Genomic DNA, 57,671 nt, shown 5'->3' on the forward strand with positions numbered 1-57,671 from the left:
GAAAATCCTACATCAAACAGATTAAAATCTGGTAATTTAAGTGATCCTCTTGCCTGGTTTTCAGGTTTGGAGAATGATCCTGGATCAATAGATGAGTAAATTTCACCCACGTATCTCCAAGTACCATAGATACTTAAATCTTTTACAGGTCTTATGGTAGCTCCCAATGAAGCAGTCATCTGAGGAATACTGTTACTGCTACTTCCCCCTACTTTTACACCATCTAGGTAAAGAGTAGTATTGTTAGAAGCGTTTCCAGAAGTTACTACTGGATTGTTGTTATCATCAAATGTAGCCCCACTAGCATTACCTTTATATTTGTAGTCTCCAATAGATAACATTCCTTGGAATTCTAGCATGGGGATTGGCTTATAGGTTGCATCTATTTCAATTCCCATATGTACCTGTGTAATTCCACTGATTTCTGCGTAACCGGTTAATGTTGACGTTCCTGTTGGAGAAGAAGGATCTACTACTTCAAATGTCATTCCTCCTCTTCTGAACCATCTGTCTTTCCACTCAGTTCTGTAAAGGTTAACATTTGCGTTTAATTTAGATGATCTGAATCCATAACCAACTTCAGCTGAGAAGATTTTCTCATTAGTCAAAGTAGGGTTAAGAACCTGAAAGTTACTTGGATATACAGAGTTCATGAAAGGCTGCTTGCTGTAATATCCGATATTAGCAAAAACATTATGGTTATCATTAATATTATAATTTGCCCCCCCTTTAATGTTGTATCCGAAAAGATTCTTGAAACCAGTTTTTGTATTTACTATCTGTCCAGTAACTGCATTAGGTTGTCTGGTTACACCATCTTTTACAAAGTTATCAATTCTTTGATATGCCTGATTTGAAACGGAACCTTGTAAGAATGCTGATAAATTATCCTTAGAATATTCTACTTGAGCGAATCCACTGTACCAAAGTACTTCACCATCATTACTGTAGCCTATTTGATCTCCTATTGGAGCAGTTTTCCCTCCAAACGGATTCCATGAAAGGCTCTTGTAATCATACACTTTATTAACAATGTATGGCGCCACATTTTTGTTTCCGGCTTCTTTATACCCTGCAGCTCCGTAAAGATCTGAAACTACTTGATAATGATAACCATAGTAATATCTGTCGTCTGTACCTACTGAGAAATTCCAGTTATCATTGATTTTATGTTGGAAATTTGCTAAAATCCCATACCAGTTGTGGGAGTTAATACTTGCTCTACGGATTAATGTACTTCCTGCTGGAGTAGCCGGATTATTTAGGTCAACAGCCTGGTTAGCTGCAAAAATAGCATCATAATTGAAATGCCCCATATTGTCATAGTAACCAGTAGCTCCTTTTCCGCCAACTCTACCCAAATCACCAGTTCCACCACCTCTACCATTAGACATATATAGAACAGTACTTAATTTGGATTTTTCATTCATATTCCAATCCCAGTTCAACATCATTACGGGCTTAGCGTAATAATTAGATCTGTTTGCTAAAGCCACTTTATTTCCATTTGCATCGGTATAGTAACCATAATCAGAATTGTATTGTCTGTATGGAGTACCATCTTGGTCCGGATTATATTTTATATAGTTTGCAATAGTAGGAGAGAAGGTTCTCTGATCATGCCACTGTGGAGATGAAGTTATAGTGAATTGGAAGTTATGCTTTTTGTTCGGCTCCCAACCTAATGCGAAATAGTAAGCATAAGCTTCAAAGTCTGTGTTTTCGATATAAGTTCCTCCTGCAGTTCTACTCATTAGAAAAGATGAAGACCATCCTTTATCAAGTTTTCCAGTATTATATGCAAATGATGTTTTTAAGTAGTCATTATTACCAACTCCTAATCTTATCACACCTCCTTTTTTCATGTCCGCAGAACGAGTAATGTAGTTAATAGTTCCCCCTACAGAAGCTATCCCTAATTTAGAAGAACCTAAACCTCTCTGTGCTTGAACAAAACTAGTAACGTCAGCTAAACCTGTCCAGTTAGAGTAGTATACAGTACCTCCTTCCATATCATTTACAGGCATACCGTTTACCATTACTGCGATGTTTCGGGACTCGAAACCTCTCATGGTAATACCTCCGTCACCGTAACCACCTCCGGATTTAGTAGCGTACACTGAAGGTGTAGTGTTTAAAATCTCGGTAAGTTCTTGGTTTCCTAATCTTTCGATAATTTGTGCTGCTTTAATAGTAGATGCAGCAACCGGTGTCTTTCTATCTTTAGCGATATCTGTTACACCTTGTAAAATTACCTCCTCAATGTCTTTAGACCTCTTAATCGTGTCCTGTGTTTCTTGAGCGTAATAAACACTAGCTGTAGACAATGTAATTACTACAGTCAGTATCGATTTGTTGATTAATTTCATAATCGTTAGTAATAGTTAGATTTAAATTTTATGCAAAAGTCGGTATTTAAATTTTAACCAATATTAACCCAATGTTAATTTTTAACGAATATTAAGAATTATTAATTTGTTGATTTATAGTATTTTAGCTTTTTTACTTGTTTTTATGTTAAAAAAATGCATTGCATAATACATAAAAAAGTAATATTATTTTTATTAAAAATACAATGCTATTTCACGGCTTTGAGGCTTAGATCTATGTTTTTAGCCGAGTGTGTAAGGGCTCCTGCAGAAATGTAAGTAACCCCTGTAGAGGCAATATCTTTTAGCTCATCACGGGTAATTCCGCCTGAAGCTTCGGATTCACATTTACCGTTAATCATTTCAACTGCCTGTCTCATTGTTTTGACATCCATATTATCGAGCATGATTCTGTCTACCTTTGCTTTAATAGCTTCTTCAACTTCTTCAAGATTCCTTGTTTCAACCTCTATTTTCAGTTTTTTCTTGTTCTTTTTAATATAATCTTTTGCCATTTTTACCGCATTGGTAATACTGCCATTATAATCAATATGATTATCTTTCAGCATGATCATGTCATAAAGCCCGTATCTGTGGTTGGTTCCGCCTCCTATAGCAACCGCCCATTTTTCACATATCCTGAAATTAGGAGTGGTTTTTCTTGTATCTAATAATTTGGTTTTTGTCCCCACTAATCTTGAATCCCATTCATGTGTAAGAGTTGCTATACCGCTCATCCTTTGCATGCAGTTCAGGATCAGCCTTTCTGTTGAAAGAATTGATTGAGCAGGTCCTGTAACTATGAAGGCAATATCTCCTACTTTGGCTGCCTCACCGTCTTTAATAAAGGTTTCAACTTTTAGGTTTTTATCGAAAGTTGTACAGATAATTTCAGCTAATTCAACTCCTGCAAGGATACAATTTTGCTTAACCAGAAGTTGAGCACTTTGTTTAAGATCTTTTGGAATTGTTGATAAGGTAGAATGATCACCATCCTGGATATCTTCTTCCAGAGCAGATTTTATAAATGTTTTAAGTGCTTTATCTGTTACGTAGTTTGGCTTTTTCATGTTCTTTATACTTGGTTAAGCTAAATCTTTATTATAAAATGCCCCCTTATTTTCAGTCATTTCCATAGATTGGGTAATGATGAGATGAGCAACGGTTGTTAAGTTTCTTAGTTCGGATAATTGAGGGGAAAGAATAGAGTAGCGATAGATTTCATCTACAGCCGCGGCAATTTCATGATGCTTTTGAAGAGCCATTTTTAAACGTCTGTTGCTTCGTACGATACCTACCAGGTCACTCATCATTTCCTGAAGTTGTTTTCTGAGGTAGCTTACGATAACCATTTCATCAATAATTTTCATTCCTTCCTCGTTCCACTCCGGAACAGCTTTTAGATCATCAAAATTAAAGTTGTTATCCTTTAATAGCTCTACGGTCTTCATCGCTGCATTATGCCCAAACACAAGTCCTTCTAGTAAAGAGTTGGAAGCAAGTCTGTTAGCTCCGTGTAAGCCGGAGTTGGTGCATTCGCCCACGGCAAATAAATTTTTGATAGAAGATTGCCCGTCTCTGTCCACTTCAATTCCTCCCATCAGATAATGGCAGGCGGGAACTACAGGAATTAATTGAGTGAAAGGATCAATGGCTTCTTCTTTGCATTTTTTATAAATATTAGGGAAATGGTCTAAAAATTTTTCCTGATTCATTTCCCGGCAATCCAGACCTACATATTCATCTCCGGAAATTTTCATTTCGTTGTCTATAGCTCTTGCTACTATATCTCTGGAGGCAAGTTCCTCACGTTCATCATATTTATGCATGAACTTTTCTCCTCTTTTTGTTCTGAGTTTTGCACCATCACCACGTACTGCCTCTGAAATCAGAAATAACATTCCGTCAATTTTGCTATACAGGGCTGTAGGGTGGAACTGGTAATATTGCATGTTGGAAACATTTCCTTTTGCGCGGGCTACAAATGCAATTCCGTCACCTGTCGCGATAGTGGGATTGGTTGTGTTTTTATAAACATGGCCAGCACCTCCGGTTGCAACGAGTGTTATTTTTGAAGTTATTTTTTTTATGGTTTTGGATTTTTCATCCAAAATATATGCACCATAACAGTGGATGTCTCCTTCATTTAATTCTTTTCCGGGAACATGGTGCTGAGTGATAATGTCAATAACGTAATGGTGATCGAGAATTTCGATGTTTGGACTGTTTTTGACTGTCTGTAAAAGAGCCCTTTCAATCTCAAATCCCGTTATATCCTTATGATGAACAATTCTGTTTTCTGTATGTCCTCCTTCTCTGCCTAATGCAAATTCTCCATTTTTCATGTCGAATTGAGCACCCCATTCTACAATTTCATTAAACCTTGCGGGAGCTTCTTTTACCACCATTTCTACCACATCGCGTTTACTTTCTCCATCTCCGGCACGCATGGTGTCTTCAATGTGTTTTTCGAAATTGTCTTTCTTGAAATCCGTAACGACAGCTAAGCCGCCCTGAGCATATTTTGTATTGCTTTCATCTTCATCAGATTTTGTTACTATTATTATATTGGCATCAGGAAGTTGTTCAGAAACTTTAATTGCATAAGAAAGTCCCGAGATTCCGGAACCAATTATTAATACATCCGCTTTTATCATATGCTTGCTTTAAGACAATGGTCTAATCATTAAATAAATTTAAACAATTTTTCGTTTGGTTTCCGTACTTTTTTCATGTGCTGAAAATGATCCTCTTCAGATCTGTAGCCCATTGCCAGTGTAACCGTTACTTTTTCTGTTTTCGGATCCAGATTTAGGATGTTTTCGATAAGATCTTCGCGAAACCCCTCCATGGGGCAAGTATCTACATTTTCAATAGCGGCAGCATACATTAGGTTGGCTAAGACGATATAGGATTGTTTTTCAGCCCAATTGAAAATTTCGTCGTCCTTTTTTTGAACAATATGCTGGTTAATGCTCTTTTTGAAAGGATCAAGTGTTTCCAGTGGAATATTTCTCACTTCAGAAATGTGGTTAAAATAACCTCTTATATAACTTTCATCAATTGTTTTTTTAGAAACAATTACAATAAGGTGAGAACATGTAGAAATTTGAGATGGATTATAGAAAGCCGGAATAAGCTTTTGTTTCATTTCTTCGCTTTCAACAACTAAGATCTTGTACGGCTGAAGTCCCAAAGAGCTGGCAGACAATTTCCCCGACTCAAGAATGTTATGAAGGGTTTCCTGAGGAATAATCTCTTTGTTGAATTTTTTTACAGAATATCTTCTGCTTAAAGCTTCCAAATAATTCATAAGACAAATTTAAGAATTGAATATGAATAAAATGGAGTTATCAGGAAATATCTGTTTATAAATAATATGAAAAAGGATTGCTTCAAAAAATGAAACAATCCTTTTTTTATGTGAATACGGATATTATTCTCTATTCTTTACCAATATCCATCCGGAATATTTGATAGCGGTATTTTTCTTGTCGTTTTCATTCCATGTTACGGAAAACCAGTAGCTGCCTGTAGAAACTTTTCTGCCAGCTATCGTTCCATCCCATTTGTATTTATTGGATTTATCACCCTGATGGAGTTTCGCCCCGTACCGGTCGAAAATACTGAAAACTAAATTTTGTTTACCGGACAGTGCGGAGTAATCGATAACATCGTTCACTCCGTCGCCGTTTGGAGTGATCACATTGACCAGATTTGGAACGGTAACGGTAATATCTATTGGCTCACAGTCATAGGCGTCTTTTACAAATATATTGGCTTCACCTCGTGGTAAATTAGAAAAGACATTGGAATTTTGCCAGTTGATATTGTCCAACGAGTATTGATAAGGAGGTGTTCCTCCTATTGCATTTACGGTTATGGTATTGCTGGAAATATCAACATTGTTGATGACCGGTTGTTCAGAAGGGTATACGGTTACATTCTGAGTAGCAGTACACTCGCCGGTTTTTAATTTTACCCAGTAAACACCTACTCCCACATCAGTAATGCTCTGGGTTGTTGCTCCGGTACTCCAAAGGTAGGATGCGAAACCCGGACCTGCGTCCAGAGTAGTTTTGTCTTCAATACAGATTATTTTGTCTTTTAAAATCGTCGAAAGAACAGGAGCGATCACCACCAGGGTGACTTTTGCTATCGCATAGCATCCGTTTGAGTTCGTAACTCTGATATATACAACACCATTAGGGGCAATATAATTTGCCGGTGTGGTGATTTCATTGGTTCCGTTCATTGCATCCGTTAGCGATGGATAATATTTTTTAGTTACCCCTAATTGTGTAGTAACCGAAGCGGCCGTCAGGTTGAAAGATGATGTTGCAGGGCTCGATTCAATAAAACAGGACCTTAGGGTAGCATCATTTACAGTGACAATGGGGGCTACTTTTAAGGCTATTGTTGCATCATTGTTATCGCATAATACCGACGATGGGTCTTTTATAACTACAGAAATATTGGTATCTGTGGTATACTGGAAATTTGTAGGATTTGGAATCGGGGTTCCGCTTCCTGTAATATAGTAAGTAAATGTATAATTGCTAGGAGTTGCTGTAAGTTGAGGATTAAATGTTGTTAAGTCTATATTTGCCATTCCGGCAAGGTCAGGACATATGAATTTTGTTATAGCTGTTTGTAGCAGAGGAATTTTGTCTACATAGACTTTTACGTTTTTTATAGAGTGTCTCGATCTTGCTCCACCTGTAGAAGCTGAAAACCCAAAATAACCTACTGTCATGGCAGCAGCAGCTCCTGAAGGTGCGAAAGATTGATTAACGATTAAGTTTCCGTCAATGGTTATTTTTACGATCCAGTTGGCCGGAGCTGCAGGATCTACTTCTCCGCTTACCTCTACATGTTTGTAGGTTGTACCTTGGAAGGGTTGTGTGGCATTCAGATCAGGAGAGTGAAAAGAGCTTCCGGGAACATTAAAAAACTCAACATTGTTGGTATCTGTAGTATTTGCAACCTGGCCATATGCAACATGTACTTTACTCATTCCGGAGGTTCCGGTTGCATTGTTATATGTGTCAAATCCGGTAATAAAACCGATCGCATTTTGGGATACTCCCAGTCCGGAGCCCAGAATACTTGCAACAGGAGGGTTGGCGAGATACCAAAAGGCAATTCCGTCACCTGTATAAGTCTGATTGGAATCCATTCTGAAATCAAACTCTACTCTCCATTTGTCACAATATTTCAGATTGATGGGTTCGTTTAATCTTATGGAACCTGATCTGTCATTGATATCCGGAGTTAACTGCACAAAATCGGTATTTACAACCGTTGGTGCAACCATTGTCCATCCTGTAGTATTCACAGGGTTTCCTGTTAATTGATAGGTTTGTGAGAAAATCATTACCGGGAAACAGAGCAGAAAAAGGAGAGTATAAAAGGGTATAGTTTTTTTCATTGTTATAAAGGGTATTAGTTTTTTATGGTTTTATAAATCTTCTATTTTTTGGTAAAAAGAATCACTCCGGAAATAGAAGTGATTCTTTATTTTTTTATATGGTTGGTTATTTTTATTAATCTCTGTTTTTTACCAGAATCCAGCCGGAATATTTAATCGCTGTATTCTTTTTATCGTTTTCATTCCATGAAACTGAATACCAGTAGCTGCCCGTAGAGACTTTTCTGCCTGCTATTGTTCCGTCCCATTTATATTTATTGGATTTGTCACCCTGGTGAATCTTAGCTCCATACCGGTCATAAATATTAAAGACAAGGTTTTGTTTGTGAGCTAATGCAGAATAATCTATAACGTCATTTACTCCATCTCCGTTTGGCGTAATCACATTGATTATGTTCGGAACAGTTACGCTAATATCTATAGGCTCACAGTCGTAAGCGTCTTTTACATATATGTGGCTTTCTCCCCTCGGAAGATTAGTGAATACATTAGAATCCTGCCAGTTGATATTGTCTAATGAGTATTGGTATGCTGGTGTTCCGCCAATAACATTGACCGTCATTGTGGTGCCAGATATGTCTACATTAGTAATAACAGGTTGTTCGGAAGGGTGGACAGTCACACTCTGAGTAGTGGTGCATTCACCGGTTTTGAGCTGTACCCAATAGACACCAACACCTACATTTGTGATAGCCTGGGTAGTCGCTCCCGTGCTCCACAGGTAAGAAGCGAAACCTGGGCCGGCATCAAGAGTTGTTTTGTCCTCAATACATATTGTTTTATCTTTTAAAACTGCAGACAGTACAGGTGCTAGTACAACTAATGTAACCTTAGCAACGGAATAACATCCGTTTGCATTATTGGTAACTCTAATATAAGCGACACCGTTAGGGGCGATATAAGCTGCAGGTGTGGTAATTTCATTTGTTCCGTTTAAAGCATCGGTTAATGATGGGTAGTACTTTTTGCTGACGCCAGCTTGTGTCGTTACTGAAGCAGCTGTAAGATTAAATGAAGCTGTTGCCGGACTTGTTTCTATAAAACAGGATCTTAATGTAGCATCATTGACAACCACAACAGGGTTGATGGTGAGTGTAATTTTTGCCACATCTACACAGCCTTGTGGAGTTGTAACTCTTACATATACTGAACCGGCAGGTGATGCATAGGCTGTAGGGTTTACTATTTCGTTAGTTCCCGCATTTAGGTCTGTCAAAGACGGGTAATATTGTTTAGTAACGCCTGGAACAGTAGTAACGGCAGCTGTTGTCAGGTCAAATATTGCGGTTCCTGCATTATTATTGTTGCAGCCTGTTAATGTTACGTCATCCGCAGCAAAAGGAGTAGGATTTAGTTGAATAACCCCATCGCCATTATCACATAAAGTGGAAGAAGGGTCTCTTACTACTACCGTAATTGTTGTGGGTCCGGAATATTGGAAATTTGTAGGATTGGCAATTGGAGTAGAGTTTCCTAAAACATAATAAGTGAAAATATAATTAGCCGGAATATTTACAAATTGCGAATTATATGAGGTTAAATCCACTGTCCCGTTTCCTGTCGCAGGATTAACACAAACAAACGGTGTAACGGTGCTTTGTAAAATGGGAACCTTATCCACAAATATTTTAGCATTTTTTATTGAATGTCTTGCACTGGCTCCCCCTGTGGCTGCTGAAAATCCAAAATATCCTTGAGTCATACCAATTGCTCCTCCTGAGGGGGCAAATGACTGATCCACAATTAAGACTCCGTCAATTCTTACCTTTATAATCCAGCTGGTGGGATTGGCAAGGTCTGTTTCACCATTTACCTCTACATGTTTATAGGTTGAGCCAACAAATGGCTGTGTAGGATTAAGATCCGGGGAATGAAAAGTGCTTCCCGGAGTGTTGTTATATTCAATGTTATTGTTAAGGGAGTTGTTGGTTCCATATAAAATATGAACTTTACTCATTTGTCCTTCTGTAGTATTGTTGAAAATATCAAATCCTACCATTAAGCCCGATGCATTAGCCGGAATTCCAAGGCCGCCTCCTGAAACGAATCCTGTAGGAGGATTAGCTAAATACCAGAAGGTAAATCCATCTCCTCTTCCAAACTGTGCGGTTCCGTTTCCATCAATTCTGAAGTCAAATTCTACTTTCCATTTATCACAATATCTTAAATTAATAGGACTGGCTAATTTTATAGCTCCATATAAGTTTCCCTGATCAGCAGTAAGTTGTATGAAATCAGTATTTACGTTTGCACTTGAAACAAGATCCCATCCCGTAGTATTGACGGGATTTCCTGAAAGTTGATAAGTCTGGGATAGAAGATTTCCGGGTAGATTGGTTAAAAGAACAAAAAGGCAGAAGAGTAAAAGTTTTTTCATTTGGAGTGGGTGAAATAAGGAGTTGTTATTTATTCATTTATTTAATTTCGGATGCTTTCTTTAAAATAGTGATTTGTATTGAAAAGACCACTGCCAATGCTGGAGTGGTCTTTTTTTGTTAGTCCCTATTTTTAACCAATACCCAGCCGTTATAGTTTGTTTGAGTATTGTTTTTGTCATTTTCGTTCCAGGAGATGGTGTACCAATATGTTGCAGTAGGTACTTTTTTACCACTTGCGGTACCATCCCACTTGTAGTTTCTTAATTTGTCAGCTTCGTAAAGCTTATTTCCATATCTGTCGTAAACGATGAATATCAGATTCTTTTTATAGGCTAAAGCAGAATAGTCAATATAATCGTTTACATTATCCCCATTTGGAGTAATTGCATTAATCAGGTTCGGTACAGTGATTTGTACATCAATAGGATCACAGTTATATGAATCTTTAACAAATATTTTATGCTCTCCTCTGGATAAACCGGAGAATACATTAGAGCTTTGCCATGTTGTACCGTTTAATGAGAACTGATATGGGGGGGTACCTCCATTTACATTAATTGTAATCGTGTTATTGGTAATATCAATGCTTGAAATCACCGGTTGAGGTGCAGCTTGTACTTTTACAATCTGACTGGTGAAGCAACTTCCTGTTTTAAGCAGAACCGAATAGATTCCCACCGGAACATTTTGTATGGATTGAGTGGTTGCACCGGTGCTCCATAGATAACCGTCAAAACCTGGGCCTGCATCTAATGTTGCAGTTTCGTCTATACATATTGTCTGATCTTTAAGAACAGTTGATGGAACAGGAGGTAAAACAACAAGGGTAATTTTCACAATGGTGTAACAATTATTTCCATCAATTACTTTTACATAGACTACAGCATTTGTAGATACATATGCTTGCGGATTTACAATTTCATTCGTTCCGCCCATTGCGTCTGCTAAAGTTGTGTAGTATTTTTTTATTGCTCCGGCCAGTGGTGTTACATTGGCAGTGGTCAGGTTAAATAAAGCGGATGTTGTATTGGTGTCAATGAAACAGGAGCGAATAGTATCATCATTAGCGACTACTTCAGGAAGAAATGCCAGCGTTATCTGAGCTGTTCCTGTACAACCTTGTGGTGTTGTCACTTTTACATATACGACTCCCGGAGCAGATATGTAGTTTGAAAAGTTAGTGATTTCATTGGTTCCTGCGTTGAGATCAGACAGTGTTTTGTAATATTTCTTAACGGCTCCCGGTACTCCCGTTACAGCTGCAGTACTTAGGTTAAATGTTGCTGTCCCGGCTTTATTGTTGTTACAAGCGGAAATAGTTACATTATTTGCTGTAAAAGGCGCCAGAACCAACTGAATCTTTCCGTCGGGATTATCACAAAGGACACCTGCATTGTCTTTAATAACAACAGAGATTGTTGTATTGGTATTGAATTGATAGTTGGTGGGGTTAGCAATAGGCGTTGAACTCCCTATTACATAGTATGTAAATGTGTAATTGGCCGGGGTATTCACAAACTGTGAATTAAAGGTTGTAAGATTGACCGTGCCATTTCCTGTTGAAGGATTCGGGCATAAGGATTGGGTAACTGAGTTCTGTAAAATAGATACTTTGTCTGTATAGATTTTTACATTTTTTATGGAACTCCTCACTGAAGCCGCTCCCGTAGAGGCTGAGAATCCAAAGTATCCCACTCCCATTGAAGCTGCAGCACCTGCAGGTGCAAATGATTGATTAATGACTGATGTTCCGTCAATTTTCAGGTTGATAATCCAATTGGCCGGAGTAGCAGGATCCACCTGTCCGGTTACTTCCACATGTTTGTAAGTAGCTCCCACCAAAGGAATGGTAGACGTAAGATCAGGTGAGTGAAAGGAGCTTCCGACAGTATTGAAATACTCGATATTATTTGTGTCAGTAGTATTTTGAACCACACCATAGGCAAGATGAACTTTATTCATCTGTCCCCCTGTAGTATTATTGTAGAGGTCAAAGCCGATCATAAGGCCGATTGCATTTTGCGGAATTCCCAGACCTGAGCCTAACTGGCTGGTTACTGGAGGATTCTGTAGATACCAAAATGCAAAACCGTCTCCTCTTCCCGACGACGTTCCGTTACCGTCAAGTCTGAAATCAAACTCGATTCTCCATTTATCACAGTACTTCAGGTTGATAGGATCGTTAAGTTTGATTGCTCCTGATTTGTTGGTGAGATCATCAGTCAGCATAACAAAATCTGTGTTAACTACGGCAGAAGGAACAACTGTCCACCCTGTCGTATTCACAGGATTTCCGGTGAGCTGATAGGTTTGGGAAAAAAGATTTCCGGATAAACAGGATAAAAGTATAGTGAAATAAAATAGTAGATTTTTATTCATTAATTAGGATGTTTAAAAATTGGACATGTAAATATATTAAATCCTAAGTAATAAATATGTGTTCAGTGTTAATTTTGCAGAAAATATTAATGATTTTTTAATAAAAGTTAATTTGGATAGTAAAATAACTAAATTATTTAACAGAATAATTGAATTTGATAATGGGGTGCTTTTTGATTCTTATTCGTTAAAATAGAGAATTGTTTTCAATATTCTCAAAATAGGTGTCTATTTCTAAATCAGAAGAAGCTGCAGCTGCAACCGCCAGCTTATCACACAGCTCATTTTCAAAATGACCGGCATGCCCTTTGATCCAATGCATTTTAGGAGTATATTGATTGTAAAGAATAACAAACCTTTTCCAGAGATCGGGATTCTTCACATTTTTCCACCCTCTTTTTATCCAGCCGGAAATCCAGTTTTGGTTGATCGCGTCTGCTACATATTTGCTGTCTGTAAAAATATGGATATCGTTTTCTGTTGACTTTAGCTTTTCCAGAGCCGTAATTACTGCCAGAAGCTCCATCCTGTTATTCGTTGTTTTACGGAATCCTTTAGAAAATGTTTTTTGATAATTCTTTTCCGGAACACGCATGAGAATTCCATAACCTCCTTTTCCGGGATTTCCACTGCATGCTCCGTCTGTATAAATCTCAATTCTCAAAATTTCAGAAATTGTCTTTTCTTATCAGTTCAACATCATTAAAAAGGGAAGTCGTCATCATCATCAAAATCATTCATCGAAGATCCTGACAACTGGGAGTTGTCCGGAAGATCAAATGCTGCCCCCGGCTGAATGGTTGTTTTTATCTTATCAAAACCACTAGGTTCATTCGAATTAAAACCTGAGGGATAACCTGGGTTTCCACCCGTTGCTGCTTCGATATCTCCGAATTTTGCAAAATGTTTAAGGAAAGATAATCGTACATCGGCAGTAGCACCGTTCCTGTGTTTTGCAATAATAAGCTCAGCCTGATTTTCAGTCGAAGTTTCCTGGCCTTCTTCATCATTATCCCAAACCGTGATCTTATAATATTCAGGTCTGAAGATGAAAGATACGATATCAGCATCTTGCTCAATCGCTCCCGATTCTCTAAGATCTGAGAGCTGAGGTCTTTTCCCCGGACGTGTTTCCACACTTCTTGAAAGCTGGGAAAGTGCAATAACAGGAACATTGAGTTCTTTTGCAATTGCTTTTAATGAACGCGAGATCATAGAGATTTCCTGTTCACGGTTTCCTGTCCCTTTTCCACCTCCTCCTGCGGTCATAAGCTGAAGGTAGTCGACCATGATAAGCTTTACACCATGCTGCATTACAAGTCTCCGGCATTTTGCCCGGAAATCGAATATAGAAAGTGATGGAGTTTCGTCAATGAAAAGCGGAGCGTTTTCCAGTTCGGATACATTGGAAAACAATCTTTGCCATTCTTCATCATCTAAGGTTCCCTTTCTTAATTTTTCAGAAGAAATTCTGGTTTCAGAAGCAATCATCCTTGTAATAAGCTGAACAGATGCCATCTCGAGAGAGAACAGCACCATTGGGATTTTATATCCTACCGCAATATTTCGAGCCATGGAGAGAAGGAATGCTGTTTTTCCCATCGCAGGACGAGCCGCGATAATAATAAGGTCGGAATTTTGCCAGCCTCCGGTTTCTTTATCCACATCCCTAAATCCTGAGGGTACTCCGGAAAGTCCTTCTTTGTCTTTCAGGGATTTAATTGTATCGATAGCCTGCTTTACTAAAGAATTTGCAGTATCAAAGCCTTTTTTGATGGTCCCGTTGGTGATTTCAAAAAAAGATTGTTCTGCTTTATCCAGCAGCTCAAAAACATCCGTGGATTCTTTATATGAAGAGTCTATAACGTTTGCTGAAACATTAATCAGACTTCTCAAAATATATTTTTCTAGGATAACACGAACGTGATATTCTATGTGAGCTGAGGAGCTTACTCCCATGGTGAGATCAATAATATAATGATCCCCTCCTGCTGAATTTAATTTGTCTTCCTTTTTTAAGTCTTGTATAATAGTCATTAAGTCAACCGGATGGTTGGCTTCATATAATTTCAAAATGGTAGCAAATATCACCTGATGTCTGGGATCATAAAATACCTCCGGGGTAAGAAGGTCGATGGAATGGTCAAGACCTTTTTTATCAATTAAAAAAGTTCCTATAATCAATCTTTCAAAATCCACTGCATTAGGAGGCATTTTTCCATCTGCAATTGACAATTCTTTCGCAAAATTTCCATGCGTAAGAGATGATAATGTTTCTTTCTGCGCCATTGTGCAAAGATAGTTTATTTAAAAAAAAATTAAAAAATAGTAATCAACAAATTATTCTTAAGGGTTATTAAAATACCACCAATAAAAGATAAGCAATGTTAATAAAAAAATCACCTCAATTTTGAGGTGATTTTTTAAATCCTATTTATAATTTCAATTATTCTCTATTTTTTACCAATATCCATCCGCTATAATTCGTTTGAGTATTGTTTTTATCATTTTCATTCCAAGAAATGGTGTACCAATATGTTCCGGTAATCACTTTTTTACCGCCGGTAGTTCCATCCCATTTGTAGCCTCTCAGTTTGTCAGCTTCGTACAATTTATTTCCATATCGGTCATAAACGATGAATACTAAATTTTTCTTGTATCCAAGCTCAGAGTAATCTACGTAATCATTTACATTATCTCCGTTAGGTGTGATGGCATTAATTAAATTAGGAACTGTCACTTGAATATCAATCGGAGTACAATCAAAAGAATCCACTACATATATTTTGTTTTCCCCTCTAGGAAGTCCGGTAAATACGTTAGAATCCTGCCAGTTGGTACCATCCAGTGAATATTTGTATGGTGGTGTTCCTCCTGAAACATTTACAGTAATTGTATTGTTTGTAATGTCTACACTGCTGATCACTGGTTGTTGGGAAGCCTTTACACTTACTTGCTGTACTGTATAGCAAATTCCTGTTTTAAGTTTTACCCAATAACTTCCTATCGCAACGTTTTGGATAGATTGTGTTGTTGCTCCTGTGCTCCACTCATATCCGTCAAAACCAGGCCCCGCATCCAATGTTGTAGTATCTTCAGGGCAAATAGTAATGTCTTTTAAAACCGCCGATTTTACCGGAGGAAGAACTTTAAGGGTGATTTTAGCAATAGCATAACACATATTTGCGCTGAATACCCTTACATAAACATTTCCATTGGCAGAAACATAAGCCGTAGGATTAGCAATTGGATTGGTTCCGCTTACTGCATCGGCCATGGTTGCATAAAATTTCTTCGTGATGGGTGTCTGGCTTGATACGTTAGCTGTTGTTAAGTCAAATTTTGCTGTTGTAATATTGGTGTCAATATAGCAGGATTCAATTTCTGCATCATTAACCACTACTACCGGAAAGAATTTCAAGGTGATTGCCGAGTCGTCTGAACAGTTTTCAGGCGTTGTTACTTTTACATATACTGTTTTTTCTCCTGAAACGTAAGCGGCAGGATTCATAATCTGGTTGGTTCCTGCATTTAAATCGTTCAATGTAGGATAATATTTTTTTGTCGCGGTGCCAGAATATGTATTGGCCAACGTCAGGTTGAATGTTCCTGTCCCCGCACCATTATTATTACAAGCATAAATGGTATCGTCACTTGCTACAATATTTCCCTGCCTGAATTTAAATTTCCCTGTCTGGAAACAGCCGTTAATCGGATTGTTAGGGTTATTCGGATCTGTATATTTTAATCGGTAGTAGTAGATCGTTGTAGCATCTACCATCGTAGGGCTTGGTAATGGGTTTGATCCCGTTATCGCATCATTTACATTATCATGATAAGTAACGGTAAAATTTGCATTTCCATTTAGAATCCCTGTTGTTAATGAGTTGAAGTCAAATGAAGTTGGCAAAGCACACTTCAGGATTTCATTTGGAGAATCCGGAGTAGGACCAGGTACCCCAGGTGTAATAAATGGATTCGGTGTTACTGCCGGATCATTAAATGCTGAAGTTAAAGTAGCTGTTCCACCCCATGTCATGGAAAAACCATGTGCTGTGTGTGAGTAATTATCAACAATCAAATAATAAGTTTCTCCGGCAACTACGTCCATATATGCACTCATAGCCTCATCAGTGTTTGTGCCGGTAAGTGTGAGACTTAAACCAGTTGGTCCGTCTGCAGGAGAATAATTACATCTGATTGGTGGGCTTAAAGCGCCACATGTTTGATTAGGACCATAAACACCAAAGTCATAGTCATCAGAATACTGATTAGGAGTAATAAGGAATGTTAAAGTTCCTGAAGTGGCTATGGTAAAAGAATACCAAACACTATAATGCTCGTCAGTGGCCAAACATCCCATTAAGTCTTCCTGAATATTACCATGACCACTAGGGGTGTAGGAAATATCAGAATTTCCACATACGGGAATTGCAGTGATACAGTCCGACTGTGAAAAATATATTTGATAAGTAAATAAAATAAAAAGAAGTAAGAATTTTCTCATTTTAAAATGAATTTAATGTAACAAAAATAGCGAAAATAACAAGATAATTGGATTATAGTTCGCTCGAATTAATAAAAACCGCTTTTTTAAGCGGTTTTTATCAAAAAATATGACTATTCTCTGTTTTTTACCATAATCCAACTGGAGAATTTGATAGGTGTATTTTTCTTATCATTTTCGTTCCATGTCACAGAATACCAGTAAGTTCCTGTTGAAACTTTTTTGCTTCCGTTGGTAGTACCATCCCATTTGTAACCATTCGTTTTGTCAGCCTGGAATATTTTTGCACCGTATCTGTCATAAATACTTAATATCAGGTTTTGCTTTCCTGCCAGTGCAGAATAATCAATCACATCATTCACACCATCATTATTAGGAGTGATCACATTGACTAAATTAGGAACAACCACATTGATGTCAATCGGTTCACAATCATAAGAATCTTTAACATAAATATGATTATCTCCTCTTGGTATATTATTGAATACATTAGAATCTTGCCAGTTGATGTTATCCAATGAATATTTATATGGCGGAGTACCTCCGATTACATTTACAGTAATCGTATTTGTTGCTATATCAACATTGGATATAACAGGTTGCTCAGATGCATAAACTGTTACAGTTTGGTTGGTAGTACATTCCCCGGTTTTCAATTGTACTGAATAAGTACCAACAGTTACATTACTGATGGTTTGTGTCGTAGCACCTGTGCTCCATAAATACCCGTCAAATCCAGGTCCTGCATCTAGTGTAGTTGTATCTTCCATACAGATTATTTTATCTGCAAGGACTGTAGATTTTACTGGAGGTAATACGATCAGATTTACTTTTGCAACAGTATAACAATTATTTGCATTGGTCACTTTGATATAAACCACACCATTCGGTGCAATGTACGGAGATGGCGTAGTGATTTCGTTGGTTCCGTTAACAGCGTCTGTCATGGATGGGTAATACTTTTTAGTAATACCCGGCTGTGTTGTTACTGAAGCAGCTGTAAGATTGAAAGAAGCCGTTGAAGGATTCGATTCAATGAAACAAGATCTAAGGGTAGCCTCATTTACCACGACTACAGGATGGAATGCTAAGGTGATTTTTGCAGTAGTGGTACATCCGAATTGTGAAGTTACCAGAACGAAAACATTACCTCCTGCAGAATTATACTGATATGGATTCGTGATCTCATTGGTTCCTGCATTAAGATCTGTAAGGGTAGGATAGTATTTTTTTGTCACGGTTGGGTCGGCAATTACAGCAGCAGTAGTCAGGTCGAATATAGCAGTACCCGTATTGTTGTTATTACATTCTGTTAATGTGACATCAGTCGCTGTGATAGCTCTTTGTATAAATTTGAATTTACCCGGAATCCTACACCTGTTGATAGCACCTGAAGGGGCATTTGGATCGGAATAACTAATGGCGTAATAATAAATATCAGTAGTGTTGACGGTTATAGGCGTTGTTATCGGATTATTACCTGTAATTGCATCGTTTGCGTTAGTATAATAAGTTACTATGAAGTTTGGGTTATTGTTTATAATTCCTGCAGATAATGAATTAAAATTAAAAACTGCCGGATTTGAACAGATAATAACCTCTCTCGGATCATTAGGTGTTGGCCCTGCGCTTCCTGGCTCCATAAAAGGATAAGGTTGGAAAGCATTGTTGAAAGGGGAAACCAAAGTTGCAGTTCCTCCCCATGTTAATACGAAACCATTTGCAGTGGATAAGAAATTATCAACAACCATATAATAGGTCTGGCCAGCTACAACATTCATGTAAGAACAGAATGGCGGGCCTCCTCCATTTTCTGATGTTCCGGTTGCGGTCATATTTAAACCGGTAGGGCCATCGGCGCCGGAATAGTTACATCTTATGGGAAACCCAAGATTTGCACAAGTAACATTCGGGCCATACACAGCCCAGTCGTAATCGTCAGCGAAAACGTTTGGATCGATATTAAATGTCAATGTTCCTGATGTGGCAACCGTAAAAGTATACCAGATGGAATAATGTTCCATGCTTAGACAGTCTCCCAGTACTTCGTGGATGTCTCCAGGTCCTGTAGGGGTGAAAGAAATAGGTGTGTTTCCGCAAACCTGCACATTTCCACCACAGTCAGAGCTGGATTGGGCAAAACTTATCTGAGATATAATTATCAGAAAAATAAGTAGAACTTTTTTCATTTTGATCAGTTTAAAATTTTAATTCTTATTTATTTGAAATTAACTGTCTGCCCCATGTTGGTGCAGCACTGCCCATAGAAGTTTTACTGTCAAATCCGTTTTTTGCTTTTTGAAGTAGTACATCAGCGTCAGCTTGATTTCCTGATTTTTCTTTTATTCTTGCCTTTAGAATGGCAAGCCTTGGATTGTTTGGAGAGGTAGCCTCAGCTTTTGCGACTGCCTGAGAAACAATTTCCATATCCTTTTGTGTGTCACCTGATGGACTCACCTGCATTTTCTGGAAATATAGCAATCCTAACAGAATATTAGCTTCGGCATTGTCCTGCTGAGCATTAAATGCCCCTTTTGCAAATTTTCTGGCGAGAGCGTTAGCGCCCGGAAGATCTTCATGCATGGTTTGATTTAGCTGAATCTCTGTTTTAAGATACATAGAAACTGCGGCATAATAATAAGCTTGCCATCTGTCATTCTTTTTGTATCCTGTGAATTTGGAAAATTTTTGGAAAAGGTTGTCGTAGTCGGCTTTTGTTTTAGCTGTATTTACTTGTGATATAGATTGTTGGAAGTCTTTTTCTGAGTAGGTTTGGGCGTTTACCCAAAAGCCAGCCAAGAAGAAGCCTGAAATTAGTAGAAATTTTTTCATAAGGGGGGATTTTATACGACAAATATAAAAAATTATTAAATTTTAATTAATGTTTTTAAGTTTTATTTAATATAACGTGGAATATGTGTTTAATATTGCATTTTTCGTAGCTTAGGATTCGTACTTCCGACAAGTAAGGCAATAAGAACCGTCATACTTCCTCCGAATACTACCGAACGGACCACGCCCAGTAGTTTTGCAGATAACCCACTTTCAAATTGTCCCATTTCATTGCTGGACATGATAAAAATTGAATTAACACTGAGTACACGTCCCCTTATATGATCAGGTGTTTTCAATTGTACAATGGTTCCACGAATTACAACGGAAATACCATCCAGCATTCCACTCATCACTAAAAACATAAATGATAACCAGTATATATGAGAGAGTCCGAATCCTATAATACAAAGCCCGAATCCGGTAACCACACCAAGTAATATTTTTCCCTGATTTTTTCTCAGTGGAACAATGGAGAGAATGGTGATGATGCACATGGAGCCAATATCTGAGGCTGCATTAAGAAGCCCGAAACCTTCAGCTCCCACCTTTAATATGTCGGTAGCATAAACCGGGATCATGGCTACGGCACCTCCAAACAGTACGGCGAACATATCCAGACATAATGCTCCTAAGATTTCTTTAGTTTTGAAAATATACGAAATACCTTCCCTCATACTTTCCACAACATTAATATTCCCTTTTTTATATTCAGAAAATTGTTTTTTCAATTGCCAGAAAAATAACGAGGCGATAAAAATGAGCAGGATGATAACCACAAGAGTCCATTTTACGCCAAAAAAACCAATAAGGAAACCTCCTATGGCGTGACCACAAACAGAAGATATTAGAAATGTAGCTTGATTAAGGGTGACAGCATGAGGAAGATTCTCCTTTTTTACAATCTTAGGAATCATCGAGGGAACGATGGGACCAATAAACGCTCTTGCAATTCCCGTAAAAAAAATCACACTATAAATAAAATAGGTGATCTGATGCCCGCTAAAATGCATTTCAACATTGAAAAAAGCTGGAATAAGCAGGAGCCCGATGAGAAAAATATAAGCATAGTTGCAAATGAGCAAGAGTCGCTTTTTTTCATTCATATCAATTACGTGTCCTGCATATAGTGCGCAACTGACAGCCGGAATTACTTCCGAAAGACCAATTAATCCTATTGAGAAAGGATCTTTTGTTAACTGGTACACCCACCACCCCAATAAAGTGGCAAGCATTCTGAAGGCTAAAACAATGAAAAATCTTCCGGTAAGTAGATTTCTGAATTCAATATTTTCTAAGGTTTTTAAGGGAGTAAAGGAAATCATACGCAAAAGTAGCTCTAAATATTTATTTAGAGCTACTGAGAAGTTGATTTTTCAAATGATAAATCAAATGTATTTTGAAAGATAAAATCTATTTAGTCTGCCCTTGAAGCACTCACTACGATGGCCGCAGCCGCGGCTGCACCGATAAGCACTGCTCCTCCTGTTACCCTTGCTCTTGATCTGTCTTTTACGGCAGCAACATTGGATTTTGGAATAATTACTTCTGTACTGTCTTTTTTACCTGCTGTTCCTACGATATTATCACCCTGGATATTACGGAATAACATTTTTTGTTTTTTAGAACCGTCTTTCATAGTGACAATGTATATTCTTCCCGCTTCCAGATTAGAATAATTATTTTTTGAAATATCTTCACTGTACTTTGTAGTAGCACATGAAGAGATTAAAAATAAAGAGGTAAGTAAAGATGATTTTAAAAGTACAGATGCTTTCATTATTTTTATTTAGTTTTTCAAATTTATAATTTTTTTTGAATATTTGTTTTTGGAATTGAAAAAATGTAATTATAATTTGTAAATTTCCAATAAATCAGCAATTTTTCTGTCATTTGCCAATCTTGGTATTTTATTTTGTCCTCCCAGTTTGCCCTGAGATTTTGCATATTCCTGAAATGCATTTTTTTTCAGAAGCGTAATGTGCAGCTTTTGCAAGATGTTTCCTGAAATAAGATCATCATAGTAGGTGTTACGTTTGCGTAGCTGATTATCCAGTTCATCCTTGAAAAGTTGAAGGTTTACAGGTTCTTTTTCGAATTCGATCAACCATTCATGATATGGGAGTCCGTCAATGGGAGTTACCTGCGGAGCCAGATGGAACTCTGTAATCTGAGCGGGAAACTTTTCTAAAGTGGCTTTGATGGCTTCCTCTACTTCGTAAGCTATGACATGTTCTCCAAAAGCGGATGTAAAATGTTTTGTTCGCCCACTTACTAAGATCCGGTGAGGATTTTTGCTGATAAATCGCACAACATCCCCGATAGAGTAAGCCCAAAGTCCGGAATTGGTTGTTAATATCAAAGCATAATCCTTATTTAGTTCAATATCCTTTAGTGTTAATCTTCGGGCATCCGGTTTCCCGTATTCCTCTAACGGAATGAATTCATAAAAAATACCATGATGGGTAAGAAGGAGTAGTCCTTCTTTGGTATAGCTATCCTGAAACGCAAAAAAGCCTTCTGAAGCAGGAAAGGTTTGGATGATATCAACCGGTCCGCCCAGAAGATCCTCCATTTTATCACGATACGGCTCATAGTTTACTCCTCCGGTAACAATAAGCTGAAGATTTGGAAAAAGTTGTTTGATCTTTTTACCATGCTTTTCAGTAAGCTTTTCAAAATACATGATGAGCCATGGCGGAATTCCCGATATCAGGGTCATATTTTCTTTCTCTGTTTCTTCTACAATTTTATCAACCTTGGTTTCCCAATCTTCAATGATATTCGTTTCCCAGCTTGGGAGACGATTTTTTTGCAGATAGTTAGGAATGTGGTGGGCTACAATGCCTGAGAGACGTCCTGTCTTTATTCCGTACACTTCTTCAAGAACAGGGCTTCCCTGCAGGAAAATCATTTTTCCATTGACGAAATCAGCGTTTTTTTTCTGGGAAATATAATGGAATAATGCACTTTGAGCTGCTGCTACCTGAAAGGGCATCCCTTCTTTTGAAATGGGAATGTATTTAGATCCAGAAGTTGTTCCCGAGGTTTTGGCAAAATATTGGGGCGTTTCAGGCCAAAGGATATTTGCTTGTCCTTTTTTTACCCGTTCGATGTAAGGCTTTAAATCTTCATAATCGGATACAGGTACTTTTTTCTGGAAGTCTTGTACAGACTGAATATTTTCGAATTGATGTTCTCTTCCAAAAAGAGTCTTTTTTGCAGTATCAATCAGTGATAAAAGCAATTTTTCCTGATCCTTTTCTGCATTCTTTTTGAATTCTTCGGCTTTTTGGACATGTTTTTTTGCCCAGGCCAGTGCTATATTTTTCTTTAGGAAGCTTAACATGGTTCAAATTTATAAATAACTAAATAATCTGAGAATACTTTTATGGAATATGAAATAAAAAAAACCGATGATAGCCCCATCGGTTCTTCGAAATTTGATTATGAAAATAACAACTATATGTTGAGTTTATTTGTTGGCTTTATACCTTTTATCTGGTGTGCCGTCTTTTTTTAAATGTTTGTTTGCTTTGTATCTTTTATCAGGAGTTCCGTCCTTTTTCATTTTCATTCCATTTGAAGTAGCAGCAGATTTAGTTTCAGTTGCTTTCAATGTTTTTGGCGCTTCCTGAGCTTTCAAAGTTTTCGGAGCCTGCTGAACAGTTTTAGTTGCAGTTGCCGGAGTTGTTTGTTGAGCAGTTGCAAGACCTAATCCTAAGATTAATGACATTGCGGTTAATAATTTTTTCATAGAATTACATTATTTTGGTTTTGTTGAGTAAAGGTATGCAAAAATCGTACAGATAGATCTAGTATATAGAAACTTAACTAAAGTTTATTACAGATTAAAAAAAGATTAAATGATCGCAGATATTAAAAGAAAAAACCTGTTTCTAAAAAGAAACAGGCCTGTTAAAAAAAATAATTATTATCGTGTACAATTGGCTGTCCACGTTTTGCCGTCTTTAAGATAAAGGATCTTTAATTCATTATTATCAATCCTTATATAAGAGGTTGCGCTGGAACCAATCATAACTAAACTATTATCACCTTTTTGCTCAAACTCTATTCCATTAAGGTCGGGAATGCCGTTTGAAAATCGAAAATTATACTTTGTACCGCTGGCGATTTTGGTTACAAATACACTACCGTCATTGGTGCTTGTATTTGTTGAACCACCGTCGTTATAAGATACGCTTCCACGGTATGTGCCTGCGAAGAAATCATTGTTTGCAGGATCATCATCCCTGCTACATGATGCTATAGTGACTGCTGCAAAAAATGTCACCATAAAAATGCCCAGAATTTTAATTGCTTTTTTCATAATACTATTTTTAGTGTTGTTATATTCGTATGAATGAAGTTTTCAAACACTGTGCCATGAAGTAAAATGGTTAGTTTTTTAACTTTTAATTAGAGTTTTTAGTAAAAAGATGCTATTTAGATTATCGATGGTGGATTATTTTGATTTTTGAATAATTTGCTATTTTATTGGGTTGGAAAAAATATAGCTACCTTTGTTCTAAATTAATGAACGGTTTCGGAGAACTTCCGAAATCGATTTTGTCGTTTATACCGTTATTACTTATGCAGTTAAAACCTATTCATGAAAAATTTCTTCCGGATTTACTACAAAAAGAATTTGGCAAAGAAATTTTCACACAACTGGAAGCGAATCAACACATCTCGGTAAAAGGGAATGCAGGATCTTCCACTTCTGTTTTTGTGGCAGAGCTTTTCCTGACCCAAAAGAAGAATATTCTTTACATTATAGATGATAAGGAAGATGCTCTTTATGCTAATACGGAAATGGAAGATCTGTTGGGTAAAGACAAGGTTCTTTATTTTCCTGCCACTCATCTTGAACCCTATCAGGTTGAAAAAACTCAGAATGCAAATCTTGTTTTAAGAACAGAGGTTTTAAATAAAATAAATTCCGGGAAATCTCCAAAAGTAATTGTAGCATATGCCGGAGCTTTATCAGAGAAAGTTCTGAAAAAAGAAGATTTTAAAGCAATTTCACATCATATCAAAGTAGGAGATCAGCTCGATTTTGATTTTGTGGATGAACTGCTTTCCCATTATCAGTTTCAGCAGGCAGATTTTGTATCCGAGCCTGGGGAGTTTTCAGTAAGAGGAGGAATTGTAGATGTTTTTTCTTACTCTAATGAAAAGCCTTATAGAATCACTTTTTTTGGTAACGAGGTAGAAAGCATCAAAACTTTTGACATTGAAACGCAGCTGTCGGTAGATAAGATCAAAGAATTTCAGCTTGTTTCAAATATGAACTTTTCGGTTTCTGGCAGCCGGGTTTCCTTACTTCAGCTTCTGCCGAAAGAGAGTTTTGTGATTTCGAGAAATGGAGTGGTAGGATTGCAAAAAATAAGATCATTCTATGAGAAGTCGTTGGAAAAGTATGAATCTTTAAGTAAAGATATTGCTCACAGGACTCCTGACGAATTGTTCATTTCCGATCAGGAGTTTTTATTTGATTACAAGAAGTTCAAAACAATTGATTTCAGCAGTGTTGCTATTGAAGGGCTTAACACTTATGAGATTAGTATAGAGCAAACTTCCCAGCCTTCTTTTCATAAAAATTTTGAATTATTAATTCAGGATCTGGAAGAGAAGCAGAATGACGGTTTCGATACCTGGATTTCGTTTTCAACAGAAAAACAAAGAGAACGACTGGAGTCAATTTTTGAAGAACTTGAACATCAAATGATCTTCAAAAGCTTTAAATCTGAACTTCATGAAGGTTTTGTTGATAATAACCATAAAATATCTGTGTATACCGATCATCAGATATTTGACCGTTATCAAAGATATAAGGCTAAAAATACTTTTGCTAAATCTGAGCAGCTTACCCTCAAGGATCTTATGTCTCTTAAAGTCGGGGATTATATTGCCCATATCGATCATGGGATCGGTAAATTTATGGGATTGGTAAAAGTTAATAATGATGGGAAAATTCAGGAATGTTTTAAACTTACCTATAAAAATGGAGATTTACTTTACGTAAGTATTCATTCACTTCATAAAATATCAAAATATAACGGGCCTGATGGCAAAGAAGTTGTTCTGAGTAAATTAGGATCTCCGGCATGGAAGTCTTTAAAGCAAAAAACAAAAGCAAAAGTAAAGCAGATCGCTTTTGATCTTATCAAACTTTATGCACAAAGAAAAACCGCTCAAGGTTTTGCTTATACCCCGGATTCTTATTTACAAAATGAATTGGAAGCCAGTTTTATTTATGAAGATACTCCGGATCAGGAAAAAGCAACGATTGATGTGAAGGCGGATATGGAGGCTAGTACTGTGATGGATCGTCTGGTGTGTGGAGATGTAGGTTTTGGCAAAACAGAAGTTGCAATAAGGGCTGCGTTTAAGGCAGCAACAGATGGTAAACAGGTTGCGGTTTTAGTTCCAACGACAATTCTTGCATTTCAGCATTACAGAAGCTTTAAGGAAAGACTGAAAGATTTTCCGGTGAATGTTTCATACATCAATAGATTCAGGTCAGCAAAACAAAAATCGGAAGCTTTAGAAGGATTAAAAAATGGTAAAGTAGATATCATCATAGGAACGCATCAGCTTGCCAGCAATAGTGTTAAGTTTAAAGATTTAGGCTTGTTGATTATTGATGAGGAACATAAGTTCGGAGTTTCCGTAAAAGATAAGCTGAAAACGCTTAAAAGCAATGTGGATACACTTACACTGACGGCGACACCTATTCCGAGAACTTTGCAGTTCTCCTTAATGGCTGCAAGAGATTTATCTGTCATCAAAACACCACCACCTAACAGGCAGCCGGTAGATACTCAGATTATCGGGTTTAATGAAGAGATTCTTCGTGATGCCGTTTCATATGAATTACAAAGAGACGGACAAGTCTATTTTATCAACAACCGGATTGAAAATTTAAAAGATATTGCGGGACTCATCCAGAGATTGGTTCCGGACGCCAGGGTTATTACCGGTCATGGCCAAATGGAAGGGAAGCAGCTGGAGCGGAATGTCCTTGATTTTATGGAGGGCAAATATGATGTACTGGTCTCAACAACTATTGTGGAAAGTGGGGTAGATGTTCCGAATGCCAATACGATATTTATCAATGATGCTCAAAGGTTTGGTATGGCAGATCTCCACCAGATGAGGGGAAGGGTTGGACGAAGTAACAGGAAAGCTTTCTGTTATCTGATCACTCCTCCTTATGATATGATGACTTCTGATGCGAGAAAGAGATTGGAAGCTATTGAACAGTTTTCAGATCTTGGAAGTGGATTCCAGATTGCCATGAAAGATCTGGAAATCCGTGGCGCAGGAGATTTGTTAGGTGCTGAGCAAAGTGGATTTATTAATGAAATGGGATTTGAAACATACCAGAAGCTGATGCAGGAAGCTTTGGAGGAGTTAAAAGATGATGAAGATTTTGAAAACCTGTTTGACAATGAAGAGGACAGGCAGAAACTTTTTAAATCTGTAAAGGAAGTGAATATAGATACCGACCTGGAGCTCATGCTTCCTGATTTCTATATCTCTAATACAGAAGAGAGGTTATTGCTGTATCAGAAGATTGCAGAAATTGATAATGAAAAAGATCTTCAGAAATTTGAATCCGAATTGATAGACCGTTTTGGGCCTTTACCGGAGGAAGCTGTTAATCTTTTAAAAAGTGTGTCTTTAAAATGGCTCGCTGCAGACATTGGATTTGAAAAAATAGTTATGAAGAATGGTGTGTTTGTAGGGTATTTTCCAGGTAATCCACAAGATAAGTTTTATCAGACAGAAAAATTCAGGCACATTATTAATTACCTTACTCAAAATCCTTCGGAGGCTCAATTAAAAGAAAAAATAGGAAAAGAAGGGAATAATTTAATGATGAGAAAAGATAAGGTGAAAAATGTAGATGAAGTAAATATTTTGTTGAGGTCTATATTGCAGCTATAGCCCTGTTTTAAAGATAATTCTACTTTTCGGTACGAAGAATTCTATTAATACATAGGCATATTTCTATGGTATAAATAATTAAACTATAGGGTTTTATATTAAAATTGTGTACCTTTGTGCCGCTTATTATGAAAAAAACTATGTATTACTGCATAGCAGGGCTTTGCTCTGTCTATGCTCACGCGCAGGTGGGAATTGACACTAATTCACCAAATTCGACTCTCGATGTAAACGGGAAAACCACCTTAAGAAAAGAATTAAGAGTGGGAGGTACTCCTACTCAAGTTGGAAATGCCGGACTAAACGGACAAGTTTTAGTTTCGCAGGGAGAAAATCTACCTCCTGTATGGAAATCAATCAACGTATCTTTTATGGAAGAAGGACAGTACAAATTAATTAACTCGTACTTGTCTCTGGATCAAAAAGGAATTACCAGTCTATCTAATGGTGTGGCAGGTGATATGATCTATACCAATGTTGTTGGGGATAATATAACCGATACCAGCAAGGGTAAATGGGTGAAGATTGAAGGCCTTGAAAATAATTTTACAGTTAAAAATCCTAAAAACAGGATTACTTACCAATTCCAGACAGGGATTGAATTGAAAGCTCCCGTGGCTACTACTTCCCAGAATATAAGCTTTACATGCGGAGTATTCAGAGGAGGTAAGCTTGTTGCTGTTCGTCCTGATAAGGTCTCTTCTACAAATAATACAGACAAAGGAGGATTTCAGGATTATATTTTTACACTGAATTACACTGAGCAAAACGTTCCCCTTGGTGCTCAGAAAATTGAAGTGGCTTGTAGAAAAATTGAGTCTTCTGATGTGAACAGCCAATTTTCGATTGGACGTAACATTTCGAATTCCAATACAGTTTCTAATGCCTTTACTTTAGAATCGGATCTAAAGATTGATATTATTGAATACGTAACCTACAAAGCCAACTAATTATGAAAAATATATTATCGCTTCTATTCTTATCAATCGGGCTTTCTGTTTCTGCGCAGATAGGAATAAAAACAGTAACTCCAAGAGCAAAACTTGATGTAAACGGAGATATTAACCTTCGTAATAAACTGGTTGTTTTAAATACAACAGACAATAGCCTCGTCCAGGGGACAAATGGCCAGATATTGGTTTCACAGGGAGAAAATTATCCTCCGATTTGGAAAACACTTAGAATTCCTGAATATGAACCTAATCAGTTTTACCTGATCTTTAATAACTCTTTTTCAGATAGAACAGGTGTTACTTTTACTGGAACTGAGGAATCTTCTACAAGATCTACACGATCTACGAGCTTTGTAAAAGGGAGCGACTTCAGCACTTTTAATAACTTTAAAAAGATCAATGCTTTATCTCAGCCGTTCCAGGTATACAGTACGGATAGTAAAACGTATTTTCAGTTTGAAACTGTAATTCATACGAATTTCCCTGCTAATGGTGCTACAGATACTTCGATTGATTATGCTTGCGGAATCTTTGTAGATAATAAATTGGTGAACCTAAGACAAGGGAATATTAAAGCCAGTACTGCAACAAATACCTTTTTGACACATAATCAAATCGGAATTGCTTCGAACCTTACAAAAGGAACACATACAGTAAGTGTTGCTTGTTCAAGACTACAGTCATACAATACGAGTAATGTTACTTTAGGAATAGGAATCAATGTGGCAACTAATATTGACAGTTTTATTGCACAGTCTTCTCTTAAAGTGGACGTTTACGAAATCCCTCAAGTCTTTAACACCATTTTAAATTAAATCATGAAAAAAATATTTTTAATAACATTATTATTAGGTGTTGGTTTGTCTAAAGCTCAAGTGGGAATCAATACTAAAACACCTGTAAACACATTAGATATTAATGGAGATGTCAATGTAAATAAAGAATTGAGAACAGGAGGGACTAATACCGTAAAAGGGAACGCAGGAAATGCCGGAGAGATTTTTCATAACAATTCCGATATGGTTAGTAACGATTGGAAAAGTATAAAGATTGCAGACGGACAGGGTAGTATGGCTTTGTTTTCCATCAATACGGTTTCTGATAAAGTAGGTGCTACTTTTTCAGGGGCAAACGGTTCTACATCACCTTATGCAGAAAATGCGGCACTGGATGCTACTTGGACAGTTCTGACAGGAGCTGTTGATACTTTTTCTATTACCAATGCAACGAATAAAGTAGTGTTTACTTTTCAGACAACGACACAAAAAACAGCTAATGCAAATTCTTCAATAAGTTATGCTTGCGGAATTTTTGTGAACAATACGCTTAAGGCTGTGAGAACAGACGTTTTGGTTGGAGGTGATGGTACAAATAAGATTTTCAATCTTAATGCTACACTTACTAACCTTACTCCTCAGAATAACTATAGCGTTAAAGCAGCATGTACTAAAAGAAACCTGAACTCCGGAACTTTAGGAACAGGAAAAGCTGTAAATACAACTTATTTAAATGATGATATGGCACAATCAGTACTTACTACTCAGGTACTGCAACCTTACTAATCATTAATTTTATCGATAAAAAAACAAAAAAACTAAAAGCGGGTCTTTTAGTTTTTTTGTTTTATAGCACAACTTACTTATAAGTAAATAGCTCTTCTAAAGATATAGTCTACAGTGAAATATGTTTTTTTGCCCAACTTTTCTCTTCAGAATATCTAAAGTACAAGAAAACCTGCTTATTTGATTGTTAGTTTTCTTATAATATAAATAAATATATGCTTTTTGTTTAAAAAAAAATTATATTTGTGAAAAAATAAATAATCCCCTTGGAAATGAAACAACTTTTCTATTTTATTTTACTGTTTGCTGGTTTTTCTTCCATTCATTCGTGTAAAGATCTTATTGATGAAGACGGAAATCCACTTGTTGATTTACATAACAATACCGGACTGACAGGGCCTAGAGCTTTGTATAGAGAAATTACGGATGCTGATACCATTGCAGAGTATCATTACAGTGGGCTGCTTTTATCCCGTGTGCTTACAGATAGTGCTTCTATTACAGATATTATGTATAGCGGAGATAAGGTAAGCAAGATTGATTTCAGAGGTTTTCTTGATTTAGATAATAATGGAAAATTAGATAAGGATAGTGTTTCGTATTCTCAGATTTTCACTTATGGTGTATCGGGAAAAATAGATAAGGTATCTGAAAGCCGTTCAGTGTTCAGGAGAACACCTCCGGTTATTCCGGGAGATCCTCCAGGTCCTCAAACTCTTTTCAGAAAAACCAAGACTCTTTATAATTTGAAATATGCAGCTTCAACAAGCAAGCTTGACAGTATTATCATGAGATCAGGAGAGGATGTTTCAGGAGTTCCGTTTGTTTACAAAAACTATTCAAGAACTGGGTATACTTATTTAGGGGATAATGTAAGTAAAGTAGTAAGACATTATGGCCCGATGAGTAATGACGTATTTGGCGCACCAACAGGTAAACTGGGTTATGATTATGCGAACTTTGACACTCAGATAAGTGCATATACATTGCTTCCTTTTGCTTATAAAATATCTGTGATCCTTTCTACAGAAATGAATGATAAGAGAAGTTTGATCCTATCTCCAAACAGTCCTAAGAGAATGGCGATAACGGATCTTACGACACCTATTCCTGTTCCGGCAGTGTTCAGTACAGATTATCATTACGATCCGCAGACTTACGTAACAAAAGGGTATGGAATAAATTATATCTACAAGCCTTTATAAAATTTTTTTAACAATAGATCAACTCAATTCTTTAACGGATTGAGTTTTTTTATTTTTTATCCCTTAATTTTGCAAAAAATTTCAAATGAAATATTTAATAGTCGGACTTGGTAACAAGGGTGCGGAATATGAAAATACACGTCATAATATAGGATTCAAGGTTGCAGAAAAAATAGCAGAAAGTCTTGAAACTTCATTTAATACAACCAATTTCGGATGGATGGCAGAAGGGAAATATAAAGGTAGGAAAGTCTTTATTTTAAAACCGGACACTTATATGAATCTTTCTGGTAATGCTGTAAAATACTGGATGCAGAAAGAAAATATCCCTCTGGAAAATATATTAATTATTACGGATGATCTGGTACTTCCTTTCGGGACCTTAAGAATGAAAATGAAAGGATCTGATGCGGGACACAACGGTTTAAAAAATATTAATGAAGTTCTGAAGACACAGAATTACGCACGGCTTCGCTTTGGAATTTCTGCGGACTTTACTGAAGGGAGACAGGTAGATTATGTTTTGGGTACGTGGAATGAAGAGGAAAGAGAAAAATTGCCAGAAAGAATTGAACAATTTTCAAAGGCCTGCCTTTCATTTGTTTTTGCGGGCATTAATAATACAATGTCAGCTTTCAACGGAAAATAAATCAGATTTTACATAAAACAATAAACCTCCGTCAGGAGGTTTTATTATTTAGCAACAACAATATCCTTTACAATTTTCTTTTCAAAAAAATTCCTTTCACTGGTTGTAAAACGGTAATTATGCTCCTGTTCAAAAAACTCTATTGGAGTTGTGGGAGAGTTATCAGGTTTCCATTTAATAATCATTGTGGGTTCCTGAGCGGAGTTGATATCGCTTTCTGAAAACCTGAATATCGTATTTAACAAAGGACTACCGGGATTTTCATTAATATCTGATTTTGCTTTTTTAGGTTGTAACTGGGAAAGGTCTTTTAGTAGTAGTGAAAAAGGTTTACCAATGTATTTTTCTTTGTTTGTTTCAAATTTTTTAAGATAAGCGAGGGTATCTGTAACTTGCTTTTGTGCTTTTAAAGATCCGCTCAATATTACTAAAATTCCAATCAGAATGAAGTTGTCCTGTAGTTTCATAAGTTTGTCTGCAACATTAATTTTTACGCATCAAATGTAAGGAAAAATTGAGCCTTGAAAATTCTTATGCTTGAAATAAAAGAACCACCGGGGTGCGATGGTTCTTTATTGTGAATTTAAAAATTAATTAATCTAAACTATTACATAGTAATATCTGAATACTATAACCAGGTTACAGCACCTGTTTCAACATCGTAGTTCGCTCCAACGATTTTGATTTTACCTTCATTTTCAAGGTTTCTAAGCGTTGAACTTTGTTTACGGATGTCTTCGATAGCATTTTTTACATTCTGATGATTCAGTCTTTCTAATAAAGAACTGTTTTTTGATGAACGTTCTTCATTCTCTTCAATCACTTCATTGATGATCGGATCAAAATGGTTAATCAGGTGGTTCAGGTTATCCATTCCCATTCCTTCGATTTGTGCGGCATCAAGTCCTCCTTTTAAGGCACCACATTTGGTATGCCCTAAAACAACGATAAGTTTGGAACCTGCAACATTACAACCGAACTCCATTGATCCCAGAATATCCTGATTTACAAAGTTACCGGCAATTCTGATGCTGAAAACATCACCCAATCCCTGGTCAAAGATTAGCTCTGCTGAGGTACGGCTGTCTATACAGCTTAAAACAACTGCAAAAGGCCACTGTCCTTCACGGGTAGCATTTACCTGTTCCAAAAGGTCTCTGTTAGCCTTTAAGTTGTTTACAAATCTTTGGTTTCCTTCTTTTAAAAACTCTAAAGCTTTCTCGGGAGTAATCGTTGATTGGGTTTCGTACGTATGTGCTTTCATATAATTTAATGGTTTTTTCAAATTTTAAAGTTAAAAAATAATTGTTGATAAATGAGCTTACATAGCTCTTCTGTGTGTAACCAGTATGTGTGAATCTTCATTTTTTTCGTAATCTCTGTACGAGGTTTTGAAGCCCAGAAGCTCTACCGTTATATCCTCTTCTTTTGCGCGGATGTTGGCAAAATCCTGGATCATTTCTAAAACGTCTGTCGCTATATATGAAGTATCCCTGGCATCGATGGTTACTGCAGAATTAGGTTTTATATTTTTAAGTGTTTTTTTGATGGCTGCTTTGTTTAAAAAAGAAACTTCTTCAGCCAGTTTGATATTGATTTCGTCTGCATCATCCAGATTCTCCCTACTAAGGTAATATGCTCTTTTCATATTTCCCTGGAGGATGTAGAAAATGGAAATGGCAAGACCTATTCCAACTCCTTTTAACAAGTCTGTTGCCACAACAGCTACAACTGTTGCTAAAAAAGGGATAAACTGAAATTTTCCCAAATGCCAGAAATGTTTGAATGTAGCCGGTTTTGCTAATTTATATCCTACTAAAATTAATACGGCGGCTAAAGTTGCCAAGGGTATTAAATTAAGTAGAAATGGTATGGTCAGTACGCATACCAGAAGCAGAACACCGTGAATCATTGCTGAGAGCTTTGATGTTGCCCCTGCATTAGCATTTGCCGAGCTTCTTACAACAACGGAGGTCATAGGTAGTCCGCCGATAAATGAGCTGACAAGGTTTCCGATTCCCTGTGCTTTAAGTTCTAAATTGGTATCTGTTATTCTTCTCTGTCTGTCCAGCCTGTCAGATGCTTCAATACAAAGCAAGGTCTCAATGGAGGCAACAATAGCGATCGTTGCACCCGCGATCCATACTTTGGGATTTGTAAATCCGGTAAAATCCGGTAATAAGATTAAATTTTTAAAATCATCAATGGATTTTGGAACAGGTAATGAAACCAAGTGTTCTGTTTTTATGGCCAGTGGGCTTCCAGTCATTTTAAAAGTTTCATTTAATAGGATTCCTGTAACTACGGCAACCAATGCTCCAGGAAGCATCTTCATTCTCCTAAGTGCGGGAACTTTATCCCAAAGCAGAAGAATACTCACTGATACTACTGTTACAAGAACGGCTCCCGGATGTATGGCCCCGAAAAGCTCGGTAAAGTAATTAAAGTTTAAGCCATTGTCGAAAATAGATTCATGTCCTTCGTAGTCTTTATCGAATCCTAATGCATGGGGAATCTGTTTTAGGATAATAATAATTCCTATTGCCGCAAGCATTCCCTCAATTACATTATTAGGGAAGTAGTTGGAAATACTTCCAGCTCTTGCAAACCCTAAAATCAATTGAATAAATCCTGCAATAATTCCTGCACAAAGAAACAATTCAAAGGCGCCAAGATCTGTAATGGCTGTTAAAACAATTGCTGTTAAACCAGCTGCAGGGCCGGAAACAGAAATGTTTGAATTACTTATTGTTCCTACGACCAGGCCACCTACGATACCGGCGATAATTCCGGATAAAGGAGGTGCACCTGATGCTAAAGCAATTCCTAAACAAAGAGGAAGTGCTACTAAGAATACCACGAGTCCTGAAGGGAAATTTTCCTTGATTCCTCCTATTAATGATGTCTTTTTCATGATGTGAAGCTGTGAGATATAACCAGCATATTTGTCTTTAAATAAGCTAGTTATAAAGATTGAAAATTTAATTTTTAAAGCACGTATGTATTCATTATCAAAAAAGTTGATAAGGAATAGGTATCAAAAAACTCTAACTATAAAAATTAAGCTTCGGGAGGCGGAGAAAATATGGTTAATAAGGGAGACAGGTGAAAATCATCATCCACCAATACAAAAGATCTGTCTTTTACGTCCGGTTCAAAGAACTTGAGATAATCAAATACATCTAATGTTTTAGGAAGTGTTTTTTCGTACACTGTAAAAGAAGTAGGATGGGAGTGTGGTTCTTCTTCATTGACTATTATATTGGTTCTCAGTAAATCCCAGCCCGCTACTGCAGCAATGCTCGGCAAGGCTGTAAAGTTTAGGAAAACCGTCAATACAATAATACTCCAGAATTTCATTTCACTCTTTTTTGGAAAAACTATTTTGTTTTTCTGTTCATGACCCAGTCTGATTCGGTTAGATTATATATTTTCTGGATGTCTTTCAAAACCTTTTCAAAGTCAATGTCCAGATCAATAATTTTTCCGGTTCGAAGGTCGAAAACCCAGCCATGAACTATAGGATACTCTTCTAATATGTATCTCTCCTGAACACAGGCCATTTTGATTACGTTGATACATTGCTCCTGAACATTAAGTTCTACAAGCCTGTCATAACGTTTTCCTTCATCCTGAATTGAATCCAGTTCAGTCTGGTGTAATCTGTAAACATCGCGAATATTTCTAAGCCAGGGATTTAATAATCCTAAATCCTGAGGGGTCATCGCTGCTTTTACTCCACCACAATTATAATGCCCACAAACAATAATGTGTTTTACTTTTAAATGTTCTACCGCATATTGAATAACCGCTGTAGAACTCATATCCAAAGTATTTACAACATTGGCAATGTTTCTGTGGACAAAAACTTCTCCAGGTTTAGCTCCCATTAATTCTTCAGCTGTCGCCCTACTGTCCGAGCACCCTATATATAGGTAGTCCGGATGTTGGGTTTTGGCTAATTCTTCAAAGAAAGCCGGATCCTGTGAAATTTTGGATTCGACCCATTTTTTGTTGTTTTCAAAAATAACTTCGTACGATTGGGACATAAAATAAATTTTTAAGGTTTATAATTATTCATTTCGTTTAAATTATTTTCAAATCCAATAGATCAAATCAATAATTATGCAAAAATATAATTTTTGATGAAAAGTTGATCTCTTTTAACAAAGTTTAATATTAAAATATGCTTAAAATCATACATCTGCTTTAAAATCAGGCATTATATCTTATTTTTAATACTAATTATTGACTTTTTCAAAATTTAAACGGAACAAAAATCTAAATAAAAATACGAACAATTAGACAGAATGTGTGGATTTAAGAATTAAAATATTCTTAAATGCTTAAAACATGCTTTTCAGCAAAGCGGAAATTTTATACTTTGTTATTGATATATCCCTCCGTAGCATCTTCTTTGGGATATATTTTTCCAGGATTACCTACAACTACAGAATTGGAAGGAATATCAAAGTTAACATAGGAGTTGGGTGCAATTAGTACATTGTCTCCAATAGTAATTCCACCTACGATTACAGCGTTAGCGCCTATCCATACTTCATTTCCAATAGCCGGAATTCCTGTGTTTTTCCCCCGGTTTTGCTGGCCAATGGTTACACCTTGGGCAATGTTACAATTAATTCCGATCTTGGTTTTAGGATTAATGACCAAACTTCCCCAATGTCCTAAGTAAAACCCTTCTCCAATTTGGGTTTCCGGATAGATCTGAAACCCATACTTTATCTGGTGGTGCCTTAATACAAATCTCCAGAATGCTCCGGCAAGGGATTTCTTTTTGTAGGATTGGGCTTTTCTAAGTATATAAATAAAATGGAGGTTGGGGTTTACACATTTAGCCCACATCTCAAATTTAGAAAGCCATTTTCCATTTTCGCGGTAGAAGTCTTTTTGGATAGTAGTATATTGATCTGGCATATAAATTATATGTAGGGTTAGAAAGATAAATTTATTTATAACTCATCTAAAATACGGGTTATTTTCTGTACGGAATTTTTAAGGTTAAAAGGCATAAGGTAATTATTCAAAGCCTCTTTATATTGTAGAAAAGTATCTGGATGTAATAAAGCCTGCTTCATTCCGGAGTAGATGCCTTCTTCGGAATTATCTACGATCATACCAAGTTCCCCGTTGTTCAACATTTCCTCTACCCCGGAAACATCTGTAGCAATAATTTTCTTTTTTAAAGTTATGGCCTCAAATAAAACCGTAGGAAAACCTTCATATCTTGAACTTAAAATATAAAAGTCGGCACTTTTGAAGTAGGGATAAGGGTTGTCCGTAAATCCTAGCATGGTTGCCGTTTCATCTATTCCAAGTTCCGATTTCAATTTTTTGATGTTTTCAAAATCATATCCGTCTCCGATAATTAAAATCCTATGTTTTAAGCCTTCATCAATAAGTCTTTGGTGAACTTTTAAAAGTCTGTCAAATCCTTTTTGTGGAAATACGGTTCCCACGGAAACAAAAGTGGGTACAGACGAATCAAAGCTGTAATCATCAATTGATTTTTCTGCTTTTTGTAGAATTTCCTCTGTGTCAAGAGGGTTGTAGATCTTAATAATTTTGTGTTTCTCCGATTCATTTTTTGCTGCCTTATAAAATAGCTGTTCAATCTTTTCAGAAATAACCAGTATTTTATCAAATCCGAAAAATTTACGGATTTCATCATGGGTATATCCTTTGACTTGTGATAAATCATTATGGATCCAGACGATTTTTTTAGATGATTGAAGAGGAGAATTTAGAATTTCATCCCGCATTCCGTGGATAGCGGCAAACTCAATGTCGTATTTTTTATTTTTTAATTTACCATTGTAAAGAAGAGACGGAAATCGGTTTAGTGATTTCTGATAAATAACACGGATTGCTTTTTTAGGAATATCCTGTATACGGTTTGTAGTGATCATTTCACCTTTATTAAGGTAAATGACATTGATCCAATCCGGGACTTCCGGTAAATACTTTCCAGAGTATAAATTTAAGAGTAAATCAATTTCATAGCGATCAGAAGGTAAATTTTTTAGAAAAGTTACAAGTACTTTTTCTGCGCCGCCGTGACGTAGGGAACCAATTCTGATAAGGATCTTTTTCTTAGGCACTATTTCGAAGTTTTGAACTTTTGAGGTAAATTCAATTTCAGCCACTGGTTAAGCTCTTTTCTATTCTTTTCAAGATGGATAGGATAGTCAATCGTGGTTTTTTTTAGAACATCAGCATAATCTTCTATTTCGCAAACATATTTGGCGGGATTTCCTGCGTAGACAGTATGTTCAGGCATTGATTCGGACAAAACTGAATTAGCTCCGAGAACACAATTATCTCCTATCTCAACATTTTGTAATATTACCGAATTGCTACCGATGGCACAGTTTTTCCCAACTTTTATCCATCCGAAATTTCTTACCTCTTCATAGCCTTCCAGCTTCCTGATATTGGCAGTAGCTCCTGAATGAGTTACAAACGTTACCCCAGAGGCAATTCTTGTATCATCTCCAATTTCCACGAGAAATGGTTCGGAGCCAAAGGAAACATTATTTCGTATCACTACATTCTTTCCTAATTTTAGCCCGCTGTTTTTGCATATTTTAAGGTAAACGGAATGTTGGAAATCCTGAGTAAGGGTAGATATTTTATTAATAATCTTATATATCATCATAGTAAAACAAAGTTAGAAATTATTTTATAAATTTGTCCCTCCAAATATATAACACAATGAAGATCGAACATTTTTGCGAACTGCTTCAGCAAGAACTTAACGAAAAAACTACAATAACTGCGGATACGCATTTTAAGGAATTAGAGAGCTATGGATCTCTGTCAGCAGTTTTGGTTATGCAGTTGGTTGAAAATCAATTTGGCGTAAGCCTTAATCCAAGATCTTTCAGAAGTATTAATACTATAAAAGATTTAACGGAAGCCATAGGAAAAGAGAAGTTCGACTAGTCTTTTAAATTCTTTTTCAGAATAACCTTTTTGATACTGGGGTAAACTTTATTTTCCTGAGTGTCTATTTCCATTGTTTCATATTTGGAAAATCCAAATTTAGCATAGTATTGTATAAGATGCGGGCTGCTCTCTAGTACATCTATGTAAAGTTCATCAGTAAGATTTTTCATCTCCGAAATGATGTGCTTTAATAAAAATTCCGCCACCCCTTTTCCTCTGAAAAGATCATCTACAAAAACATATTGGATCAGGTATTTGTTTTCAGAATAACTTTTGGTCTCAGGTAAGTTTTTTGCCTTATGTATGAATGAAGATAAATGATCACCTTTCAGATGAATCGGAAATAATTCACTTTTATTCTGATAGTAATTGACATTGGTAAGGATCAGTGCACAACATCCTGCAGCTATCCCATCCACTTCTGCTATGGTATATGTATTCAGAGATAATTCAGTATCGAAGTTCTCATCATCTAAAAAAAATTGATTAAGATATTCTTTAGTCGTATCAATGTCGCTTCCGAAAATATTGCTGTAAGTATCAGACAGTGATATTGGATGGCTCTCAATGGCTAATATTCCTTTTATGATCAAGGGAATGTCATCTTTTGTGGCTTTTCTGATGCTGATCATAACAAAGTCTTTTTTAATTCGTTTCGGTCTATTTTTCCGGATGTATTGACCGGAAACTTTTCGAGTTTAATGATTTTTGAAGGAATACAATATTCCGGAAGATTATCTTTCAGGTGAGAAAGAATTAAATCTTCATTGATACTTGGCTCATTGATAAACAAGACGAGAATATCATTATTGTTTTTGTCCTTGTGAATAACAGCAACACTGATTGCATTTTCCAGTTTTTCATTTGAAAAATATTCGATTTCTGCTAACTCTACTCTGAAACCATTGATCTTAGCCTGAAAATCGATCCTGTTCAGATAGAAATAATCTCCTTCATTATCTTTTACGCACCAATCCCCTGTCCTGTAGAAAGTTGTATGATCTCTTTGAATAAATGCTTCTTTTGTTTTTTCTTCATTTTTCCAATAAGAATTTGCCAACAATTTTCCGGATAATAAAAGTTCTCCTTCATTCATTTCATTGTCAGAAAAGCTCATTGTAGAGTTGATAACCGATTTTCCGATACTTATGATGCCATTTTTTTCTTTTATCGGGTCTTCCACTTTATAATGAGTGCAGAAAATTGTATTTTCTGTTGGTCCATATACATTGTAGATACTGGCATTGGGTACGAAATCTTTCCACCCGGTAATCTGCTTTGTCAATAATGCCTCACCACAAAATAAATTTAGCCTTAAGCTTTTATTTTTTATTTCGGGATCAAGGTAAGGTATGATCAGATTTAAGATGCTTGGAACCATTAAGGCTATCGTAATTTTATCTGCTTCTAACAGGTCCAGGATCTGCAAAAACTTAGTTTCTTTTTTATGAAGACCAACAACCGTTGCTCCGTTTAACCAGGGAATCAGATAACTCATTACCGAAAGGTCAAATGTAAGCTCAAACATTTGCAGCACACGATCCTCAGAATTTAATTTTCCAAAAGTTGAATGGAAAGCATCAGAGAAATAGTATAAATTGGAGAACCTGATAGGAACACCTTTTGGCTTTCCTGTACTTCCGGAAGTGAAGAGGATATAGGCGTTATTATCTATGGAAGACTCTTGAGGTAGTGTAGAAAGTACCCCTTCAGCCATCTTTTTTGTGTCAATCAGCTTAGTTTCATAGTTCTCTGTTATTTCAGCTGATGTAAGGATTGCTTCTATATCCGCTTGCTGAATAACATTCATATTCTTGCTGAAAGGAAATTCTGGATGTATGGGAACGTATGTTTTTCCTGCAAACCAAACTGCAAGAATTGAAGCATACATGTATACATCATCAGTGAGATAGATTCCTACGTTTTGAGAATTTATGGTTTGTAGCTGATATCTTATTTGATGGGTCAGATTTAAGACTTCCTCATAGGTGTATTCTTTATCCTCTATGCTTAAGCAAACTTGTTTGTTGTTGAGGAGAAAAGATTGGTATAAATTTTCAATAAAGGAATTCATCTTTTGCAACTTGTGTTATGATATACTTAAGAGTTATTGGTTTTTAATTTTACTTTGATATAGATTCTCGATAATATTTTCCACACTTTTGAAAATCTTTTCATTATCAAAGCACTTTTCAATATCCTTCAGGTTGTCCTGTATATGTTGGACAAGCTCTTTGTTGGTTAAAAATTCCCTGATACCGTTGTACAGACCTTCCTGGGAATAATCTGTCAGGTAACCGGATTCTTTATGGGTAATCATTTCAGGAATTCCCCCCACGTTGGTTGCTAGTATGGGTTTCTGGAGAATCAGGGTTTCCGCAATAATTAATGGCCATCCTTCGCTTTCCGACGGCATGATATAAAAATCTGCATTGGAAACGTATGGGTATGGATTCATTTGGGTACCTAATAGCTTGAAAGAATTTTTTACATTTAATTCCTCAATCCTTTTGGAAAGAAGTTCATAATCCTCTCCATCACCAATAACAACAATACGATGATCAAACCCGTCATCAATTAGTTTTTTGTGAGTCTCCAATAATGTTCTGTATCCTTTTCTATAGTGCAGTCTGCCCACTGATACAAAAGTAGGGAGCTCTTCAAATTCAGGAATGAATGCTTTTGCTTTTGCTTTTAGCTCTTTTATGGGGATAGCATTCAGAACAACTTCGCCCGGAGGCAACTTAAGGTCCGGAAATTTTTCAGTCAATATATCTTTACATTGCTGTGAACCATAAATGATATAATCAAACTGTTGCATGTTTTTAAAGATTTCCTCACGGTAAGGAGCAAAGCCTTCCAATGAAAGATCTGAATGAAGCCATGCAATCTTTTTAGATTCTTTATTTGTGGAGTTTAGAACGGCTTTATAAATGCCGTATGTAGTTGCAATCTCTACATCATATTGATCTTTTAAAATCCCATCCGTAAGCCTGGGATTTTTGTCGATCTTATTAAGTCTAAATTTTCTTCTAGCCAGTTGAATTTTTTGAATAATCGGATTTTTTGAGAAATCTTCTTTCCCTTCCGCGATGTAAACTTTTCTAATGTTGTCAGGAAACTCATTCCGTAACTCTCCCTGATTAAGGCTTAAGCATATTGTGAGCTCAAATTTATCCTTGTTCAGGTTGTTGAGCATACTTAATACTACTTTTTCCACACCGCCAATCTCCATAGAGCGATGTCTGAAAAGAACTTTTATTTTTTTATTATGCTCCATTATTCTGAACTTTTGTATAGATAATTTTTTCTATGAAGTGTGTTTAGTTTCAAGTATATTAATTTTTCTGCAAAAATGTTAATATTTTAATCTTTAATCTGTGTGCCATTTTGGTTTGATAATCAAGTAAACTGAAAACCTCTTCAGCATTTTGATAAACCTGGGGAACAGCTCGCCCATTTATAGATATAATATTTCTTCTTTTGAATGTATTAAAAATAACTTTTGCAAATGAGTCTTTAGCCTTTCCTTTTGATGTTGCCTGAGATACCCCATTAGGATGAAGTCTGTATTTATATAGATCCTTGGCAATAAAGTATGCGTCACCAAAGTCTAATATTTTTAAATATAGGTCCTGATCAACGGCACTCTTTAATGTAGAATCAATACCTTCAGTTTTTAAATATATTTCTCGTCTGAATGCTACAAAATGAGCAATCTGGATTGGATAATTAAAAAAATAAGGATCATTATTTAGGATCTGTTTTGCAGATTTAAAAGGATAAAGAATATTTAAGTTCTGATCACATGATAAAAATCTGGAATAGGTAAGGACTACATTTTTTTTCTGTTTGAAAACTTCTATTGACTCTTCGATAGCTGTCGGAAAAATGGCATCATCGGGATCCACAAATCCACAGATCTCACCAGTGGCAAGTTCGGCGCATTTTCGTTTGGTATAGCCTACTCCCTTATTGGTCTCATTTTCAAAAAACAAAAACCTACTGTCATCGGATATCAGGGATTTTATCATTTCTTTCTCGGTATCATCAGAACAATCATCCACTATGATAGCTTCCCAGTTCGTATAGGTTTGTTGTTGAAGACTTTCATAGCAATCTTTAAAGTAATTACCATTGTTATAATGTGCTATAAGAACTGAAAATTTCATTTTTTTATGATTTGAAAATTAATTCCTGCTTATTAAGGACTGTTGTATTAGCAGGAATATCTTTATATATGGTGCAGCCTGCTCCTATTATACAGTTATCGCCGATATTTACACCTTTTAATATAGTAACATTGCTTCCTAACCAACAGTTTTTCCCAATTTTTATAGGAGCTTTTGTAAACTCATTATGGAAAATTTTGAATTCCGGTATACTTTGGTGTGCATGGTTATGGTCATATAATTTTACATTTTCACCAAACAAAGTATTTTCACCGATAGAGATGTGGTCTAAACAATTGATAGAGCAAAAATTATTCATAAAAACATTATCCCCAATTTCAAGGATTCCTTCATCCTTAACTAAAATATGAATGTAATTTCTGAAATTAATATTTTTACCAAAAATTGCTTTTCCAATGTTTTTATAGATGATAAAGTGATTAGAAATCCCCAGTTTTATACTTCCTAAAATTACTTTGGGATGTTTGTGAAGGATAGTAATTTGTTTTTTTCTTTGAAGAGTTTCAAAAAATCGGGAAAGCATTCTTTTATCTTTGTTTATTTTTTTATAAAATTATTGGCAGATCTTTTGCAAGTACCTTACACTAATTTTTATCATTTGAGTACTAAAATTGATTTTAGTTTAAACAAATGTAACTAAAAAAAAATATATTTTTGTGTAAAGTAACACGATGGGAGAATTAAAAAGAGTTTTTACAACATTTGTAGCCTATCTTAAAAGGCCGGATCTCTATCCTGAACTGGGTAGGAAAATTTTAAAAAATACAGTTAACCGAAATAATGCGTTTAAAGGAAAGGAAAAAACAAATTTTTGGGCAAGATCAAAAGCAATTTCCCAGAGAGATGCTATAACAAAGCTTTTTGGCATAAATACATTTTCATTTGAATCCAGTTATCGTGAAATTTTAGATTATGCTGTGCAACGAGAGAAGGAGTGTCCAATAAAAATGGGAGGACCTGGAGCCTTAGAACTTATTTATTATGCATGTGAATTTTCGCAGGCGAAAAATGTAGTAGAAACAGGAGTAGCCTATGGATGGTCCTCATTGGCATCATTGCTTTCTCTGGAAAAAAGAAATGGAACCTTGTACAGTTCCGATATGCCTTACCTGGGACAAAATGGAGATCAATATGTTGGATATGTAGTTCCTGAAAATCTTAAAAGAAACTGGAAACTATTCCGTTTTGCAGATAAAGAATCTTTGCCGAAAATTTTTGTTGAGAATAAAATTTTTGATGTTATTCATTACGATTCAGACAAGAGTTATAACGGGATGTCATGGGCTTATAATGAGCTCTATTCCCATTTAAGGAGTGGAGGAGTGTTTATTAGTGATGATATCGGTGATAATTCAGCCTATCAGGATTTCTGTGAAAAAAATAATATTGAAACGACCATTATTGAAATGGATAATAAGTTTGTAGGAATTTTTATCAAGTAAATTATATCAGAACAATAGTATAGATTATTTTCTTATAGTAATGAAATTTTGATATATTAAAAAGATACTAAAGTAAATACTTTCTAAAGTTAATATTATACAATCCAGATTTAATGCTTCGGAAATCTGTAAACAAATATTTTGTGATCATCCCCCATTTTCTGGGAACAGAAGCTTCTGCAATCTGGTAACTTCGGAGAGTCCTTTCAATATGTTTCTTTATATCATTTGAAATCAAATTTTCATGCTGTGCCCAATTATTGACTTCTCTCCAGAGCATAATTCTGGTGGATGAAGGTTTTATTTTACCAACGTCTACCTGTGTAATTCTGTTATTTTCATGAACTCCTCTTACTGCAACTGCAGTATTCAATAGCCCAGAATAAAGGCGGAGATAGAACGATAGTCTGAAGATGAATTCAGTATCCTGATGAAGTCTTAATTGAGTTTTGAATAATTGTCCTACTTTTGATAAAGCACTTTTCCTTATTGTTAATCCATCCAGACTAAAAAGACCAAAACTTCCTTTCATATTAAGAAGGCCGGGAAATACATCTTGGGGATTATGTCTTTTATAAACAGTGGTCAGGCGGTCTTCAAAAACCTTATAGTATTGTTCCCTAGCTTTTTCTGAATAATAGTGTACACCAATTGCTCCATATACCCCCTCAACATCAGGATTTTGAAAAAGCTCTTTTTCTGCATCAAAACGATTGGGTAAGTAATAATCGTCTGCATCTAAAAAGGCGATAAAATCACCTGTGGCATTTTGGATTCCCAGGTTTCTAGATGCTCCGGCACCATGATTTTGTTTATCAGGGTGCTGATATAATTTTACTCTGTCATGCTCTTCCACCAGTCTTTGACAAACGACCAATGCATTATCCGGAGATTTATCTTCCACAAGAATTACTTCAAATACTTCTTCAAACTGAAGAGCTGATTGCACAGCTTGAGAGATGTAATTCTCTGCATTGTAAACAGGTATAATGACAGATATTTTCATTATGATCAATTAATTTAAACAGGCAAACGATATAATATTATACAAGATTACGAAATTAATGAATATCTGAAGTTAATATTATATAATCCAGACTTTATACTTTCATAATCTGTCACTAAATATTTGATTATCATACCCCATTTTTTTAGTTTAGGGGCATTAGCAATTTCAAAACTGCGCTGCATTCTCTTGATATGAATTTTAATATCATCAGATATGGTTGCTTCATCTTTTGCCCACTTATAAGTTTCATTCCAGAGGATAGTCCTTGAAATTGCAGGCTTGGTTTTATTGGAATCTACTTTAGTAATTCTGTTACTTTCGTGTACTCCTCTCATTGCTATTGCCTGTTCAATAATTCCAGGATATAGTTCAAGATAATAAGACAAACGAAATAAGAATTCCGTGTCTTCGTGAAGCTTCATCGGTTTAAATAATGGATTTAGTTTTCTTATCATCGAAGCTTTTCTGATGGTCAGCCCATCCAAACTGAAGAGTCCAAAACTTCCAAGTTTATGAATTAATCCGGGAAAAACATCTTTTGGGCTATGTTTTTTATATACGGTGGTAAGTGAGTCTTTGAAAAGCTTATAATACTGTTCTTTTGCTTTTTCCGAATAATAATGAACGCCGATTGCACCATAAACTCCTTCTACTTCAGGATTTATAAAAAGCTTTTTTTCCGCTTCAAAACGATTGGGGAGATAATAATCATCAGCATCTAAAAAGGCGATAAAGTCTCCAGTAGATTTTTCTATCCCAAGATTTCTACTGGGGCCGGCTCCATGGTTTTTTTTATCCGGATGTTGGTATAATTTAACTTTATCATGCTTTGAGATTAATTCCTTACAAACTTCTAAAGAAGAATCCGGTGATGCATCTTCTACTAAAATCACCTCGAATACTTCATCATGCACTATTGCTGACTCCACTGCCTGAGAAACATACTTTTCAGCGTTATATACAGGAATAATTACTGAGATTTTCATTTCATCTATTTTTGATAGTTAAATCGATATTGTGTTTTTAATATATTGGGGTTTTTAATTGCTTCAATAAAGATATTATAATATTTTATGAGTCCTGTTTTTTGAGATAAATCAAAGGACTTATACTTTAAATAAATTTTTTCTTTGGATTCAGAGGAAATATTTTGTTGCTCAGCCCAATCATATAATGATTTCCAGAAAAGAAGTTGCCTTTGATTGTATTGAGGAGAATATTTAATAATTTTAGTGATTCTGTTGTCATCATGTATGCCTCGAATGGCGACAGGTTTATCTATAATCCCGGACTTTAAGTAACAATGATAAGTCAGTTTAATTATAAAATCCGAATCCTGGTGAACCCTTAGAAGTTCATTGAACCTGAGGTTATGTGTATCGATAGGATGTCTTCTTATAGTGAGTGCATTTAAGTGAAAAAACGTACCGAAAGTTTTAGGTGTTAATCCAAGAAGTCCTTTAAAAACCTCCATGCCTTCTGCGGGATAATTTACTGTGGTAAGAAAGGTATCATTAAACTTAGACTGAAATTCCTGTCTCCCCTTTTCGGTTAGATATTCTATACCAATAGCACCAAAGATCCCCTCTATTTTAGGATCTTTAAATATTTCTTTTTCGGCATCGAAACGATTGGGTAAATAATAATCGTCTGCATCTAAAAATGAGATAAAGTCTCCTGTGGATTTTTGCATCCCGAGATTTCTCGAGGCAGCAGCGCCATGATTTTCTTTATCAGGATGTTGAAGAAGGATGATTTTGTTGTTTTCACTAGCTAATTTTTTACAGATTTGCAGTGAATTGTCAATTGATTTGTCTTCGACTAAAATAACTTCTTTTACTTCTTCAAATTGTAATGCTGACTGAACTGATTTTTCTAAAAACTCAGCTGCATTATATACAGGAATAATTACTGAGATTTCAAGCATCATAATATAGATTTATTGTTATAAGCCCATAAAGCAAGCTGTAATAAATTCCAATGTTTATGATCGTTATTCAGAAATTTTTGAGCATTATCAAAATCAATATAGTCAAAGATTTTCTGATTAGGATCTTTGAGCAGGTCGTTGGAAAGGTTAATGAGTGACTCTTCTTCAAACCATGCCTTAATGCTCATTCCAAATCCTTGCTTATGCCGTTTTCTTATAGTCTCAGTCCAATACGACCCCATAGCTTCACGGAGTATGATTTTATCGTCATCACCTTTTAATTTCAATTGTTCCGGAAGTTGGATGCAAAATTCAGCAAAATCCATATCGAGAAAAGGGGTTCTAACTTCCAGCGAATTAGCCATTGCCATCCTATCGGATTTCATCATCATATTGCCAGGTACATAATTTTCAAGATCTACCCTCATAATATCATTCAGAGAATCAGGGTCAGGAATAAAACTATAAGACTGATGATAATCTGTTGAGATTCCCAAAAGCTTTTGTTCATTTTTATTAAATGCATTTCTCACAGAATTCTGATGAAAATCCAAAACAGAAGAATATTGCAGATTCTTTTGGGTAACAAAAGAAGTCTTTCTAAAATTCTGATAAAGCTTTAATCCAAATTTTGCGATGATGTTTTTATAGCTAAAATGATTTCTTAGTTGATCTTCAACTTTATAAAAATGGTATCCCCCGAATAATTCATCACCAACATCTCCTGATAGAACAACGGTGAGATTCTTTCTTGCGTTCTTACAGATTTCATAATGTGGGAGATAAGAAATATCAGCAAAGGGCTCATCCAGAAAGGGCGAAACTTTTAAAAGTGACGCTGCTATATCCTGTTTTTTTTCATGAACTTCAATGTGATTGGTGTTGTACTTTTCAGCAATCTCTTTTGCGTATTTCAGCTCGCTATCTTTATGATCATAGCCAAAACTAATAGTAGTTTGTTTAGGTAAAAACTCATTAACTAATGCAACAATAGAGGAAGAGTCGAGTCCTCCACTTAGAAAGCTTCCCACTTCCACATCTGCTATGAGCTGTTTTTTAACCGCATTTTTTAAAAGGTATAAAAATTCTTCTTTAGCATCAGATAAGCTTATAACTCTGTCTTTCGCAGGTAAATTATAATAGCGTGAAACTTCAATTTTTCCATCCTTCCAGATGAGTTGATGGGCTGGAGGAAGTGCAAAGATATTAGCATATATACTTTGATATGTGTTTACATATCCATTCTGGAGATAGTGTCCTAATGCATCAGGATTTACCTTAGATTGTATAAGTCCGGAAGCAAGGATTGCTTTGATTTCTGAGGCAAAAATAAATTCATTGTTATGTCCAATAGCATAAAAGAAAGGTTTTTCTCCAAAACGATCACGGGCGCAAAACAACTGTTGCTTTTGTTCATCCCAAATAGCAAATGCAAACATCCCGGGAAGATCATGAATGAGGTTTTCCTGCTTCCTTTGATACATGGCTAAAATCACCTCCGTATCGGAACTTCCATGGTATGGATACTCGGCATACCTTTTTTTGATGTCAAGATAACCGTAAATTTCACCATTCAGAACGATGCATTCGTTTTTTGTGTTGGAGTACATGGGTTGTATTCCATTTTCAGATAAATCGATGATTGATAATCTGCGATGTCCCAAAGCAATATGATCATAAAATTCATAATGGGAAGAATCCGGGCCACGATGTGCAATTGCATCAGTCATTTTTTGGATTTCTTCTGTATAATTTCTGGCATTATTGCTGATAATTCCTGCTATTCCACACATTTGTTTTGTTTTTTCATCACCATTTTGTTAAAAAAAATTCCATCTCTTGGGACTAATTTACGAAAGATTGAGAAAAGAAGGACCTTCCTGTTTTACCTTATTTCGAATATCAATAAGTGTTTTTTCCTCTTGGGATATTTTTTTATATCGGTGAGATAATTTTTTATATTCGGTTCTGTTCCCTAGTAAAAGGTTTTTGAAAATACTCTGTTTCAGTGATTTTTTCTCCAGTTGTAGAGCGTTAGGTAAGTTTGGATTTATAATATTTGTTTCAATACGCAGATCTTTATACTTATTGTAATCAATCTTATTCAGTAACTGTACTCCATCATGCACTGCCTTACTAGAGGGCACGAGGATGATCTTTTTTTTATGAAAATGAACCCGATTTACATATTCATTATCTTCGCCATAGTGGAAAAAATAAGGATTAAATCCGCCAACTGTTTCTATCGTTTGCTTCGGTAGAAGCCAATGTGCTGCGTTAATAAAATTGATTTCGTAGAAAGGTTTTATTGTTTGAAAATAAAGATCAGAGATTAATCTCGTCTTATCACAGTTCTGAGCTATATATTTATCTAAAAAAATATCCAGGTATTTTTCTGATCCGTCTACCTGCATTGGGCTTATAATTCCAATGTCGTTTTGATCGGGGTGGGTATTGTAGACTTGCAGGAGGTTCTTTATACTATCCGGATATAACCATGCATCCTGATTCATTAAATAAAAGAAATCTGCACCATCCTTATATGCTTTCTCAATTCCGATGTTATTAGCTTTTCCAAATCCTAAGTTTTCTGGGGACTGAATAAATTGTATTTCAGGAAATTTTTCTTTTATATATTCCTGTGTGCCATCAGTAGATCCATTATCAATAACAATGCACTGTACAGGTACAGAAGATTCTCTTAGACTTGTAAAGCATCTTTCTGCCCATTTCATGGCATTGTAGGTAACAATAATAAAATAAATCTTAGGTATCACTATTTTTTATTTTTAAATATACTTTTGAGCTAAATTATTTAAATAGACATCAGGTTTTACTCCTGAGAAAAAAGCATCCGTATTTTGGTCAAAAGTTACTTTATAAAAATCTCCTTCTTCGACCTCATCATAGTAAGCTTCCTGTTGTATCTGATCCTGAATAGCATTGACAATCTCTCTTAAGTTATAATAATAAGGAAATGCAAAATTGATTGTTTCGTTTTTTACAGATCTGCATGTAGTATCAAGAAAGCCTGAAATATCATCAATATCTAATAACAATCTTCTGGCATTACGGTGAACTGTAAATCTACTGTTATCTTTAATTTTTGTTTTGAGAAAGTTGAAAAGAGTATTGGGATTACCTCCTTTTCCTACAATGTTTCCAATTCTTAAGATAAGATAATTATTAGATTTATTCTTAATGTAATTTTCCATTTCAAGCTTATGTAATACATAATTGCTTTTCTGCTTTGATTGATCATGTACACTTAGAGTGGAAAAATATACCAATTTCTTTTCTTTATTATTTACAAGGGCGTTGCTTAAAAGATCAAATTCTCTTTTAAATTCGGTTTCTTTAGTTTCAAGGGAATTTGAAACACCAGAAGCAAAATAAAGAACATCTTCAGTATCAATATTTTTTAATGAATTAGCAATAAGCCCGTTTCCTATAATCATATTTTGTGTTTATTAATCTATACAAAACTATTGTTTTGTTTTTTTATCTGATATTTTTGTTTAATTGTTCTTCTGCTCCATTTAATGGTATGGTATAATTTGGTCGGAGTAAAGGAAAATTTAGACAAAACATTATAAAAAAAATAACCAATGCTCGCCTTAAAAAAATCGATTTTGCTTATCATATTTGAATAAGACATAAGGGTATAATAAAAATAGCTCTTAAGTTTTAATTGGCTATAATCTGAGTTATATTTTTTTATAAAGGGAATAATAGCAAAATCTTTTTTCATGACTTCTGAAGTTACATTTTTTGAAATACTGGCTCCAAATTGTCTGTAGGTACTCATTTGTTCCGGAAATATTTTTACTTTACCATAGCAACCTGCCAATAAATATAAACATCTGTCTGCGGAAATAATATCCGTTGGAAAGTCATCCTTTAATATCGATTTTCTAAAAAAAAAGGTGGATGTCTGACATATTTTCAGATCGGTTAAATCATCTTTTAACAATTCATCTCCCGGATGATCAGTAAAGCTATGGCTTGGGGTTGGAGTATCTTCATAAACAACCTTGGAATCTGCTCCTACAGCTGAAAAATCGGGATGAGATTCCAAAAAATCAAATTGCTTTTGAATTTTTGAATGGTCAATCCACAGATCATCTCCATCTAGAATAGCAATATATTTTCCTGAAGCTTTTGAAAAAGAAAATAGAGTATTTTTAACATAACCTAAATTGGGTATGTTTTTAAAATATTTGATTCTGTTACCTTTGGGGTGTGTGGTAATAAGTTGATTAATAATATCTTCTGTGTTGTCGGGAGAATTGTCATTGCATACAATAATTTCATAGGAACCGGAAAATTCCTGGGAAAAAATACTTTCCAGACATTCTTTGATATACTTTTCATGTTTATATGTAGTGATGCAAATACTGATATCCATAATGAGTTAGATTGTAAACAGGTCTGACAATTTCAAGTCTAAATATTTATGACGAATACATTTCGCTATATATATCTTCTTGTCAAGAAAGTTCATTGTTTTCAAATAAGAATTCCTATTTTTAATAAAGGCAGAATATATTTCTGTTTTTTGAGGATCCTCTTTAGGATTTATTTCCTGAAGCCTTTCAATAGATTTTAAATATGGCCATACATAATTTTTAAAATACTGTTGGTGTCTCGAAAGACTGGAGGGTGCCTCAGATTTCTCAGAATTATATCTGAGCCCATATACCTGACCAGGATGAAGTCTGTAGGAAGAAAGGGCTTTTGGAATGAATCCCAATTTATTTTTAATACTCAGTATTTGTACAATAAAATAATCATGAGCCATTGGAAAATCTTTGATATTGTATTTTTCAAGTGCATTTTTTCTTATGGCAAGTGCACAACCCAGAATAAAACTACCTTTACTTACTAATGAAACAAAAAGCTTATGCTCCCGAATGTCATTAATAATATTTTCGTGTGTTATATTTTTCCAATTAAGATATGATGGCTGAACACTATTTTCATCGATTAGTTTTAAATCATGAAATACTCCATCGGAATCAGGGTTTTTCTGGAAGAAAAGAATCGTCTCCTCTATCTTGTTCTTTTCCCATACATCGTCTTGATCACTAATAATTATGATTTCATTATTGCATAAATAGATCGCTTTTTCAAAATTTCTTATAAATCCTAAATTGGTTTCGTTTGTAAATACTTTGATAATCTCAGGATACTTTTTCTCATAAGTGCTTAAAATTTCAATTGTTCGGTCAGTAGAACCGTCATCGCAGATGATCAGCTCATCAGGAATCAAAGTCTGATGTAAAATGCTATCTAGCTGAGTGGACAAATATTTTTCACCATTGTATGTACACAGTGCTACTGATACCTTCATAATTTGAAAAATTTAAAAACTTTACTTACTAAAACATACCTTTTACTGTTTAAAATAGCTTTTAGGTGTTTGTTTTCGGAGGTTAACTTTTCATTAGCTTCAAATAAATTTTCAAAACTTCCTAGCTCCTTCGTGAAAAACTCTATATGTTTTCTATAGATTATATTGTGAGTATACAATTTCTTTGAATTACCATTTGCCGACATTTCTTTTATCATAGATATTTCTTTAATTCTATAATAAAACCCTACTTCTTTAATTTTGAAAACATCACCTTTTTCCTTCAAAAGAGAAATCCAGAAATCCCAGTCCTCCCATCCGTAAATAAGGTTAGTATCATAGCCTCCTGCCATCATCCAGTCCTCTCTTTTAAAGAAAGCAGAACAAAAAATCATGTTTTTTACGGCAAGCATCTTTCTGCTATAGGCCGGTAGTTCCCAACTTCCATTTTCTGAACCAAATTTTTCTGCTTCACAATAGATAATTGTATATCCTTTATTAAATTCTTTTGCAGCTAAATCAAGGTACCGGCTGCTTATTTTATCATCGGCATCCAATGGTAATATCCATGTTCCTTTTGAGATTTCTATACCCGCATTCCTGGCTGAAGATAATCCTCCGTTTTCTTTATAAATATACTGAAAACGAGGGTCTTTCTCAATCCATTTTTTTGCTATCTCTTCTGTGTTATCCGGAGAACCGTCATTTACAATAATACATTCCCAGTTCTCATAATTTTGATCAAGAACTGTTTCTAAGCATTCATCAAGAAATTGAGCCTGATTGTAGCATGGAACGATTATGGAAATTTCTGGATTCATTTTTTTTAAATGATTTTATTTAAAAGTTTAAATAATGGAACCGGTAGCTTATAATGCATGGCAGTATATAATCGTTTTACTTTAAAAGGATAATTTTTGTAGGCTTTGAGATATTGCAAAGGTAATTTTTCACCCGATATATAATGTTTCTGTGTTATTCCGTTTATTTTATCTTTTATATCACCATTTTTATCAAACATCATCTGAAGAATCAAGGTTTCCATCTCTATTCTTTCTTTTTTAGCAGAAGAAAGATTATTATCATGAATTCTGTAATAAGCTAGTTTTTGAGGAATGTAAGCTATGTAATAAAGAGCGTTTATCTTTAGCCATCTAAAATAATCCTCCACTAAAAAATCTGATTTATATTCTCCTGTATCTACAAGGGCTTTTTTTCGCATGAGAACTGTTAGGGCAGCAATTCTGTTGCTCTTAATTAATTGTTTCCTAAAAAGGTCTTTATCAATATTTCCCAGCGAGTTATAATCTGCGATATCCGGAATGCTGTTTGAATTTTCATCTACTCCATATGTGTCTGTGAATACCATTCCGAACCCATCACCTAGTCTTTCCAGTTCTGCTACACATTTTTCTATCGCTTCAGGATGGAGAAAATCATCGGCTGCAATTATTTTTATGTATTCTCCTTCTACAAGATTCATACAATTGTTCAGCATAGTTGAAAGGCCAGTATTTTTTTTCTGAAAATTGGTTTTGGCTGAATAGTTATTTTTTTTAAGCCAATTTTCATATACAGAAACTGAATCATCCGGTGAAAAATCGTCTGCAAGAATCAATTCTATGTATGGATAGGTCTGTGATTTAATACTATCCAGACATTCGTTAATATACTTTTCATGATTATAGCTACTAACTATAATACTTACTAACCCTTTTTTTTCCAAAATAATTATTCTAATTGTTCCTTTGCCCCTTCAATACCTAACAAACTCTGTACCTTTTCTCCGTGAGCATCTAAGGAATAAATAAGTTCTCTTTGATCTTTCTTTACCAGATAGATTTCAGATGGGACTATATTCGCATTGTCGATTTTCTTTGGAATCACTAGCTCTAACGTGTAGCCAGCAATAAATTTTTCGTTGAGGAAATCCGGTTTTATGTGAATTGTCGGATTAAGTGAGTCTACCGACACCCTGTTCAATTTAGTTGCTACTAACTTGGATGTTAATGGACTTAAACCAATGCGGAAAAGTTTACGTTGTTTAATATACTGAAATCCATTTTCTTCAAGGGTTACCGGATTATGATAAACCATTTTTTCGAGATGCTTAAGAAGTCCTTTGGAATTATAGATTGTTCCATCAACAGAAAAAGGATAAGACCAGTGATGAATAGCCGTATCGGTATAATAATCCCATTGATAATAGTTGTTCTTTTTCTCAAGATATGATGGTTGTCCTTCCAAATTTTCACCAACGTACAATCTGTAAGAAGCATTTTCAGGATTGGCTCTTATGATGTCAAACACTTCTTTCGGAATTGTAATATCATCATAAAAAACTCCATCATCTGTGTTGAACATTAGGAATTCACAATTGCTGTTGCGAATGATTTTTTGAAGTAATCCTTTGAAATTATCTCCGTTTTTATTAAATAAATTTTTTTTCTTGAAGAATTCCCAATCTTTTTTTGAATTAAGTGATTTGAAATAAGATAAATCGAAAATAACACTCTTTCTTTCAATAAAATTTACACGCTGTTCTGCATATTTTTTCTTAAGAAGCTCATATCCTTCCTTATGAGGTCCACTCGTATGATATAAAACAACGATTTTTGAATCTGTTTTAAAATGTTTTAAAGTAGATTGTAATAAGTAATCTAACTGAATCGCACGATTGTAAGAAAATATTATATTGAGAACCATTAGAATGCATTTAAGGTTTGTATAACTTTTAAAATTTCCCCATCTGTCATTACTGGGGAAATTGGTAAACTTAAAACCTCATTATGAATCTTTTCGGTAACAGGCAGACTAAGTTCCTTCCATTCTGAGTATGCTTCCTGATGATGAGGTGGAATGGGATAATGTATGAGGGTTTGGATTCCATTTTCTTCAAGATACTTTTGCAGCTTATCCCTATCTTCTGTTCTGATTACAAAAAGGTGATATACATGGCTGTTTTCTTCTAATTTATGTTGAGGGAGAATAATCTTTGGATTTATAATTTCCTTAAGGTATCTATCTGCAATTTTTTTTCGTTCGTAATTTTCTGCGTCTAAATATTTTAATTTTACAGATAACACAGCAGCCTGAATTTCGTCTAAACGCGAATTGTAACCACGATATTGGTTAACGTATTTTTTTTGAGAACCGTAATTTGCCAAAGTTCTCACACAAGTCGCCAATTCATTGTCTTTACAAGTGACAGCGCCGGCATCTCCTATAGCTCCAAGGTTTTTCCCTGGATAAAAGCTGAATCCTGCAGCATCTCCTAAACTTCCTGATTTTTTGTTTTTCCACAATGCTCCAATTGTTTGAGCATTATCTTCAATTATTTTTAGATTATATTTTTCTGAAATTTGTTGTATTTTCTCTGAAAATACAATACTCCCATATAAATGAACAAGTAGAATTGCTCTGGTCCGTGAAGTAATTTTTTCTTCTATTTTAGAAGTGTCAATGTTGTAAGTATTAAGATCTGGTTCTACTAAAACCGGAACTAATTTATTATCTGTGATGGCAAGGATAGAAGCAATATAGGTATTGGCGGGAACAAGAATCTCATCTCCTTCAGTCATAATACCAAGCTCAATATAAGCTCTGAAAATTAACCTTAATGCATCTAACCCATTTGCCACGCCAATGGCATGAGGAACATCGCAATATTGAGCAAGCTCTGTTTCAAATGTTTTTATTCTATCACCCAATAAATACCATCCGGAACGGAAAGTACTTAAGATGGCATCTTCAATTTCTTGTTGATGGGTAAGATTTATTTTCTGTAAATCAAGAAATTTAATCATGAGTATTTTTCTTTAAAAATTTTGCTGGATTTCCAACCCAGATTTCATTGGCAGGAATGTTTTTGGTAACAACACTCCCTGCTCCGATAAGCGAATTTTCTCCAATTGTCACACCTGCCAGTATGGTTGCGTTTGCACCAATAGATGCTCCTTTTTTTATCAATGTATGTTCCAGTTTAAAGTGCTTATTTTTGGATTTTGGAAACAGGTCATTCGTGAAAGTTGCATTAGGGCCAATAAAAACATCATCTTCTATTGTAATTCCATCCCAGATCTGAACACCGGGCTTTATTGTTACATTATTCCCTATAATTACCTTATTTTCTATAAATACCTGACAATTGATATTACAGTTACTTCCAATTTCTGCGTCTTTAAGAATGACGCAGAATTGCCATATGTAGGTTCCTTCACCTATGTTTTGAGATTGTACATCAGCCAGAGAGTGAATCATTTTTTATAATTTTTAAATTCCTCAAAATCTCTGAAATAATCTTTCTCATCATAAAGTTCAGATGCTAAACACAGGAGTACAGCATTGTGGCTAAACTTGATGTCTCTCCAAATTAGTTTAGGAATATAGAGGCCTTTCGAAGGTGAATCTAAAATGAAAGTTTCTCTATTTCCCTGAAGATCAAGCGTGTTAAATTCTATAATACCAGAGGTTGCAAATATCACTTGTTGAAGTTCTTTATGTGCATGACCTCCTCTTATAACATCCTGAGGAGTATAATAAGTCCAGTAAACTCTC

Annotated in this window: 52 protein-coding genes (2 of these 52 cut by a window edge); 8 read left to right on the forward strand and 44 right to left on the reverse strand. The window is 35.5% G+C overall.

Translation table 11 applies throughout. The features are described from left to right. The 17 genes from ACNFU2_RS15425 to ACNFU2_RS15505 all read right to left on the reverse strand — a co-directional run. A protein-coding gene (locus ACNFU2_RS15425) for a TonB-dependent receptor (RefSeq protein ID WP_273650445.1) crosses the window boundary here: on the reverse strand, window positions 1-2,369 show its 5' portion. It extends 247 nt beyond the left edge of the window; the window shows 2,369 of its 2,616 coding nt (coding positions 1-2,369); its start codon is at window positions 2,367-2,369; the stop codon falls past the left edge of the window. Between the two features lie 209 nt (window positions 2,370-2,578). Beyond that, window positions 2,579-3,439, reverse strand: a complete 861-nt coding sequence (gene nadC / locus ACNFU2_RS15430; RefSeq protein ID WP_273650446.1) for a carboxylating nicotinate-nucleotide diphosphorylase — start codon at window positions 3,437-3,439, stop codon at window positions 2,579-2,581. Between the two features lie 15 nt (window positions 3,440-3,454). Next, complete coding sequence (gene nadB, locus ACNFU2_RS15435) at window positions 3,455-5,026, reverse strand: L-aspartate oxidase (RefSeq protein ID WP_306613416.1); 1,572 nt, start codon at window positions 5,024-5,026, stop codon at window positions 3,455-3,457. Window positions 5,027-5,055: 29 nt separating this feature from the next. Beyond that, entirely contained in the window at window positions 5,056-5,682 is a 627-nt protein-coding gene (locus ACNFU2_RS15440; protein WP_273650448.1) for an NAD(P)H-dependent oxidoreductase, read from the reverse strand. A gap of 123 nt (window positions 5,683-5,805) precedes the next feature. Then, the gene (locus ACNFU2_RS15445) at window positions 5,806-7,800 is read right to left on the reverse strand and encodes a T9SS type B sorting domain-containing protein (RefSeq protein ID WP_418122225.1); all 1,995 of its coding nucleotides are present in this window, start codon (window positions 7,798-7,800) and stop codon (window positions 5,806-5,808) included. A 115-nt stretch (window positions 7,801-7,915) separates the two neighbouring features. Beyond that, complete coding sequence (locus ACNFU2_RS15450) at window positions 7,916-10,177, reverse strand: T9SS type B sorting domain-containing protein (RefSeq protein WP_273650450.1); 2,262 nt, start codon at window positions 10,175-10,177, stop codon at window positions 7,916-7,918. Between the two features lie 118 nt (window positions 10,178-10,295). Beyond that, on the reverse strand, window positions 10,296-12,557 hold the full coding sequence (locus ACNFU2_RS15455) for a T9SS type B sorting domain-containing protein (RefSeq protein ID WP_273650451.1): 2,262 nt from the start codon (window positions 12,555-12,557) through the stop codon (window positions 10,296-10,298). 187 nt (window positions 12,558-12,744) lie between these two features. Then, window positions 12,745-13,221, reverse strand: a complete 477-nt coding sequence (gene rnhA / locus ACNFU2_RS15460) for a ribonuclease HI (RefSeq protein ID WP_273650452.1) — start codon at window positions 13,219-13,221, stop codon at window positions 12,745-12,747. Window positions 13,222-13,259: 38 nt separating this feature from the next. Beyond that, window positions 13,260-14,846 (reverse strand): replicative DNA helicase, encoded by a 1,587-nt coding sequence (dnaB, locus tag ACNFU2_RS15465; protein ID WP_273650453.1) that lies wholly within the window; start codon window positions 14,844-14,846, stop codon window positions 13,260-13,262. A 157-nt stretch (window positions 14,847-15,003) separates the two neighbouring features. Beyond that, complete coding sequence (locus ACNFU2_RS15470) at window positions 15,004-17,064, reverse strand: gliding motility-associated C-terminal domain-containing protein (RefSeq protein ID WP_418122228.1); 2,061 nt, start codon at window positions 17,062-17,064, stop codon at window positions 15,004-15,006. A 113-nt stretch (window positions 17,065-17,177) separates the two neighbouring features. Then, on the reverse strand, window positions 17,178-19,253 hold the full coding sequence (locus ACNFU2_RS15475) for a gliding motility-associated C-terminal domain-containing protein (protein WP_172282275.1): 2,076 nt from the start codon (window positions 19,251-19,253) through the stop codon (window positions 17,178-17,180). 25 nt (window positions 19,254-19,278) lie between these two features. Beyond that, window positions 19,279-19,896, reverse strand: a complete 618-nt coding sequence (locus ACNFU2_RS15480) for a hypothetical protein (protein ID WP_273650455.1) — start codon at window positions 19,894-19,896, stop codon at window positions 19,279-19,281. Window positions 19,897-19,985: 89 nt separating this feature from the next. Beyond that, complete coding sequence (locus ACNFU2_RS15485) at window positions 19,986-21,221, reverse strand: MFS transporter (RefSeq protein WP_273650456.1); 1,236 nt, start codon at window positions 21,219-21,221, stop codon at window positions 19,986-19,988. Window positions 21,222-21,313: 92 nt separating this feature from the next. Continuing rightward, complete coding sequence (locus ACNFU2_RS15490) at window positions 21,314-21,676, reverse strand: hypothetical protein (protein ID WP_172282280.1); 363 nt, start codon at window positions 21,674-21,676, stop codon at window positions 21,314-21,316. Window positions 21,677-21,745: 69 nt separating this feature from the next. Further along, window positions 21,746-23,245, reverse strand: a complete 1,500-nt coding sequence (locus ACNFU2_RS15495; protein ID WP_172282282.1) for a GH3 auxin-responsive promoter family protein — start codon at window positions 23,243-23,245, stop codon at window positions 21,746-21,748. A gap of 126 nt (window positions 23,246-23,371) precedes the next feature. Further along, entirely contained in the window at window positions 23,372-23,653 is a 282-nt protein-coding gene (locus tag ACNFU2_RS15500) for a hypothetical protein (RefSeq protein ID WP_273650457.1), read from the reverse strand. A gap of 177 nt (window positions 23,654-23,830) precedes the next feature. Continuing rightward, window positions 23,831-24,193 (reverse strand): hypothetical protein, encoded by a 363-nt coding sequence (locus ACNFU2_RS15505; RefSeq protein ID WP_306613424.1) that lies wholly within the window; start codon window positions 24,191-24,193, stop codon window positions 23,831-23,833. 296 nt (window positions 24,194-24,489) lie between these two features. Here ACNFU2_RS15505 and mfd point away from each other — a divergent pair, with 296 nt between their 5' ends. The 6 genes from mfd (at window position 24,490) to pth (ending at window position 32,221) form a co-directional block, all read left to right on the forward strand. Beyond that, complete coding sequence (gene mfd, locus ACNFU2_RS15510) at window positions 24,490-27,852, forward strand: transcription-repair coupling factor (protein ID WP_418124910.1); 3,363 nt, start codon at window positions 24,490-24,492, stop codon at window positions 27,850-27,852. A gap of 140 nt (window positions 27,853-27,992) precedes the next feature. Further along, window positions 27,993-28,802, forward strand: coding sequence for a hypothetical protein (locus ACNFU2_RS15515; RefSeq protein ID WP_228457018.1), 810 nt, complete (start codon window positions 27,993-27,995; stop codon window positions 28,800-28,802). Between the two features lie 2 nt (window positions 28,803-28,804). Continuing rightward, window positions 28,805-29,620, forward strand: a complete 816-nt coding sequence (locus tag ACNFU2_RS15520; RefSeq protein WP_273650459.1) for a hypothetical protein — start codon at window positions 28,805-28,807, stop codon at window positions 29,618-29,620. 3 nt (window positions 29,621-29,623) lie between these two features. Next, a complete protein-coding gene (locus tag ACNFU2_RS15525) occupies window positions 29,624-30,367 on the forward strand; it encodes a hypothetical protein (protein WP_273650460.1) in 744 nt (247 codons plus the stop codon). Between the two features lie 272 nt (window positions 30,368-30,639). Then, window positions 30,640-31,572, forward strand: coding sequence for a hypothetical protein (locus ACNFU2_RS15530; RefSeq protein ID WP_172282292.1), 933 nt, complete (start codon window positions 30,640-30,642; stop codon window positions 31,570-31,572). A gap of 85 nt (window positions 31,573-31,657) precedes the next feature. Then, on the forward strand, window positions 31,658-32,221 hold the full coding sequence (gene pth / locus ACNFU2_RS15535) for an aminoacyl-tRNA hydrolase (RefSeq protein WP_273650461.1): 564 nt from the start codon (window positions 31,658-31,660) through the stop codon (window positions 32,219-32,221). 44 nt (window positions 32,222-32,265) lie between these two features. On the opposite strand, the gene ACNFU2_RS15540 is transcribed toward pth, so the two are convergent. From ACNFU2_RS15540 to ACNFU2_RS15575, 8 genes are all read right to left on the reverse strand, one after another. Next, window positions 32,266-32,688 carry a hypothetical protein gene (locus tag ACNFU2_RS15540; RefSeq protein ID WP_273650462.1) on the reverse strand — a complete coding sequence of 141 codons (423 nt, stop codon included), beginning with the start codon at window positions 32,686-32,688 and terminating at the stop codon, window positions 32,266-32,268. A gap of 161 nt (window positions 32,689-32,849) precedes the next feature. Continuing rightward, complete coding sequence (locus ACNFU2_RS15545; RefSeq protein WP_172282297.1) at window positions 32,850-33,485, reverse strand: carbonic anhydrase; 636 nt, start codon at window positions 33,483-33,485, stop codon at window positions 32,850-32,852. Between the two features lie 57 nt (window positions 33,486-33,542). Next, complete coding sequence (locus ACNFU2_RS15550; protein ID WP_172282299.1) at window positions 33,543-35,135, reverse strand: SulP family inorganic anion transporter; 1,593 nt, start codon at window positions 35,133-35,135, stop codon at window positions 33,543-33,545. Between the two features lie 146 nt (window positions 35,136-35,281). Then, window positions 35,282-35,581, reverse strand: a complete 300-nt coding sequence (locus tag ACNFU2_RS15555; protein WP_172282300.1) for a hypothetical protein — start codon at window positions 35,579-35,581, stop codon at window positions 35,282-35,284. Between the two features lie 20 nt (window positions 35,582-35,601). Then, window positions 35,602-36,270 carry a carbonic anhydrase gene (locus ACNFU2_RS15560; RefSeq protein WP_273650463.1) on the reverse strand — a complete coding sequence of 223 codons (669 nt, stop codon included), beginning with the start codon at window positions 36,268-36,270 and terminating at the stop codon, window positions 35,602-35,604. Window positions 36,271-36,598: 328 nt separating this feature from the next. After that, a complete protein-coding gene (locus ACNFU2_RS15565; RefSeq protein ID WP_273650464.1) occupies window positions 36,599-37,156 on the reverse strand; it encodes a serine acetyltransferase in 558 nt (185 codons plus the stop codon). A 35-nt stretch (window positions 37,157-37,191) separates the two neighbouring features. Further along, complete coding sequence (locus ACNFU2_RS15570; protein WP_273650465.1) at window positions 37,192-38,340, reverse strand: glycosyltransferase; 1,149 nt, start codon at window positions 38,338-38,340, stop codon at window positions 37,192-37,194. Next, on the reverse strand, window positions 38,340-38,897 hold the full coding sequence (locus tag ACNFU2_RS15575; protein WP_273650466.1) for an acyltransferase: 558 nt from the start codon (window positions 38,895-38,897) through the stop codon (window positions 38,340-38,342). The genes ACNFU2_RS15570 and ACNFU2_RS15575 overlap by 1 nt, the downstream gene beginning before the upstream one ends. Window positions 38,898-38,953: 56 nt before the next feature. On the opposite strand from ACNFU2_RS15575, the gene ACNFU2_RS15580 reads away from it, so the two are divergent. Next, on the forward strand, window positions 38,954-39,184 hold the full coding sequence (locus tag ACNFU2_RS15580) for an acyl carrier protein (protein ID WP_172282309.1): 231 nt from the start codon (window positions 38,954-38,956) through the stop codon (window positions 39,182-39,184). Here ACNFU2_RS15580 and ACNFU2_RS15585 read toward each other — a convergent pair. From ACNFU2_RS15585 to ACNFU2_RS15605, 5 genes are read right to left on the reverse strand one after another with little or no spacing between them, the layout of a single operon-like run. Next, window positions 39,181-39,819 carry a GNAT family N-acetyltransferase gene (locus tag ACNFU2_RS15585; RefSeq protein WP_273650467.1) on the reverse strand — a complete coding sequence of 213 codons (639 nt, stop codon included), beginning with the start codon at window positions 39,817-39,819 and terminating at the stop codon, window positions 39,181-39,183. The genes ACNFU2_RS15580 and ACNFU2_RS15585 overlap by 4 nt on opposite strands. Further along, window positions 39,816-41,261 (reverse strand): AMP-binding protein, encoded by a 1,446-nt coding sequence (locus ACNFU2_RS15590; protein WP_273650468.1) that lies wholly within the window; start codon window positions 41,259-41,261, stop codon window positions 39,816-39,818. The genes ACNFU2_RS15585 and ACNFU2_RS15590 overlap by 4 nt, the downstream gene beginning before the upstream one ends. A gap of 33 nt (window positions 41,262-41,294) precedes the next feature. After that, window positions 41,295-42,467: a glycosyltransferase gene (locus ACNFU2_RS15595; RefSeq protein ID WP_418122237.1), complete on the reverse strand. Its 1,173-nt coding sequence runs from the start codon at window positions 42,465-42,467 to the stop codon at window positions 41,295-41,297. 58 nt (window positions 42,468-42,525) lie between these two features. Next, window positions 42,526-43,359, reverse strand: coding sequence for a glycosyltransferase family 2 protein (locus ACNFU2_RS15600; protein ID WP_273650470.1), 834 nt, complete (start codon window positions 43,357-43,359; stop codon window positions 42,526-42,528). Window positions 43,360-43,363: 4 nt separating this feature from the next. Further along, entirely contained in the window at window positions 43,364-43,903 is a 540-nt protein-coding gene (locus tag ACNFU2_RS15605; protein ID WP_172282319.1) for an acyltransferase, read from the reverse strand. Between the two features lie 148 nt (window positions 43,904-44,051). Between ACNFU2_RS15605 and ACNFU2_RS15610 the strand changes: the two genes are divergently transcribed. Beyond that, on the forward strand, window positions 44,052-44,822 hold the full coding sequence (locus ACNFU2_RS15610) for a class I SAM-dependent methyltransferase (RefSeq protein WP_273650471.1): 771 nt from the start codon (window positions 44,052-44,054) through the stop codon (window positions 44,820-44,822). A 67-nt stretch (window positions 44,823-44,889) separates the two neighbouring features. Here the strand turns inward: ACNFU2_RS15610 and ACNFU2_RS15615 are convergent, their stop codons facing one another. The 14 genes in view from ACNFU2_RS15615 to ACNFU2_RS15680 are tightly spaced (at most 57 nt apart) and all read right to left on the reverse strand, a layout consistent with a single transcriptional unit that may run on beyond the window. Further along, window positions 44,890-45,828, reverse strand: coding sequence for a glycosyltransferase family 2 protein (locus ACNFU2_RS15615; protein ID WP_273650472.1), 939 nt, complete (start codon window positions 45,826-45,828; stop codon window positions 44,890-44,892). Window positions 45,829-45,875: 47 nt separating this feature from the next. After that, entirely contained in the window at window positions 45,876-46,817 is a 942-nt protein-coding gene (locus ACNFU2_RS15620) for a glycosyltransferase family 2 protein (protein WP_273650473.1), read from the reverse strand. A 5-nt stretch (window positions 46,818-46,822) separates the two neighbouring features. Then, complete coding sequence (locus ACNFU2_RS15625) at window positions 46,823-47,761, reverse strand: glycosyltransferase family 2 protein (RefSeq protein ID WP_273650474.1); 939 nt, start codon at window positions 47,759-47,761, stop codon at window positions 46,823-46,825. Then, window positions 47,758-49,554, reverse strand: a complete 1,797-nt coding sequence (asnB, locus tag ACNFU2_RS15630) for an asparagine synthase (glutamine-hydrolyzing) (protein WP_306613433.1) — start codon at window positions 49,552-49,554, stop codon at window positions 47,758-47,760. The genes ACNFU2_RS15625 and asnB overlap by 4 nt, the downstream gene beginning before the upstream one ends. Window positions 49,555-49,611: 57 nt before the next feature. After that, window positions 49,612-50,538, reverse strand: coding sequence for a glycosyltransferase family 2 protein (locus tag ACNFU2_RS15635; protein WP_273650476.1), 927 nt, complete (start codon window positions 50,536-50,538; stop codon window positions 49,612-49,614). A 12-nt stretch (window positions 50,539-50,550) separates the two neighbouring features. Beyond that, complete coding sequence (locus tag ACNFU2_RS15640; protein ID WP_273650477.1) at window positions 50,551-51,219, reverse strand: hypothetical protein; 669 nt, start codon at window positions 51,217-51,219, stop codon at window positions 50,551-50,553. Between the two features lie 17 nt (window positions 51,220-51,236). Continuing rightward, entirely contained in the window at window positions 51,237-52,169 is a 933-nt protein-coding gene (locus tag ACNFU2_RS15645) for a glycosyltransferase family 2 protein (RefSeq protein ID WP_172282331.1), read from the reverse strand. 6 nt (window positions 52,170-52,175) lie between these two features. Beyond that, on the reverse strand, window positions 52,176-53,114 hold the full coding sequence (locus ACNFU2_RS15650; protein WP_273650478.1) for a glycosyltransferase: 939 nt from the start codon (window positions 53,112-53,114) through the stop codon (window positions 52,176-52,178). Then, window positions 53,111-53,935 (reverse strand): glycosyltransferase family 2 protein, encoded by an 825-nt coding sequence (locus ACNFU2_RS15655; RefSeq protein ID WP_273650479.1) that lies wholly within the window; start codon window positions 53,933-53,935, stop codon window positions 53,111-53,113. Before ACNFU2_RS15655 ends, ACNFU2_RS15650 begins: the two co-directional genes overlap by 4 nt. Before the next feature lie 5 nt (window positions 53,936-53,940). After that, window positions 53,941-54,840: a glycosyltransferase family 2 protein gene (locus ACNFU2_RS15660; protein WP_273650480.1), complete on the reverse strand. Its 900-nt coding sequence runs from the start codon at window positions 54,838-54,840 to the stop codon at window positions 53,941-53,943. A gap of 5 nt (window positions 54,841-54,845) precedes the next feature. Continuing rightward, window positions 54,846-55,820, reverse strand: a complete 975-nt coding sequence (locus ACNFU2_RS15665; RefSeq protein ID WP_273650481.1) for a hypothetical protein — start codon at window positions 55,818-55,820, stop codon at window positions 54,846-54,848. After that, a complete protein-coding gene (locus ACNFU2_RS15670; protein ID WP_273650482.1) occupies window positions 55,820-56,920 on the reverse strand; it encodes a DegT/DnrJ/EryC1/StrS family aminotransferase in 1,101 nt (366 codons plus the stop codon). Before ACNFU2_RS15670 ends, ACNFU2_RS15665 begins: the two co-directional genes overlap by 1 nt. Then, window positions 56,913-57,374, reverse strand: coding sequence for an acyltransferase (locus ACNFU2_RS15675; RefSeq protein ID WP_273650483.1), 462 nt, complete (start codon window positions 57,372-57,374; stop codon window positions 56,913-56,915). Before ACNFU2_RS15675 ends, ACNFU2_RS15670 begins: the two co-directional genes overlap by 8 nt. Continuing rightward, window positions 57,371-57,671: the 3' portion of a sugar 3,4-ketoisomerase gene (locus tag ACNFU2_RS15680; RefSeq protein WP_273650484.1), read on the reverse strand. It continues 101 nt past the right edge of the window; only the last 301 of its 402 coding nucleotides appear in the window; the start codon falls outside the window, past its right edge; it ends in the stop codon at window positions 57,371-57,373. The genes ACNFU2_RS15675 and ACNFU2_RS15680 overlap by 4 nt, the downstream gene beginning before the upstream one ends.

The organism is Chryseobacterium sp. PTM-20240506 (genome assembly GCF_048296755.1).
In the GTDB taxonomy this organism is placed as follows: domain Bacteria; phylum Bacteroidota; class Bacteroidia; order Flavobacteriales; family Weeksellaceae; genus Chryseobacterium; species Chryseobacterium proteolyticum.

Coding starts and splice junctions, on each gene's coding strand:
- nadC (WP_273650446.1), bottom strand. CDS start 3,439: ATGAAAAAGCCAAACTACGTAACAGATAAAGCACTTAAAACATTTATA.
- nadB (WP_306613416.1), bottom strand. CDS start 5,026: ATGATAAAAGCGGATGTATTAATAATTGGTTCCGGAATCTCGGGACTT.
- ACNFU2_RS15440 (WP_273650448.1), bottom strand. CDS start 5,682: ATGAATTATTTGGAAGCTTTAAGCAGAAGATATTCTGTAAAAAAATTC.
- ACNFU2_RS15445 (WP_418122225.1), bottom strand. CDS start 7,800: ATGAAAAAAACTATACCCTTTTATACTCTCCTTTTTCTGCTCTGTTTC.
- ACNFU2_RS15450 (WP_273650450.1), bottom strand. CDS start 10,177: ATGAAAAAACTTTTACTCTTCTGCCTTTTTGTTCTTTTAACCAATCTA.
- ACNFU2_RS15455 (WP_273650451.1), bottom strand. CDS start 12,557: ATGAATAAAAATCTACTATTTTATTTCACTATACTTTTATCCTGTTTA.
- dnaB (WP_273650453.1), bottom strand. CDS start 14,846: ATGGCGCAGAAAGAAACATTATCATCTCTTACGCATGGAAATTTTGCG.
- ACNFU2_RS15470 (WP_418122228.1), bottom strand. CDS start 17,064: ATGAGAAAATTCTTACTTCTTTTTATTTTATTTACTTATCAAATATAT.
- ACNFU2_RS15475 (WP_172282275.1), bottom strand. CDS start 19,253: ATGAAAAAAGTTCTACTTATTTTTCTGATAATTATATCTCAGATAAGT.
- ACNFU2_RS15480 (WP_273650455.1), bottom strand. CDS start 19,896: ATGAAAAAATTTCTACTAATTTCAGGCTTCTTCTTGGCTGGCTTTTGG.
- ACNFU2_RS15485 (WP_273650456.1), bottom strand. CDS start 21,221: ATGATTTCCTTTACTCCCTTAAAAACCTTAGAAAATATTGAATTCAGA.
- ACNFU2_RS15490 (WP_172282280.1), bottom strand. CDS start 21,676: ATGAAAGCATCTGTACTTTTAAAATCATCTTTACTTACCTCTTTATTT.
- ACNFU2_RS15495 (WP_172282282.1), bottom strand. CDS start 23,245: ATGTTAAGCTTCCTAAAGAAAAATATAGCACTGGCCTGGGCAAAAAAA.
- ACNFU2_RS15500 (WP_273650457.1), bottom strand. CDS start 23,653: ATGAAAAAATTATTAACCGCAATGTCATTAATCTTAGGATTAGGTCTT.
- ACNFU2_RS15505 (WP_306613424.1), bottom strand. CDS start 24,193: ATGGTGACATTTTTTGCAGCAGTCACTATAGCATCATGTAGCAGGGAT.
- mfd (WP_418124910.1), top strand. CDS start 24,490: ATGCAGTTAAAACCTATTCATGAAAAATTTCTTCCGGATTTACTACAA.
- ACNFU2_RS15515 (WP_228457018.1), top strand. CDS start 27,993: ATGTATTACTGCATAGCAGGGCTTTGCTCTGTCTATGCTCACGCGCAG.
- ACNFU2_RS15520 (WP_273650459.1), top strand. CDS start 28,805: ATGAAAAATATATTATCGCTTCTATTCTTATCAATCGGGCTTTCTGTT.
- ACNFU2_RS15525 (WP_273650460.1), top strand. CDS start 29,624: ATGAAAAAAATATTTTTAATAACATTATTATTAGGTGTTGGTTTGTCT.
- ACNFU2_RS15530 (WP_172282292.1), top strand. CDS start 30,640: ATGAAACAACTTTTCTATTTTATTTTACTGTTTGCTGGTTTTTCTTCC.
- pth (WP_273650461.1), top strand. CDS start 31,658: ATGAAATATTTAATAGTCGGACTTGGTAACAAGGGTGCGGAATATGAA.
- ACNFU2_RS15540 (WP_273650462.1), bottom strand. CDS start 32,688: ATGAAACTACAGGACAACTTCATTCTGATTGGAATTTTAGTAATATTG.
- ACNFU2_RS15545 (WP_172282297.1), bottom strand. CDS start 33,485: ATGAAAGCACATACGTACGAAACCCAATCAACGATTACTCCCGAGAAA.
- ACNFU2_RS15550 (WP_172282299.1), bottom strand. CDS start 35,135: ATGAAAAAGACATCATTAATAGGAGGAATCAAGGAAAATTTCCCTTCA.
- ACNFU2_RS15555 (WP_172282300.1), bottom strand. CDS start 35,581: ATGAAATTCTGGAGTATTATTGTATTGACGGTTTTCCTAAACTTTACA.
- ACNFU2_RS15560 (WP_273650463.1), bottom strand. CDS start 36,270: ATGTCCCAATCGTACGAAGTTATTTTTGAAAACAACAAAAAATGGGTC.
- ACNFU2_RS15565 (WP_273650464.1), bottom strand. CDS start 37,156: ATGCCAGATCAATATACTACTATCCAAAAAGACTTCTACCGCGAAAAT.
- ACNFU2_RS15575 (WP_273650466.1), bottom strand. CDS start 38,897: ATGATGATATATAAGATTATTAATAAAATATCTACCCTTACTCAGGAT.
- ACNFU2_RS15580 (WP_172282309.1), top strand. CDS start 38,954: ATGAAGATCGAACATTTTTGCGAACTGCTTCAGCAAGAACTTAACGAA.
- ACNFU2_RS15585 (WP_273650467.1), bottom strand. CDS start 39,819: ATGATCAGCATCAGAAAAGCCACAAAAGATGACATTCCCTTGATCATA.
- ACNFU2_RS15590 (WP_273650468.1), bottom strand. CDS start 41,261: ATGAATTCCTTTATTGAAAATTTATACCAATCTTTTCTCCTCAACAAC.
- ACNFU2_RS15595 (WP_418122237.1), bottom strand. CDS start 42,467: ATGGAGCATAATAAAAAAATAAAAGTTCTTTTCAGACATCGCTCTATG.
- ACNFU2_RS15600 (WP_273650470.1), bottom strand. CDS start 43,359: ATGAAATTTTCAGTTCTTATAGCACATTATAACAATGGTAATTACTTT.
- ACNFU2_RS15605 (WP_172282319.1), bottom strand. CDS start 43,903: ATGCTTTCCCGATTTTTTGAAACTCTTCAAAGAAAAAAACAAATTACT.
- ACNFU2_RS15610 (WP_273650471.1), top strand. CDS start 44,052: ATGGGAGAATTAAAAAGAGTTTTTACAACATTTGTAGCCTATCTTAAA.
- ACNFU2_RS15615 (WP_273650472.1), bottom strand. CDS start 45,828: ATGAAAATATCTGTCATTATACCTGTTTACAATGCAGAGAATTACATC.
- ACNFU2_RS15620 (WP_273650473.1), bottom strand. CDS start 46,817: ATGAAAATCTCAGTAATTATTCCTGTATATAACGCTGAAAAGTATGTT.
- ACNFU2_RS15625 (WP_273650474.1), bottom strand. CDS start 47,761: ATGATGCTTGAAATCTCAGTAATTATTCCTGTATATAATGCAGCTGAG.
- asnB (WP_306613433.1), bottom strand. CDS start 49,554: ATGTGTGGAATAGCAGGAATTATCAGCAATAATGCCAGAAATTATACA.
- ACNFU2_RS15640 (WP_273650477.1), bottom strand. CDS start 51,219: ATGATTATAGGAAACGGGCTTATTGCTAATTCATTAAAAAATATTGAT.
- ACNFU2_RS15645 (WP_172282331.1), bottom strand. CDS start 52,169: ATGGATATCAGTATTTGCATCACTACATATAAACATGAAAAGTATATC.
- ACNFU2_RS15650 (WP_273650478.1), bottom strand. CDS start 53,114: ATGAAGGTATCAGTAGCACTGTGTACATACAATGGTGAAAAATATTTG.
- ACNFU2_RS15655 (WP_273650479.1), bottom strand. CDS start 53,935: ATGAATCCAGAAATTTCCATAATCGTTCCATGCTACAATCAGGCTCAA.
- ACNFU2_RS15665 (WP_273650481.1), bottom strand. CDS start 55,820: ATGGTTCTCAATATAATATTTTCTTACAATCGTGCGATTCAGTTAGAT.
- ACNFU2_RS15670 (WP_273650482.1), bottom strand. CDS start 56,920: ATGATTAAATTTCTTGATTTACAGAAAATAAATCTTACCCATCAACAA.
- ACNFU2_RS15675 (WP_273650483.1), bottom strand. CDS start 57,374: ATGATTCACTCTCTGGCTGATGTACAATCTCAAAACATAGGTGAAGGA.